The sequence below is a fragment of the Roseivirga ehrenbergii genome (assembly GCF_001593005.1).
GTDB lineage: Bacteria > Bacteroidota > Bacteroidia > Cytophagales > Cyclobacteriaceae > Roseivirga > Roseivirga ehrenbergii.
Window position 1 is genome coordinate 1 of record NZ_LQZQ01000004.1, and the last position, 57,671, is coordinate 57,671.

Here is a 57,671-nt window from a genome sequence, read left to right on the forward strand (position 1 = left end):
TCGGTTATCGGTTATCGGTTAAAGCGAATTCTTTTCAGAGAATTGAGTTCCCTGACTCCCAGTTTTCTGATCAACTCTTTTCTCCTTTCTTCCCTCTTCGGGCTTCCCACTCTTTTCATTCATTCCTTAAAATATCTACTGGGTTAATCAATGATGCTTTTACCGACTGATACCCCACTGTGATGAGCACAATCAACAATGAAGCGCCAATGCCTATCGCGAAAATGGCTGAGCTTATTTCAATATGGTTGACGAAATCGTTCATCCATAAATTCATCAAATAATAGGCTGTTGGTATCGCTATTAAAGAGGCAAGCACAATCAGCCCTAAATAGCTTCGTAAAAAGCTTAGGATTAAGGCAAAAACCGAGGCACCTAAAACCTTTCTGATTCCAATTTCTTTGTATCTCTGAATGATGGTAAAAGCGCTTAGGCTGAAAAGGCCCAAACCTGCAATAAGCATGGCTACCCAAGTGAACACCTGAATTACAGTTCCGAATTTCTTCTCCTTCTCATAGTTGGCTTCAATTTCATCTGCCATCACGGAATAGACAAAAGGACTGCTAGGCGATAACTCATCCCATGCTTCAGAAAGCAATGGAATGGTTTCCGCTTTAACTCCTTCACTGAGTTTAATATTAATCGAAGAAAGTCTTTTGTCTGCTTGCATGATTACCGCAGGAGTTGATTCTTGCTTCAGGTTAAACGCAAGGTTTTCTGTGATTCCAATAATGGTATAATCTGTTATTCTATAATTTGGAGAGAGCAGTTTAATCTTTTGACCAAGCGGCTCTTTAAAACCCAACAAGCCCACCATGGCTTGGTTAATAATGACCGAACCGTTTTCATCCTCTACACTTCCGTTTATAAAATCACGACCCCTAATAAGCTGTATATCAAGTACGCCCAGCGCATTCTCAGCCACTTCTTGATAAGGAACAGCATCCGTTTTTTGCTCATTTTCAAGTGTCCACTGCAAAGGCATTTTAACCGTTCCATTCAATGGAAAAGGAGAAGCAGTTACAGCCTCAACGCCTGGTATTTTCTCAAAAGCAGCTTTCATTACATCATAAGTGCTTCCTCGCGCTTTATAAGTCGTAATAATTGAAGAAGGATCCATTCCTATATCTCCTTCCACAAAAAAATCAACCTGTTTCTTTATCACTTGTGTTCCGAAAAGTAAAACCAGTGTAATAGTCAGCTGAAAAGCCACCAAGTACTTTCTGAACAATCCTTTACCTCCAATGGCTTCCCCTTTCATTAATCGCAGGGTTTTAAAGCGGCTAGTGAAGATTGCGGGATATACACCTGCCAATAATGTGATTCCGGGAATTAATAAGATCAAAAAGATGAGTGTAAAACCATCAGAGAAATAGTTGAGCTTCAAGCTTTTTCCAGATAGGGAATTCAGCGTAGGCAAAAAATATTCAGCCAAAGCAGCTGCTATAAAAACTGCAACAGCCACCAAAATGGCCGTTTCAATCAAAAACTGAAAACGAATTTGAGTTTTAGTCGCCCCAATCACTTTACGAATTCCTACCTGTTTTAAAGAGGAAAGTGATTTGGCTGTTGAAGAGTTGATGTAATTTATAACAGCGAGCAAAATCAGGAATAAGCCAACCGCAGAGAAAATAAAAATGAACTCTTTATTCCCTTTTACGCCAGAAGCCGTTTGAGAAAATTCGCTCTCAAGGTGTAGATCGCCATAATTTTCAACTTTAAATTTTAAGTTGAATTTGTTATCGAAGCCGTTCTGAGCAGTCAAGTCCATCAACTTGCTTTCTAATCCTGCTTCATCCACTGGCTCTTTCAATAAAGCATATAATTCTCCTTGTCCACCATACCGATAACCTCCGTTACTCACCTTACGAATAGGTACAATGATATTGAATTGGAATCGAGAGTTCTGAGGGATATCATTTAAAACCCCCGTTACAATGCCAATTCTGTTATTGTCGGCCATCTCGAATTTTCGGCCAATCACATCTTCTTCTCCAAAATATTTAAGTGCCATATAACGTGAAAGAACCACGCTGTTTTCACCTTCCAGAGCATTTGATTCATTCGCGTACTTTAAAGAGAAACCGAAAATTTTGAAAAAATTCGGATCAGCTCCATAAGTTTCCTTTTCAAAAACCTTAGCTCCTTCATAGTCCATTAAAGTTTCACCCAATACTTGTATCCTTGTCATGGCCTCTACTTCCGGCATAGTTAAGTTTACAATCTCAATTAACTCGGTAGGAAAAGGTTGGGGATTCCCGTCCTTGTTGATCATCATCGCACGATAAATTCTATCCTGGTTTTTATGGAAACGATCAAAGGTCAGTTCATCACGAACAAATACTGTAATCAAGATAAATGCAGCTATACCCACCGACAAACCAATAACATTCACCACAGTGAAAACTGGGTGTTTTCTAAGCGACCTTAGTGTAGTAATGAAGTAACTTTTTAGCATAGCGTTATCAGTTATCAGTTATCAGTTATCAGTTATCAGTTATCAGTTATCAGTTATCAGTTATCAGTTATCAGTTAAAGCGAATTCTTTTCAGAAAATTGAGTTCCCAACTATCATAGTTTTTTCTGCTTTCCGTATCCTTTTTTCCTGCTTTCTTCCCGATACTTCGGGACTGATCAACTATTTCCCCTACTCACTTCTCAACGAATCCACAGGGTTAGCTTGCGCTGCTCTCAATGATCGGAAACCCGTTGTAAGGCCTGCCACCAAAAGCGTAAACCCAACTGCAATCACAAACACCCATACATTCATGTTAATGCGGTATTCAAAATCAGAAAGCCAATAATCCATAATGTAATAGGCCACAGGCGCAGCGATTAAAAAGGCAATCACTATCAGCACCAAAAGTTCTCTAGAGAAGATGTTCAGAATTTGCCCCACTGAAGCACCCAAAACCTTTCTTATTCCAATTTCCTTAGTTTTCTGACCTGCCAAAAAGGCTACCAAACCATACAGCCCTAAACAACCGATTAGAATAGCAATGCCTGAGAAAATTTGGAAGAGGTTCATCATATTGGCCTCCTCCTCATAGTTCTCCATTATACTTTCAGAAAATAGAGAGTAATCAAAAAGCACATTAGGATATTGCTTCGTCCATGCAGCTTCAAGGGCTGAAATCACATTTCCCATTTGTTTATCGGTTCCTTCAAAGCGAATAGCACCTTCGTAAAAATAGCCCTGATAAGTGACTAAAATAGTAGGTTCTATTTTCTCTTTTAGTGATTGTGTATGGAAGTCATTTATTACCCCAATAACTGCTTTATCTCCTGCAAAACCACTTTGTATCTGTTTCCCAATGGCATCTTCAGGGTTTTCAATTCCCATTAATTCCATAACCGATTTAGAAATAATCGCAACATCCAGCGTATCAGTGGCATTAAAGTTTCTACCAGCTAGAATCTCGATGCCGTACAAATCCAAGTAATTTTCGTCCGCAACTTTATAGGCAGCATCGTAAGAACCTTCCATTTCGAGCGGGGCATAACCGAAACTCGAACCTATATTACTATCGGATAATGGAGACGAAAAATTGAAACTTACCTTTTCTATTCCTGCAAATGCTGAAAGCTCATTTCTCAGCGGATTGAGTTTCTCGCTTGCATTTGTTGGTAGTGGAAAAGTAACTATAGATGTTTTTCTAAAGCCCAAGTCTTTCTTCTCAAAGAATTCCATCTGGGCTATTACCACAAGCGTACACACCACCAATAATTGTGAAATGACGAACTGAAAAACCACCAAGCCCCTGCGGGTATTCACATTACCAGAAAGTGCCGATTGGCCTTTGTTTTTCAATGCCAGTACAGGTGCTAGCCTAGCTAGAATTAAGGAAGGATACAGCCCAGCTACTAAAGTAACCCCAACTGTGATTCCCAGTAAAATCATAATCAACTGGGGGTCTTGAAACAAATTGAGTGATAAGTTGTAACCTACAAACTGCTCCATATTTTTCATTATCAGCTCTGCCACCCCTAGTGAAATCAGTACTGAAATAATGGTAATGAAAAAAGTTTCACCCAAAAACTGCTGTATCAACTGTTCTTTTCTTCCACCCAAAACCTTGCGTATGCCAACTTCCTTGGATCGCTTGATAGCCAAAGCAGTGGACAAATTCACAAAATTGATACAGGCTGTTAAGATTAAGAAAATTCCGATGGCTATTGGTATAGTTAGAAAATCAGACGAAACTCCTGCATCGTTATAAGTATTATACTGCGGCTGAAAATGAATATCGGCCATTGCCTGAAGGCCATACACCGTATTTTCGGTATCTTCTAGTATGTATTTTTTTACAATTTCTGTCAGAGCCGCTTCTATTTGGCTATCCTCCACCCCTTTCGCCTTCAGAAAAAAGACATTTGCATTTGACGAAGTTGAGTTCCATGAATCTGGCTGATAGAAATCGAAAATCGACTTTACCGCTTCATATTCTATTATAAAGCTAAAAGGCACTGAACTATTCACTGGCGGGTCTTTTACCACAGCCGTTATAAAAACGTCAACCTTATCATTGAGCCTAACCTCTTTACCCATTACTCTATCGTAACCACCATCAGTAATGCCGAAGAGTTTTTCAACCAAAGAAACTGAAATAACAGCGGAATTTGGCTTCTCCAAAGCCGTTTCAGGATTACCCAATTCAAACTCATAATCAAAAAGTTTGAAGTAATCTTTGTCGGCAAAAGCAATTCCATCCCTTTGCGCAAAGTGCTGTAAATCACCAATGGAATTGGTAATGCTCAATTGACTTTCCCCTATTCCAAAAGTCCGAACAGGCAAACCATAATCAGGATAGTCGGTTTTAAAGGCAAGTGTAAACGGATTCTGAATTCCTGCATCAAACTCTACCTGATTTGGGCTTTCAGTGCGTTTGGTAAACCTATAGAGGTTATCAAAATTGCTTTGGTACTGATCGAAACTCTTTTCGAACAATACTATTTTGAAAAGAACAATGGCTGCGCTAATTCCAAGTGCTAGCCCAAACACATTAATAATGGTGTAAGTCTTGTTTCTGGTAAGATTTCTAAAAGCTGTTGTGATGTAGTTTTTGAGCATAATTCGACCTATTATATTGAGCAGACCTACCAATAGCAGTGCCAAACATATATTCAATTGATTTACTGAACGTTACACAGAACATAAAAAATAAATAAACAATATATCGTTTGTTTTCAATACATTTAACTGTTTGGTTTTGATACAGTATCTCCATGAGTAAGACAGAAGCAAAAATTTTAGTGGTTGACGATGATATTGATGTGCTTAACACTGCACGGATGTATTTAAAACAGCAGTTCACCTTGGTTCAAATTGAAAATGACCCTGAGCAAATTCCTGATCACCTAGAGCGTGAAGCCTTCGATGTAGTGTTGCTTGACATGAATTTTAAGAAGGGCGATAATGAAGGAGAAGAAGGTTTGAAGTGGCTCAACCGAATTCTAACCATCGACCCAAATGCGATAGTGATTCTGATTACCGCCTATGGGGAGTTTGACTTGGCCGTAAAAGCTGTAAAGTCTGGTGCTACCGACTTTCTGCCAAAACCATGGAAAAACGAAAAGCTCTTCGGCACCATTCAATCTGCACTACAATTAAGGCAAAGCAAGCTAGAAGTAGATCGACTCAAGAGTACTCAAAAAACACTTTCAAGTGAAATAGATCAAAAATTCGAGAATTTCATTGGAGAATCCCTCCCCATTAAAAAGGTGTTCTCATTGATTGAAAAAGTTGGGCCTACTGATGCCAATGTTTTGATTTTGGGTGAAAATGGAACGGGGAAGGAATTAGCCGCTCGTGCCTTACACCGTCAGTCAGAGCGAAAAGACAAGGTTTTCATCAATGTAGATTTGGGCTCTATCAGCGAAAACCTTTTTGAAAGCGAGCTCTTTGGTCATGTTCGAGGTGCTTTTACTGATGCCAAAGAAGATAAGCCCGGCAGGTTTGAACTGGCCTCTGGCGGCACACTTTTTTTGGATGAAATTGGCAACCTCTCTCTTCCTTTACAAGCCAAACTTCTCACTGTTTTGCAGCAGAGAAAAGTAAGTCGGGTAGGTTCAGGCAAAGAAATTCCTGTAGATATTCGTTTAGTGTGCGCCACCAATATGCCTTTATACGAAATGGTAAAAGAGGGCACTTTCCGCCAAGATTTGCTTTACAGAATTAACACCGTAGAATTGAGAATGCCTGCTTTGGCCGAAAGAACTGAGGATATTACTTTACTCGTACGACATTTTATTCAACTCTATGGCAAGAAATACCAAAAGCCAAAAATGCGAATTGACCATAACACCATTGCCAAACTAAAGAAATATCATTGGCCTGGAAATATTCGCGAACTGCAACATGCGATAGAGCGCGCCATCATTTTAGCCGATGATCATAAACTTACCGCTGACGATTTTGTACTTCAACCCAACCGCAGTAACAAACGTTTGGAGGAGGATATTTTGGACCTTTCAGAAATGGAAAAACGCCTCATTTTAAAAGCGCTAGATAAGAACAACGGAAACGTAACCCGTGCCGCCAAAGACCTGGGCATTGATCGGTTGGCTTTATATAGAAGACTTCAGAAGTATGGACTGTAGTTTCGTTAAGAGCTATTAGGCAGAAGTTATCAGTTATCAGTTATCAGTTATCAGTTATCAGAAAATAGAAATCAGGAATTGAAATATCAAATAAACAATAACCTCTTAACTCTTAACCAATACACTATTAACTAAAAAATATGGTTTCAAAGCGATTCAGCCTTCTTGTAATAATTCGGATAACGTTACTCATGCTAACGCTAACGGGCTTGGCTTTTATTTTCGCTAAAACTGAATTGTTCTTCAACCAAATTATTCTCCTTTCTATCGTAATTATTCAGGTGGCTGAGTTGATACGCTTTATCACCTTCACCAATAGAGAACTGGCAAAACTTCTCTTGGCCATTCGCTATTCTGATTTTTCAATTTCATTCAAAGGAAAAAAACACGGCAAATCCTTTCAGGAATTACAGGATGCTTTTGTGGAAATCATTGAGGCTTTTAAAAAGGTTTCAGTTGAAAAGGAAGCCCAGTTCAGGTTTCTAAAAGTGATTGTAGACAATGTGAACGTGGGAATCATTGCCATAAAGGAGGAGCATCAAATAGAACTGATGAACAAAACGGCCCAAACTCTTTTAGGGGTTGGTGTACCGAATTACTGGAAGCAACTGCAGCAGCTTTCCCCTCAATTTTCTCGTGAGTTCTCCGAAATGGACGACAACGAAAGAAAGTTAATTGAACTGAACGTTAAAGGTGATAAACTTCAAATTTCCGCCCATGTTACCCGACTGAAAATTTTAAACTTCAGGTACTCGATCATTACTTTTCAGAACATTAAGTCGGAGATTGAACAGAAAGAAATTGAGGCTTGGCATAAGCTTATCCGAATTCTTACGCACGAAATCATGAATTCCGTCACCCCGATTACTTCACTTACTGAAACCATGCAGATGATGCTTCACAAAGGCGAAAATCTTGAAAAATCCATTGATGAAATTTCTGAAGAGGACTTAACCGATATTCGCTTTTCCCTAGAAACCATTCAAAGACGAAGTGAGGGCCTTCTCCATTTTGTGGACGATTACCGCAAACTCACCCGCGTGAAAAACTTGGACAAAGAGCACACAGATGCCATTCAATTATTAGAAAACATGGCGCAACTCATGAAGCCAGAGCTTCAGAAAGAGCATATCACATTGGAGCTTCATCTTAAAAGTGCCTTCGAGCTTTCCATCGATAGAAAGCTAATCGAACAGGTATTGATCAACCTGATTACGAATGCTAAGCATGCATTAAAGGAGACTGAAAACCCTCGGATCACTTTAAGGACTTACTTCCGAGAGTCTGAAAAAGTGATTGAAGTAACCGACAATGGAATGGGAATTGACGAAAGCAAGATTGATCAAATTTTCATTCCTTTCTTCTCTACCAAAGAACAGGGCTCTGGAATTGGGTTGAGCCTTTCTAAGCAAATCATGAAAAAGCATAAAGGGGACCTCACCGTCAAATCAGAATCAGGCCAAGGCGCCAGTTTCTTTTTGGTGTTTAAGTATTGAGTTTAACAGTTTCATAGTTTATAGAATTACCTGACCAAGCATCTTTTTATCTAACAAACTTCAAAGATATATCATGCTGTAAGCATCTTTTTCAGCAACACAAGAGAACAAGTTGCGAACAACAGACAACTGCGTTACGGGAAAAGATCCCTACGGGATGACTGAGTAGCTAATAGCTTTACTGCATTCGCGAAATCATTAGTGCAAACTTCAAAGCTAAGTCATGCTGCAAGAGCATCCTTTTATCTAACAAACTTCAAAGCTAAGTCATGTTGTAAGCATCTTTTTCAGAATAGAAAGAAACTCATTCCCCACTCCAAATCATTCTGGAACACTTTGTGTAATTTAGAAGGGTATCTACTATGGAAAAACCATCAAAAACTTGGCTTAGAATATTTAAGATTACGGGAATCACTGTATTGACAGTGGTTTTCCTGCTGTCAATCTTCGTTTCATTCTTCTTAAAAGGCATCATAAACAACCGCTTAAAAAAGGAAATCAATGATACCTTTGGGGATTTTTATACCCTATCGTTTGAAAACAGCTACACCTCCTTATCATGGAATGGCTTCAATATAGAGTTTGAAAAAGTAGAATTTGAAACAGACACAGCGAACAAATTCATGATGATGAGATACCCAGCTGTTTTCTTCAAAACCAACTCATTTAAGATAGACAACATCAACATAAGTAACCTATTCTTCGACTCTGTGATTGACCTAAAAAAAGTAGCTATCGACAAACCTGAGCTCCTTTTCTTTATACCAGAAAAAGAGAGTTTGACAGAAAACAATAGTGAAAATTCTGAAGAGAGCGCAATTAAAAATATTCAAGTAGCAAACTTCGAGCTCAGCGATGGAAGCGCCTCCTTCGTTTTCAATAGAAATTTAGCCGACACACTCTATGCTGGAAAGAATGTTAACGTAAAAATGGAGGACTTAAAAATTGATCTTAACTCTACTGAAAACATCGTTAAAACATCAAAAGTTGAACAGGTAGCTTTTTCGTTAGATGAAATTTTATTGAGCCCAAAAGACTCTGATTACGACTACAGGATTGAAGGTATCAATTTTAACTACCGTGACGAATTACTTCAGTGTTTCGGTGTCGAAATAACTGCAAAAAGGGATCCTTATAAAATGACCTTAGAGAGTCAGTTTCGAAAAACCATTTTCAATATATCCTTAGACACCCTCAATTATCAGTCGGGAAATTTCAAGGAATTGAAAGATCTTTCTTCCATCAAGGGTAGTGCCTTGCATTTGGTTAACCTGAACTTGGATCTTGTGAGAAACAAGAGTATTCCATTGGATGAAACGCAGTACAAGGAATTATTTCATAAGTCATTATTAAATCTTTCCATTCCTGTTGAAATAGACAGTGTGTATTTAAAGAACGGCAGTATTGATTATAAAATACATAGTGATAAGGAGCTGGAACCAGGGAATTTAATGCTCACCCAATTGAATGCCACCATCGTGAACTTATACACAGAAAAGAATAAAAGAGATGTAGTCACAGCTAGTTTTAAAGGTGTATTCATGGAGGATGCCCCATTTACCTTTCAGGCGAAGCTACCTTTAAACGACCCTAATAACCACACTTACAATGGACATATAGGAGCAATGAAACTCACTAGCCTTAATCCCCTAATTGCCAACCTTACAAGAGTAAAGTTAGCAGAGGGCCGAATCAATAGACTTGATTTTGAAGGGAGAGGCAACCAATTAAAAAACTGGGGAACCATGCGATCAGATTTCGAGGGGTTAAAATTAAAAGTTACAGACAGTCAAAATAATGAACGCTGGTTACAGTCTGGCTTAGGTAATCTTATTGCAAGAAAAAATAATAGAGGAAGCAATGATAATTTAACAGACTCAGTTGAATACGTGTTTGAACGACCACCGTACAAAGACCACCTTACTCTGTACGCAGGTGGTTTAATAGAAGGTTTCGCCTTAAGTATTCTTCCTAAGTCGGTTTATAATCTAATAATGTCACAATAATCGTTTCGATAATTCCACTTCTTTATCACACAATTCGATTAAAGGTTTTATTTTGCCATTGTAGACAAAACATAAATCAAGTCAATGAGCATATTCACCGTTATTACCATTCTCACAGTTCTTTCGGCTGCTTTTGCCTTTATCAATACAAAGTTTCTAAAACTGCCCTTCACTATTGGCTTAATGATTATTGCCATTTGTTTTACATTGGTGATTACCATTGCTGGCAATTTCAACCCATTCATTTTAGAAGAAGCCAATTTAATTATTGACTCCATAGATTTTGAAACCGCTTTGCTGGATATTATGCTAAGCTTTTTGCTTTTCGCGGGAGCACTACATACCAAAATTGATGGTCTAAAGAAGCAAAGAATGCCAATTGCATTATTTGCCACCATGGGTGTGTTGATTTCAACTTTCATTGTCGGTACGCTCATGTATTACATTGTGCAGGCTTTAGGGCATCAAATCGACTACATCTACTGCCTACTTTTTGGTGCACTTATCTCCCCTACCGACCCTATTGCAGTTTTAGGAATTCTGAAAGACGCCAATGCGCCAAAGAAATTAGAGACTAAAATTGTTGGCGAATCACTGTTTAATGATGGAGTTGGTGTGGTCATCTTTTTGGTAATATTTAAAATTGCACAGCAGGGAGTAGGTGCTATTGAAGCCAGTGAAGTAGGCTTGCTTTTCTTTGAAGAAGTAGTAGGCGGAATTGCCCTCGGCTTGTTAGCTGGTTGGTTGGTTTTTCAACTAATGAGAGTGATTGACCATTACGAAACCGAAGTAATGATTACCCTGGCCCTTGTGATGGGACTTTCTTCATTGGCACATTTAATCCACGTTTCAGGACCTTTAGCAGTCGTAGTGGCTGGTATTTTTATTGGAAATAAGTCGCCTAAAATTGCTTGGTCAGAAACTACTCAAAACTATGTAGATAAGTTTTGGGAACTGCTCGATGTTTTGCTCAACGCAATCCTATTTGTACTAATTGGCCTAGAGTTATTGATCATTACCATCAATGGCGAATACATTACCTTCGGCTTAATCGCTATTCCTGTTACATTACTTGCTAGGTATTTGGCCTTGGCGGGTCCGGTGGCACTATTTAAAAAGAAACTAGATTTCATTCCAAAAACCAATCTGATTATGACTTGGGGTGGAATTCGTGGCGGGATTTCAATTGCTTTGGCACTTTCATTGGAACCTAACATGGAACGCGAGCTTTTTCTTACGGTTACCTATATCATTGTGGTCTTCTCTATTATTGGTCAAGGTTTAACCTTAGGGCCATTGGTAAGAAGGGTACTGAAGAAAGGGTGAACTTGCCCACCTGAGTTACCTTAGCGCATGGAATAATAATGGTTAGTTTCTACTCATAATACACCACCACTTTAGTCTGCTCTGGTAAAGCTCTATAAATGGCTGTCAATGCTTTGTCGTTGGCTTCTAAAATTATCGAAGGTTGATATTCATAGGGTTGAAATTTAACCATAGCCGTAAAAAAGGACTTCGCTCTTTCCATTCTTCTATCCGACCAAAAACTACGGTTGGCCTTTTTATCTACTGAAGTCAGGTTCTCATTTTGTGTAATAAGAAAATGAATTCCGTTATCGGTAATTAACCTGATGAAAACAGGTTGGTGCACCAAAGTGTCGGGCGAAGTAACAGAGGCCGTTAGTTCTTCTGGAGTTTTAGGCGCTACTTTTTCTATAATAGGCTCTTTTACAATACTAGCTTCAGACACGGCTACAGACAGCGGTTTCGAAAACGTTTGTATATACATACTCTGAGGTAATTTTCTGAGCATTGGGTCTAGCTTCATTCGGGTCATTTTCACATTGTAAATTAATACACCATTGATAAACAAGCCCAGAGTGCTATCAGGCACATTAACGATTAAATGAATAGAATCCTTTTTAGGAAGACTTAACAAGGCATTTCTAAAAGTAATCAAGCGTTGAATTGAGTCCAGTTTGGCGTCATCATAAACCGCTATTGTTTCTTGAGTTTGTTTCCACTCTGCCAGTTTGTGTACTGGAGCCATGGCGTATTTTACCAGCCCAAAAATTATGACGATTAGTATCATCGCTAAAGCGAAGTATAACAAAATTGGCTTCCTCCCTTTGTTCAGGCCTTTTTCTTGTTCTTCCATTGAATTAGAAAATAAAAACCTTTGACCCTATGGGCAGCGACTTGTACACCAACTCTAGGTTGGCGTCATCTAAACGAATACAGCCATGCGTTACCGGCAATCCCAAAAATCGCTGATACAATGTGCCATGAATCAAATATCCATCGCCAATGCTCAGTGAATAATCTCCCAAAACCCCATATTCAAAACGGGACGAATGATTTGGAGAGGGAACAGGTAAACCCTCTTCAACAAAAGCCCAATCGGGTTTTTTCCATACTGGATCCTTGGTCTTATTTAGTATTTTAAATTCACCTTTTGGCGTTTTAAACATCCATTGCTTTTTATTATCGTTGCCTTTTAAGAGAATGTAACTTCCTGTTGAGCAGATATCGCTCTTGATCAAGTTCGTTCCCTTGTACAAGTAGAATTCATTGACCGTACTGTTCACTACTAAATAGTTGTTTCTAGGGATATTGGCCGATAGTTTTTTATCCAAAACCGCCAATTGGTTTTGCATATCGGTCAGCAAAGTGGCTTCGGTTTCCTTATCTACTTTTGTCACATTTTCTTGGGTGGAAATACTCACCATGATGGTCTGTATTTTGGCCAGTACAAAAAACAGAAGCACAGCTGTACTCCCTAGTATTATCCATTTTCTTAGGTTCCTTTTCTTTTCCATTATTTTGTCGGAAGCGGTTTGAGCGATCCCACTATAATTACTTGTGTATTTTCAGAGGCTAAAGCAAAAAGCTTGTCCATATCGTTATTATTCAGTGCAACACAGCCATCGGTCCAGTCCAATCCTTTTCCACCATCGCCATGAATTTCGATTAAGTTGCCAATGGAAGCATTTTTGGGAATAATGCCCTTGGCTTTGTTCTCTTTAAAGCGCTTCTGGTCATCAGCGTTCGGGTAGTTTAGCAGTAAGGCTTTGTAATATTTGGTCTGCCCATTCCCTTTTTTCTTCACCACTTTATATACGCCTTCAGGTGTAGTTTTATCTCCAGAAAGCATCTTATCGCCCATCCAGTTGGCGCCAAGCTCCATATTGAAAGTATGTGTCAGCTTGCCCTTTGCGTATACATAGCAAAGCCTCTCCATCTTGTCGATAATGAATACGGTTTCATTACTCTTTTTTGACCTTTCAATTCCAGCGGCCGCCCACTGTTTCCATAGCGGATAATCTTTAAAAAAATCTGCCATAGTAGTTTCAGCATGACTAATAAGTTGTGTCAAATTTTCTTCTAGTGTGCTGAGGTTTTCTTTAAGATATACGGCATTTTCCTTTTCGTACGCAGCAGATACTTCATGATAAAGCAAGCGAGTTTGCGCAAGCTGTTTCACCGAAACTTCGTTCAGTGGAATATTTTTATACTTTAGATCGAAGCGTTCAAACTGATCATCGATTAAATCGAGTCGTTTGCTATAATTCGACCATACTTTTTTGCTCACATTTTGAGCGGTACTTTTGGCTAAAATTGCCGTTTCCGATGCTTTAGAAGCAAGTTGTTTTGTGGATGAAAAATCCTTCATAAAGAAAATACGATCATTTTCATTGGCCCAAGCCACCATGGCAGAATCGTAAAGAGACATTGCCTTTTTATATAAATCTGGGGCATATTCAGACGCCTGATTTTTCTCCGCTTCCGATAATCTTTCTCTTGCCTCAGTCAATTCAGACAAAGGAGGCTGAGGAAAAACAAAAGAAGGAAATAGTAATACTATGAGAGTTATTACGGTAAGCAGCGCAATGGCCAGCCATTTAAATTTCATATCTATTCAGAAAATGAAAATCCCCTTCAGGCTTTGGTACCGTCAGGGGATTTTGCCTTTATCGTTCTACTAAAATTATTTTCTTCTTGGAGCAGCCTTGTATTTGCTGATCACCTCAGTTAATTCAGTATTGATTGAGCTCGCTTTTTCTTTAGCAACTTTAACTTTTTCTAATGACGGTTTCAACTCACCATTCTGAAACATTGTGTTTGACTCAGTAATAGAAGCTTCAACAACGTCTAATTCAGTTTTAATAGCCTCTAAAGCAGTTGTTCCTTCTTTGCCTTTAGGCGCTTCAGTAATCAACTGTCTACCTTGAGCAACCAAAGTCTGAACCTCTTCCATTGAAGCTAAAATTTCTGTTTTCACAGCTTCTTTAGTGGCTTCAGTGTTAGCAGAAACTTCGTTCGCCATAGCAGTTACTTGAGTCAGTTTCTCAACTGTTTTAGTATACTTTTTGAAAAACTTAGATTTTTGCTCTTCCAAGCTCGCCATAGCTACGGCCATAGAGTCATTCAAAGCATTGTATTGTTCGGTAACATATACCTCTGCTCCAGCAGCTTTAGCAGTTTCGATAGCAGCAGTAGCAGCATCAATTTCAGTTTGAGGCACATCTGCACAAGAAGTCACAGCCACCATACCAATGATTAACGCACCGATTAATTTGTTTGTAATTTTCATAATTGTTTATTCTCTCTTTTTAATTGTTGATTGTTGCCCGAAGGCATACATGGTTTTAGTTTTGATCATGAGACGCAACATTTTCAAAAAGTAACATGGCCATTGAAAAAATATTTTCAGTGAAACCATAAAGAGTGAGATTGGCTCAAATCTTTAAAAAACGCGCAATAAAAACAGAGCTGACTCAAAGTAATATCAACTCTAAGTACGATGCGCTTAAACCCTTTTCTCCCATATTACTTAAGAAGTAAACCTTATATTCCTTACATTTATATATTTAATTAGCACAGGGAATTTATTTTCCTTACATTCATATAAATAATGTCTCATAACCATGAAAGGTACTTTTTTAGGCGAATTTGAAGAAGTGGTATTATTAGCCACCTGTGTGCTAAACGAAAATGCTTATGCAAATTTGGTGAAAGACGAAGTAGAAAAACACACAGAGCGCAACATCAACCTAAGCGCTATTCACTCTTCATTATATAGGCTGGAAAAAAAAGGGTTTCTATCGTCCGAGCTGGGCGAAGCAAGTCAAAAAAGAGGCGGAAAACGCAAACGTATATTCAAACCTACTCCTTATGGGCTTCAGGCTGTACAACAAATCAAAGAAATCCGGGAGTCGCTTTGGAACAATATGCCTCAAACGCTGTTTCAAAATTCTTGAGCCATGCAGCAGCCACCAAAACTACCATTGAAAATCCTTCGGTTCTTTTGTGCCGAACATAGACTGGAAGAAATTGAAGGTGATTTATTTGAGGAATTCCAGGATCAAGTTCAATCGTATGGCTACAGTAAAGCTCGAAGACTATACTATTGGACGGTCATCCGTTCATTTCGAAGCTACCTTTTTGATTACCAAAGCAATTCCACTCATCCTTTAAGCTTTATTACCATGATTCGACATTATTTAAAAACAGCATTTAGGGGTATGTATAAGCATAAGAGCTTTACTGCTATTAATATTTTGGGCTTGAGTCTTGGTCTCTCCTGCTTTATCCTACTCTCACTATTTCTCACAGACGTAATTCTGAAAGACAATTTCATTCCGAACCGAGCCAATATTTATAGGTTAGAAGTATTAAACCCACTTGATTTCACGGATAAATATGAAGCCAGAAGCCACCCTGATTTTGGAGTCATTTTAAATAGAAACTATCCTCAAGTAGAAAATTACCTTAGAATTAACGCGCTTAATGAAAACATGACTATTTCTGTGAGAAACGGTGATAAAAAGGAGTTTTACAAACAACGAGGAATAGAAGCTGATACATCATTTTTCAGTTTCTTTCCTTTCGAGTTAAGTACTGGAAATCAGAAAACAGCTCTCTTAGAAAAGCATAGTATTATCATTAGCGAAAGTATGGCCACCATGTTATTTGGAGATGAGGATCCAATCGGCAAGATGGTCTATTTACCCATTCGGGAAGGAGCCGCTTATACTGTAAGCGGAATATTAAAGGATATAAAACAAAATTCAAGCCTTCAATTTGACTACATAGTCCCTAATTACATTCCATTTGATATCGCATCTGGTGCTTACTCGCTTTTCGCCAACTATTTAATGTTTTCTCCAGAAACAGACATTAAGCAAATAACAACAGGTTTTAACAACACTATTAAGGAAGCTGGAGCAGCAAAACGTTTACAAAACTTAAAATACAGGCTCACTGAATTTGAGGAAGTGAAATTCGACATACAATCTACGGACAATGTTGTTCAGACAATAAACAAAGGTACTGTAGCACTCATTGCCATAGTGGCTTTACTTATTCTAATTTTAGCAGTATTTAATTACATCAATCTTACTGCTGCTCGTGCTCTTCAAAAAGGACAAGAAGCTGGAATACGAAAAATAATTGGAGCAGGCAGAGGTAGTTTCGTTTTTCAGTTTTTCACGGAGTCACTCATCTTCTGTATAATATCAATGTTGATTTCTCTCTTAGTTTTAGAAATTTCACTACCGTATTTCGAATCTATCCTTGGCCCCCCTCTCCATTACGACTATAAATCCAGCTTTCTATTCTTTCTTATTTACTTTGGATTAATTATTCTATTGGCTTTGCTTTCAGCACTCTATCCTGCTTTGCTGGTATCGAGATTTAGGTTTAGCGAATTCCTCAAAGGAAAGGCCATGTCATCAACAAAAGGCAACATGCTGAAAAAAGGGCTTGTGGTTTTCCAATTCAGTATCTCAATAATTTTGACACTAGGTGCGGTTATGGTTCAAAAACAGCTAAGATATATTCAAAACGAAACTTTACGCTACAACCCTGAAGAAATTCTTATTGTAGAGCGTGCGGTTTCTTCCAATCTAGATGACTTTAAAAAATCATTAATTGATATACCAGAAGTTTCTCTATCGAGCCTAACGTCTAGCCCTCCAGGAGGTGAAAATCTATACGCTTCTGGCCCAATAGCTGAACTGGATATTCGAGGCTATTACCATCAGATTGATGAAGACTATATTGACATGCTGAAACTTAAAATCACAGAAGGCGCAAACTTCGATAGCAAACTAACATCGGATATAGACCAAGGAGTGATTATCAATGAAACATTGGCCAATATCATCAGGTCGAAAAACCCGATGAATCTTGAAAACCCACTTTCTGGGCAATATTCTTTCCTAGGTATCCCGACTAAAATCCGAGGAGTAATAAAGGATTTTCATATAGGCTCGTTCCATAATGAAATACAACCTATAGCGCTAATATATCATGACTTTACAGGCTATTCTGGAGCAAGGGTTATGATTAAAGTGAATACAACCAATATCTCTGAAACGCTCGCCAAAATCGAAACCAAATGGAATGAGTTTATACCGAACTCTAAGTTTGGAGTTGAGTTTATGGATTCGAAGTTCGATCAGCTTTATACGGCTGAAACCCGATTGGCCAATATTTTCAAGCTCTTCACTGTAATAGCTCTGTTTATTTCTTCCTTAGGTCTACTAGGGCTAATTGGCTTTATTACAGAGTCAAAAATCAAAGAAGTAGGCATTAGAAAGGTTATGGGTGCTTCAGTAGGTCAAATTCTGTTTTTGTTCACAGGGCAAGTATACAAACTGATACTAGCGGCTTGTCTTGTGGGCGTTCCGGTGGCATATTGGCTTATCAATCGCTGGCTTGATAATTTCGCTTACAAAACTAGCTTCTCATTCGACATTGTGTTCATAGTAGTATTATTTATGTTTATTTTAACCAGCCTCACGATTATTTTTAAATCAGCTAAAGCTGCTAGACATAATCCAGTGGACGCATTAAGAAGTGAATAAGGACTTGCTAGACTTTAAAACAGAAAACCAGTCACTCATTTGAATGACTGGTTTTTTTAAGTGGGACATACTGCTCCTAAACTTCGGGGCGAACCAGTGACATTTATATTAGTCACATTTAAGTGGGACATACTGGATTCGAACCAGTGACCTCTGCCCTGTCAAGGCAGCGCTCTAAACCAACTGAGCTAATACCCCAAGAAGCTGCAATATTAATAAAAAGATTTATTTAATAAGAGATTGCAGCCATTAGAAAATAGTAGTCAATCTTGCTTAGAGATTCTAAACCCTCATTCGTATTTCACAGGTCTTTGATATCAACTCAATTAAAAAACATGATCCCGTGTAGGACATACTGCCCCGAAGCTTCGAGGCGAACTAGTGACCTTCCCTAAGAAAGTTCGGGACGCTCTAAACCAAAGAGCTAATACCATAAGGGTGTGCAATATTAATAAAAAGATTCATTTAACCGGAGATTGCAGGCTTAAGAAGACGAGAATGATTAAGCAATTGATTTCAGTATACACTTTCAATAATGAACTAAATCGTTCAATCCACCTTAAGGTGACGCGTGGTTCCTTTGTACAAAAATCAGTAAACGTTATGACATTTCGACACAATAAAAAAATACTCGATTGAAGTTTCTAAAACCTAAAGGTTTTAACGCCAAAAGGCTTAAATTCAAGAAGCCAAAATATGAAAAAGATACTACTAGTTGAGGATAATGCCATAATTCTAGACAATGTCAGTGAGATACTAGAGTTGGAGGGTTATCAAACGATAACAGCCAAAGATGGCATCGAGGGGCTTTCTCTTGCAAAATCAGAAAAACCAGACCTTATTTTAAGTGATATTGATATGCCATTAATGAATGGCTATGAAATGCTAAATGAAATAAGGAATGATGAAGCAATTCAAAAAACCCCCATCATATTCCTTTCGGTTAAAAACCATGGTCAGGAGTTAGTTCATGGACTTCAATTCGGAGCTGACGCATATATATGTAAGCCCTTTGACCTGACAGAATTATTAGAAACTGTCGAGACACACTTAAACAAATAGGCCGTAGCACACCTATAAAAACAGAAAGCCCATCTATGATGGGCTTTCTTAGTTCTATATGAGTAATAGGAATTAACCTATAGCAACTCTTTTGAAAGCAGATACAGTTAAACCTTTGTTTACTGAATTTAAGTACTCCTGAACATTCACCTTTGGATCTTTAACAAAAGCTTGGCTCAACAAAGTGTTTTCTTTGAAGAATTTGTTCAATTTACCTTCAGCAATCTTATCAAGCATCGCCTCTGGCTTACCTTCTTGTCTTGCTACATCCTTACCAATCTCAATTTCCTTCTCAATAACAGATGAATCAACACCATCCTTATCAACAGCAACTGGATTCATAGCTGCGATTTGCATTCCAACGTCTTTACCAGCTTCTGCAACATCAGCACTACCAACACCAGTTAAGGCCACTAAAACACCTAATTTACCTGTTGAGTGGATGTATGAAACCACTTGGTCAGCAGAAAGCTTTTCGTAAACTGAAACTTCAAGCTTCTCACCTATTTTACCCAAAAGCTCAGTTACTTTATCTTGAACAGTTAAGTTACCTAAGCTAAGTGCTCTTAAAGCCTCAAGGTCGGCTGGTTTGTTGGCCATTGCAGCATCAGCAATCTCATTTCCTAAAGCTTGGAAATCAGCATTTTTTGCCACAAAGTCAGTCTCACATGTAAAAGCAATAAGGATAGCTTCAGAGCCATCTTCGCTAGATCTTACATATACAGAACCTTCAGAAGTTTCTCTGTCTGCTCTTTTTTCAGATAATTTTTGACCCTTCTTACGAAGAATTTCAATTGCTTTATCGAAATCTCCTTCAGATTCAACTAATGCCTTTTTACAATCCATCATGCCGGCACCGGTCATTTGTCTTAATTGGTTAACCTCTTTTGCTGTGATAGCCATTTGTATATATTTTAAATATTATTCCTAAAATCAGTTAGCACCTTAAAATCTGAGTTATTTAAGCTACTCAAACTTATCGGTTTAAAACAAAAATTGAACACCGAAAAAGCTTCAATGTTCAATTTTTTATATGAGTTAATCTTAATCGATTTAAGCTTCTTCTTTTTTAGTCTCTGCCTTGTCAGCAGCTATTTTCTCTTGCTCTGCTTTCTCTCTATCTCTCTCCTCTTTCTCAGTCTTACGCTCTTGCAATCCTTCTTCGATAGCTCTACCAATAGCCTTAGTGATAGTTTCTACAGACTTGTAGGCATCATCATTACCAGGGATTGGGAAATCTACTTTATTAGGATCAGAGTTAGTATCAACCAAAGCAAATACAGGGATATTAAGCTTTTTAGCTTCGTTTACTGCAATGTGCTCTCTTTTGATATCAACGATGAATAAGGCAGCAGGAAGTCTAGTAAGATCGGTGATACCGCCCAATACTCTTTCTAACTTTTCTTTTTCACGAGTCTTCATCAACCTTTCTCTTTTCGCAAGGTTTTTATAAGACTCTTCTTTCATCATTTTGTCGATACCCTGAAGTTTCTTCAACGACTTTCTAATCGTTGCGAAGTTGGTCAACATACCACCTAACCATCTTTCGGTTACGTAAGGCATATTCAATCTTGCGGCTTCTTCAGCAACAATCCCTTGGGCTTGTTTCTTAGTAGCTACAAACATTACCTTTCTTCCTGAGCGGACAATGTTCTTAATTGCAGATGATGCTTCTTCGAGGCAATTAAGAGTTTTATTAAGATCGATAATATGGATACCATTCCTCTCCATGAAGATGTATGGCGCCATACGCGGATCCCACTTTCTCGTTAAGTGACCAAAGTGGACACCAGCATCAAGTAAGTCTTTGTACTCTAATTTGTTAGACATATATAAGTTTGTATAATAATTCTTATTAACGCTTGCTGAACTGGAATGCTCTTCTCGCTTTTCTTCTTCCTGGCTTCTTACGTTCAACCATTCTTGGGTCTCTAGTAAGGAAACCTTCTTTCTTTAAAGGAGGTCTGTTTTCAGCATCAATTTCACAAAGCGCTCTAGAAATGGCAAGTCTAATTGCTTCAGCCTGACCTTTTGGTCCGCCACCATTAACGTTTACTTTGAAATCGAAATTCCCATTTTGCTCCACGAGCATCAAAGGCTGCTTTACAATAATCTGAAGAACATCAGAAGGAAAATAACTCTCCAATGATTTTCCGTTGATATTGAATTCACCTTTTCCAGACTCCATGTACAATCTTGCAACAGAGGTCTTTCTTCTTCCAATTTTGTTAACTATTTCCATTAACTAGCTTATTGATAATTTAACTTCCTGTGGCTTTTGAGCCTCATGTAAATGCTCAGCACCTTCATAAACATATAGGTTGTTGAAAAGGGCTCTTCCCAATCTTGTCTTTGGCAACATGCCGCGAACTGCTCTTTCCACTAACAATCTAGATGACTTGGCCTTTAGTTGTCTTGGAGTTGTTTCTCTTTGACCACCTGGGTAACCAGTATATCGTAGATACACTCTGTCATCCCATTTTTTACCTGTCAACTTTACATTGTCGGCATTGATTACAATCACGTTATCACCGCAATCTACATTTGGGGTATAACCAGGCTTGTGTTTTCCCCTGATCATTTTTGCAACTTCACTTGATAATCTACCTAGCGACTTTTGGCTCGCATCCACGATTACCCAATTCTTCTCTACAGTAGCTTTATTAGCCGAAACCGTCTTATAACTTAGTGTATCCACTTCGGTATATTTAATTGACTTTTAATACTTTACCTCTTCCTTAGCTTGAAAAGGGACACAAAGATAGAAGTTTGCTTTTTTAATTCCAACGTTGCCCTGTAAATAAATTAGCAGTTTTAGCCCCATATTTCTTTTCACTCCAAGATTCAGCCCTGAATTGGGGGCTAGAATGGACTATTGAAACATTTTTGATTGAAATAAAAAAAGAGACTTAACTACCTCTTATTTATCCGGGCGCAAATTTAATAGAAAAGTCGAGAAATCTTTGAAGTCATTTTTTGAAACATCTTAGCGAAGATTTATATCTTGCAGCGATGGAAAATTTTGTTGTCTCCGCACGTAAGTATAGACCTGTTGGCTTTGAAGAAGTAGTTGGCCAAGGGCACATTACTACTACACTTAAAAATGCGATCGATAATAATCAGTTAGCACAAGCTCTGCTTTTTTGCGGGCCAAGAGGAGTTGGTAAAACTACTTGTGCTCGAATTGTTGCCCGAATGATCAATGACCAGAACATTGATAACCCTTTAGAAGGCAACGACACCTTTAATATATATGAACTTGATGCGGCATCGAACAACTCGGTAGATGACATTAGAAATCTAATCGATCAGGTGCGCTACCCTCCGCAACAAGGAAAATTCAAGGTATATATTATAGATGAGGTTCACATGCTTTCCAATCAAGCATTCAACGCTTTTTTGAAAACTTTGGAGGAACCACCATCTTATGCCATTTTCATTTTGGCTACTACGGAAAAACATAAGGTAATCCCTACAATTCTTTCTCGTTGTCAGATTTTCGATTTTAATAGAATTGAAGTCAGTGATATTTCTACCCAGCTAAAAATGATTGCTGACAAGGAGAAAATTGATACTGAAGACGAGGCTTTGCACCTGATTGCTCAAAAGGCAGATGGTGCCATGCGTGACGCCCTTTCGCTTTTCGATTTGATCGTTACTTTCTCGCATGGGCAGAAGGTTACTTATCAAAACACGATCTCCAATCTGCACATTCTGGATTACGATTATTACTTCAGAATGACAGACTACTTATTCAAGGAAGACACTTCTAATGTATTACTGACTTTTGATGAGATTCTGAAAAATGGGTTTGATGGCCATCACTTTATTGTGGGACTAGCTAGCCATTTAAGAGATTTGATGGTTTGTAAAGACAATGCCACCATTCAATTACTTCAGGTTTCTGACAATATAAAGCAGCGTTACAAAGCCCAAGCCGATGCTACACCGCTTTCATTCTTACTCACGGCACTCAACATTGCAAACCAATGCGATTTGAGTTATAAAGGCAGTAAAAACCAGCGACTTCATGTTGAATTGGCACTAGTTAAAATGGCTCATCTGACATCTGCTATTCGTTTGGCCCATGTAAGCCCAGAGGATGCTTCAAAAAAAAAATCCTAACTGAAGAGGTTGCTGATAAAAAAGGTGACTCTACTCCAAAACAAGTAGACAGCATATCAACTCCTGTTGCAAAAACACCAGTAGTCGAACCTATAAACAAGGATGTTCGAGCAGAAACACCTGCTGTTCAAACCAATTCGGAGCAACCTCCCGTAGCCCCCGCTCCAAAAAGGACGCCTTCAAAAACCATTAGCATCCCATCTCTTTCCGATTTAAAAAATCAACTTAATAAAAAAGAAGAGCCATCAGCAGGTGAAACTCCTACAGAACCTGTTTCGAACCGAAATAATAGCTTTACTCTTGATGATTTAGATAAAGTTTGGAATGCTTTCAAAGCTAAAAGAGAGGCAGAAGATAACAAGTTGGAGTTATTACTTTTGCAAGAACCCTATGAACTGGAAGGCAACATTGTTACCATTAAAATATCAAATGGAGCTTCAGAGGCCAGTTTTGAAAAGTTTAGAGGGGACTTATTAATGGCTTTGAGAGATGGACTAGAAAACGACAGTGTTCTTCTCAAATCAGAAATTGTGGATGTGGCAAGAGAAAAAATGCTTTACACCGATAAAGAGAAGTTTGAACACCTTAAAAAGAAGTACCCTGCTTTAAAAGACTTGCAAGAAAGACTGGGTTTAGATCCTGAATTTTAGCTAGAAACCCAGCGTAACTCCTACGTTGATTACATTCTTTATCTGAATATCGCGTCCTTTGGTGCCATCATTTCTCGTAAGCGTAATGTCGTCATCGTAAATCAACTGAGAACTAATATTGGTTGAAAGGTAATTGTTCACTTTTAGCTTAAACGAAGCCTCTAGATTCACTACCGTATTCGGGAACTTCTCATAATTAGAAAAGAGGTTGAAGTTTCCTAAAAACGACACATTTTCAACTACATCCTTTTTATAAGTGCCTGTTAAACTGATACCTGCTTCTGGCCTAATTTGGTCTCCTGGGTTAATACCAAAAGCTCCTGCGTTAGACAGAGAATCATTCAGTACAAAAGTAAAACGACCAGTAAATGGTGCTAGTGTGGCAGTTATCGTCTGCTCATCTCTATATGAGAGCCCCAAAGAAGCTTGTAAATAACCAGGCGCCATAAAGTTGGATATCAAGGTCCTCTCAATCTGGTCTGTACCTGCTATTTTTTTATTCTTGTAACCTTCATCCATCTGGGTTTGAAAATTGATGGAGGTAGTCAAAAGCACTTTTTCAGTAAATTTCTGGCTGTACTTAGAGTTTAGAATGACTTGATCATCGGTTTTTACAAAACGATTTTTTGAGTCACCATTTCTAATTAAACCGTAGCTAATTTTAAATCTGTTTTGCCATACCGCTCCTTCCTTCTCGTAATTGGCAAAAGTCTCGAACTTTGTACCAATTGCGATAGAAGACTCACCACCAGCAGCCCAGTTGGTTAAGGCTACTTGCTGTAAATTAAAATTGAAAGTCCCACCATTTTTCCAGTAATTGATGGTATCAGCTGGCGGTGGTTCAGAATCAGGAGGCAACAAAAACTCGATCTCGTCTTGCCCATTAACAATCGAAATAGAGGTAAGTAAAATAAATATAACTAGTAGGTAACGATTCATTCTTCTCTTCATCTCCAAAATCCGCCCAAAACTATTCAATGATTTTAAGTAGTCCTTAGTTGTCTTGTAGAATTTTCAGACGCTCACCCAAATCAAGGTTATTGTCTGTTTTATTATTCCATTTAAGAATATTCTCAATGGTTACTCCATATTTTCTTGATATTCCCCAAAGGGTCTCTCCTTTTTCAACCTCATGGTAAATTTCTCTTACAGTTGCGGTTGGTTTTAAATCAGTCTTTTTCAAAAAATAAGCTTTAGGTACTACAAGTCTAAGCTCCTGATTTATCTGAAGTCCGTCCATCACGTTGAGTCCATTCCAGTCGATGATGTCATCCAATTCAATGCCATACTTTTGAGAAATAGCAAAAAAGGATTCCTTTGGCTGAACTACATGAGTAATTATAGTATCAGATGAAGTAGCAATTAGGGCCTTCTTTGTAATCGCCATTTCAATTTCCTCCACCGATTCTTCCTCTTCTACTTTCACTTTTTTCTCAGGAATAATTTGAGTCTGCTTTTTAATCGGTTGCTCTGGCGGACTCACCTCTTTGATCATTTTATCCTCAGGAGTAGGGTCGTCTTTAGGAAGAATCACATCTGTATACTCTATTGGAATATTGGCAGGACGAATGAATCTCAGCCAAAGTACTCTGCCCACTTTAAGCTGTTCGGCCTCTCTCATTCTGTTTTTCTGAAGGAGCTTTTTATACTTTATGCCGTAATCTTGAGAAATACTCCATAGGGTTTCGCCTGGCTGTACAATATGGTAATGTACTTTACCTCTGTTTTTCTTATTCTTAACGTAATAATAAGCTCCGCTTTTTAGCCTGCTGTTATCGCCTAGGTCGTTGTATTTTCTTATTTTCGATTCACTCTTCCCTACTCTATTAGCCAGTGTTTTTACATTATCGTTTGATCGTGCACGAATAGCATCAATCCCATTCATTTCAATTTGATCGGGTTCATATGCGCTTGCTATATTTCCTGTTATACGAGGAAAAATACCGATATTTCCTTCAACTGGTCGAACACCAGAATATGTACTTCGATTACTATTACTCTCTTTAGTGGGTTGTTTTGTTACACCTGCTTGGGAAGATTGAGTGGTCTTCTTCACCTCTTCACGTTTAGGCTCTTCTGTATTTTGGGCTATCGGGCGGCTACCTGACTTAACAGGATAGATTACCTTGTACGATTTCTCATCTGGAATTCTTGAACCCACCAACCATTTGTTCAAGTTTTTTAATTCTTCTAAATCAACGTTTACTTCCCTACTTACATCGTGCAAAGTTTTACCTCGCCCCTCATAAGTAGCCAATTGCAATTCAGGGTTCTTTCTTCCTCGCCCTACGTAATCTTGAAAAGCCAGTTTATGGGCAATGTATTTTTTTAAATACCAATGTGTCTTACCATCAATTTCAACCTTTTTCGCTCCGTAATCTTTTTCGGGAATACTTCTTTGCGCTCCGCCCAAGCCTTGTAAATACGACTGCATTGACCACAGCCAGTTGTCGAAAACGAAATTACTTCTTTTGAAATACTTGGTAGCGCCTACAGTTGAGGCAATAATATGCTTGCGTTCATCCACTACCCCATCTACCCTAAGCCCGAGTTCTTGTGCCGAAGCTTTTTTGAACTGCCAAAAACCCACTGCATTTGAAGTAGACACAGCATCGGAAACAAATTGTCCTTCTTGAATGGCCAAATACTTGAAGTCGTCAGGAATTCCTTCGTTTTTCAATACCTCCTCTACCATTCCCATATAAAGATTGGAGCGATCTACCAATAACTGAAAGTGATATTGACTTCGCGTAAGCAAATCGAGTGTTTCCTCAATTTCCTTTTTTGCGCTGTTGGTAATTTTGAGTTTAACTCCCGCAAACTCCATTTCAGAAGGGACAACCATTGGGGCTTGCGCGAATATGCTCAACGAAGCCATCAAAAAGATGATGATTGACGCTATGTATTTTACCACGTTTATTTTTTCCTTAAAACCATTAACCCATCTCTGATCGGCAAAAGTACATTTTCAACACGATCATCTTCATGGGTCAAACGGTTAAAATCTAAGATAGCTTGCGTATCCTTGTCGATTTTCTTTTCCGTTTGAACGACTTTCCCACTCCAAAGTACGTTATCGGCAATTATAAAGCCTCCGGGGCGAACTTTTTCAAACACTAATTTAAAGTAATTGTAGTAATTAGCTTTATCGGCATCAATAAAAACTAGGTCGAACGGCCCTTCAATTTCAGGAATTAGTTCAATAGCGTTCCCTATTCTGAAATCTATGGCATTTGTATAACCCGCTTTTTCGAAATAGCCGCGCACCATTTCTTCCAACTCCTCATTTTTATCGAGTGTAATCAGCTTTCCTCCTTCTGTCAAACCTTCAGCCATACAAAGCGCAGAATAGCCAGTATAGGTGCCGATTTCTAAAATTCGAGATGGCTTGATCATATGGCTGATCATCGACAAAGCCCTGCCTTGTAAGTGACCCGAAAGCATACGCGGCATCATTACTTTGGCGTGGGTTTCACGGTTCAAATCCATCAAAAGCTCCGATTCGGGGTCGGTGTGAGCTTCAACGTATTTCTGAATATCTTCGGGAATAAACTCCATTAGTTCTCTGGTAAAAAAGTTAAATGGCTCAATTGATTTTCATTTAGCTGCTCGTTGGCTACTTCAATAAGATCAGATGAAGACACCGCTCTAATTTTTTCAAAGATTGACTCGAGGCTGTCAATTCGGTTTTTATCCAAAATGCTTTTGCCCATCATCAGCATTAAGCCCGTATTATTTTCTTCGCTCATGGCCAATTGACCAAGTATTTGTTCTTTGGCCATATGCAACTGCATAGTTCCCAAAGGGACTTCTCTTAATTTCTGTAATTCTTTTAATACCAGCTTTCGTCCCCTTTCCACTTGACCTGTTTCTGTGCCGAAGAAAATGGAAAAGAGGCCTGTATCTGAAAAAGGATGATAACTGGCATCTATGCTATAGACAAAGCCATACTTTTCGCGAAGCGCGAGGTTCAACCTAGAATTCATGCCCGGACCACCCAAAATATTCATCAACATATAAAAAGGAAGTCGTTTGGGGTGACCAATGGGGTAAGCTGTGCAACCAATGGCACATTGGGCTTGAGTAATATTTCTGAAAATGACTTCGGTATTGGGAACATAGTCACCAAAAAGCACACGTTCTCTCTGTCCGATGTGATGTGGTATTGGTTCGAAGTACTTGGCCGCTAGTTTTTGAATTTTCTTTAATGACACATTGCCCACACAAGAAAAAACGATTCGTTCTGTATTGAGATTAGTTTTCAGGAAAGCCTTGAAATCTTCTCGCTGAAAAGATTTCACGCTATCGGAAGTGCCTAAAATATTTTTACCAAGCGGATGATCTCCAAAAACAACACGATCGAATTCATCTTGGATGGCGTCTTCTGGACTATCGTGGTACAAGGACATTTCTTCTAAAATCACTCCTCGTTCCTTTTCAATTTGTTTTTCAGGAAAAATAGAATCGAAAGTGATGTCTTGTAGCAACTCAAAAGCCGACTCCATGTGCTTGTCTAACACTGAAGCATAGAAGCAGATTTTCTCTTTGGTAGTGTAGGCATTCAGCTCTCCGCCAACAGCATCGAGCTTATTCAGAATGTGATAGGCCTTCCGCTTTTTGGTGCCTTTAAAGGCCATATGTTCCCAAAAATGAGCAATCCCCAGTTGGTCTTCGCGCTCATCGCGGCTACCAATGTCCAACACAAATCCGCAGTGGACAATCTTGGTATTGCTCACCTCTTTGTGCACTACACGAATGCCATTGGGTAAAGTAAAAACATTATAATCGACCATCGCAGCATCTCCTTAAAACGACAAAGGTATAAGTTTTAAGAGAAAAGAGTACCTTAAGTTTCTGGTGTAGCCCGTAAGCCACCCAACTCTCCAAAGGTTCAGAACCCTTGGAGAGTTAAAGCACTCTTTCATTCTATTCAAGTGTCAATATCTACTGTGAGATTCAATACATCCAAAAAACCAAAACACATGCTTTTTATTATTCCAATAAAAAGTGTTGTAACTTAGCCAATATGGTTTTTAACTAAAGTACGAATTGATAAAGTAAGAGCCATAAAAGCAAGAAATCTTTAAAGAAGCTTTCATAACCGATGTCAAAGTTTATAAATACACGTACAGCTGCGCTTTTGATTTTCACTTTTACGATTTATGGATACGGTTATGGACAGACCCGTGATATTAAGCCCTATAATTCCTTCCCTAAAAATGAAAGCCTTAAGCATTCAAAAATCCAAATCAATGAAGTCCTATATCCAGAGTCAATTCACTTAATAGATGATTTGGCTATAATAATGGATCAGAAATCGGACTATGCTGTTCACTTTTTCAAACTATCGGATTGGTCTTTGATAGCGCAGTATGGAACCAGAGGCAATGGCCCTGCCGAAGTACAAACCCTTAAATTTCATGGGCAATTTATTAAAGAAGGCAACGAAACTTACCTGTGGTTTTCAGATTTCAAAACTTTCAGACTCAAAAAAATAAGTTTGAGTGGAATGCTCAACAACATCAAAACAGAGCCTGTAATCTCCTATAAATTACCACCAGAACTGGCAATGACCTATGATGATATTTATGCCGTTTCTGACAACGAATTTATAGGTACAATACAGGGTAACATATTTGATTTCACGGATGACCCGAAGGCAGGCCGCTTTTTCAATTTAAATATGAGTGACAAAAACATTAAATGGACCCCCAATTTCCCCGAGCAAAAACTACAAGGCCCCAAAGAAAAACTCGGATATCTCTATTCATCCCATACAACCTTCAATAACAGCACCAATCAAATTGCTTCTGCATTGAGATACTATGATAGAATAGATATTATAGATGTTGTGAAAGATAAAGCCTTAACGGTAGTGCAAGAGGACAATGTGAAATTCAAAGAAGTAGACTTAACAGACGACTACTACCTTACCCCACCCAAAACAAGGTTTTATAACGGTCTCGGCTATAGCACAGACAAGTTTATCTATTTTTTCTATTCCAATACTACAGCACAGCAAGGCATCGATTTTTATAAAGGCTTAACATCAAATTATCCAAATAAGGAGCTTCTGGTTTTCGACTGGGAGGGAAACCCTGTGTATCATGCCCAATTAGACAAACCTAGCTTGGGGTCATTCTTTGTGGATGAAAAAACATGGAAACTCTATGCAATAGATGGGTATCCAGAAAATGAAGACGACATGATTATATCTTATAGCCTTCCAAATTTACTGGGTGAAAAGCGTAAATAACTTCGACTTCGAAGTTTATGTAGATGTATCTGATTTTATTCCAAGGCCACCTAAACTCTCCATGTGGTCAGAATCCTTGGAGAGTTGAAGAAAGCACTATATTTGCCAGCAGTATGACTTACGGAAAGATTCTTATCATTCAAACGGCCTTTATTGGTGATGTAATTCTGGCAACCTCGCTGATCGAAAAAATACATCAGTATTACCCAGAAGCCAAAATAGACTTTCTGTTACGCAAGGGCAATGAAGCCCTGTTGAACAATCACCCGAAACTTGGAGAGGTGCTGGTTTGGGATAAAAAAGGAGGGAAATACCGTAACCTCTTTAAGCTCCTTGGCAGAATTAGAAAGGGCAACTACGACTTGGTGGTGAACGTTCAGCGTTTTGCCAATTCAGGAATGCTTACTGCTTTTAGTGGCGCAAAGGAAAAAATTGGCTTCGATAAAAACCCTTTTGCTTGGGCATTTACGAAAAAGGTAACCCATAAAATTGAAGAAGGAACACACGAGGTGGAACGCAATAATGAGTTAATTAAAGCCATTAGCGATGACACGCTTCAGCGCCCGGTACTTTATCCTTCCACTTCCGATTTTGAAAAAGTAGCCACCTATAAAACCGAACCTTTTGTCTGCATGGCACCCGCCTCGGTTTGGTTTACCAAGCAATTCCCAAAAGAGAAATGGGTGGAATTGATTCAATCACTTGAATTCTCTGGCAACATCTATTTGATTGGTGCGCCTAACGATGTGGCGCTTTGTGATGAAATCATTGCGCAAGGGGGAAACCCAAAAGCACAGAACCTTTGCGGAAAAATGAATTTACTTCAGTCGGCTGCATTGATGAAAGATGCGGTAATGAATTATGTGAATGACTCTGCCCCTATGCATTTGGCTTCTGCCATGAATGCTAAAACCACAGCCATTTACTGTTCTACTGTTCCTGAATTTGGTTTTGGTCCTTTGGCTGAAAACGCTAGAATTGCTGAAGTTTCAGAAAAACTAGACTGCCGACCTTGCGGACTGCATGGCTTTAAAGAATGTCCGAAAGGCCATTTTAAATGTGGAAGGGATATTCAAATCGCAAAACTACTTTTGAATAAAAATGAGGAAGCGTAAGGCTTTAACCCTAACAATTTAACAGCAGGATTTTAGACTTAAAAAAAGAAAATGGTTATTCTTGCTGACTATTATTCTCGCTAACCCATGCCGTTTGGCAAAGGATTGACCGTATGAAAACTACTGCTTTAATTACCGGAGCTGCCGGTGGAATTGGATTTGAATTTGCCAAAATCGCCTCTCAAGCCAATTATTCCCTATTTCTTATTGATGTGAATGAAACATTATTGGCGGAGAAAAAAGCAGAGCTTTCTATCATGTTCCCTCAAACGGACATTCACCTATTGGTTTGTAACTTGGCAGAGAAGGGCATTGCAGAGAAAATTCATCAATACATTATTGAACAGCAACTGCTTATTGAAATCCTTTTCAACAATGCCGGCTTTGGCAATTTTGGGCACTTTCTGGAAACAGACTGGGCAAAGGATGAAGCTATGCTCAACGTACACATGGTAACGACTACTCACCTTACCAAGCTCTTGCTTCCCGGTATGATACAGAGAAAGAAAGGCTACATTTTAAATAATGCTTCCGTAGCTGCCTTTGTTCCAGGCCCACTGATGTCTACTTACCATGCTTCAAAAGCATATTTACTTTCATTCACTCAAGCATTGGCCAATGAGCTGAAAGGAACTGGGGTTTCCGCCACTGTATTATGTCCAGGAATGACAAAAACGGGCTTTGCTAAAGCCAACGGTAATGATGACCCGAACATTAAATTCAATATTGCTTCTGCCGAAGACGTAGCGCACTTTGCATTTTCATGCATGATTAAAGGTCAGCCTGTGGCTGTACCTGGCGTATGGAATAAGTTAAGTGCTTTTTTACCTAGACTTCTGAGCCGAAATAGAGTGACTAATATGGTTGGGAATATTCAGCGAAAGAATCATGCTAAACGGTCTGACAGTAAACAATTGGCTCCAGAGTTAAAGCTCAAAGTTTAATATTTATAAAGCCTTCTACTTCTTTAACCGACTCATTTATTAGAATTTAGATTTTTTGTTCAATTATTTTATATCGTTCTTTGAACAAAATCGGTGAACCCAATGTTGGCATCCCGAAACAAAAAAGTAGTAAGCACACTTCTTACTCATTTTTAAATTACCAAAATGAAAATAGCTGTTTATCGTAAAGAGCATTTTAATGCTGCTCATCGACTTTATAACCCAAAATGGAGTGAAGAGAAGAATGATGAGGTTTTCGGAAAATGCAATAACCCCTCTTTCCATGGGCATAATTATGAGCTCATTGTCAAAGTTGTGGGCGAGCAAGACCCAGAAACAGGTTATGTCTGCGACATGAAAATCCTAAAGGATATTATCAAAACTCATGTTACAGATAAATTCGATCACAAAAACTTGAACTTAGATGTAACCGAATTTAAAAACCTGAATCCAACAGCAGAAAACATTGCAGTGGTAATCTACAACTTATTGCGCCCAGAAATTGACCAAAAATTAGAATTGAAAATAAGACTCTATGAAACAGAACGGAACTTTGTCGAGTACCCCGCTTAACGTATATAGCAGTATTGAGGAGATTGGAGACGAGCACGTGGGTACATCTTATGAAACACCTATGGTTCCGAATGCTTTCGATATGGACGATGATTTGAAACAAGAACTCATTGAAAAAAAATTCAAGGAGATCATGGAAATCATGGGCCTTGACTTAAGTGATGATAGTCTTTCGGGTACGCCTAAACGCGTAGCCAAAATGTATATCAAAGAAATTTTTAGCGGACTAAGCCCCGCTAATAAACCTAAAGTGACGCTTTTCGAGAATAAGTATCAGTACAATGAGATGCTGGTAGAAAAGAATATCACTTTCTATTCTAATTGTGAACACCATTTTGTGCCCATTATTGGAAAAGCGCATGTAGCCTATATTTCAAGCGGAAAAGTAATTGGTCTATCGAAGATCAACCGTATTGTGGAGTATTATGCAAAGCGTCCGCAAGTTCAAGAAAGGCTCACCGTGCAAATAGCAAACGAGCTCAAAACTTTGCTTGAAACAGAAGATGTGGCGGTAATCATCGATGCCGATCACCTTTGCGTTCAGTCAAGAGGTGTGAAAGATGTAAACAGCAGTACCGTAACAGCTCAGTTTCACGGTAAATTCAAAGAAAATTCTACAAAGAAAGAGTTGATGAGCTACATTAACACCAAGGCTTAATGAGTCTATCAGGTAAGAACATACTTGTAGTAGGTGCTAGTTCGGGCATTGGTAAAAGCGTTGCAGAACTGAGCTTATTAAAAAGTGCCAATGTTTTTGTGGCTGGCAGAAATGACCCAAAGATTTCAGGCGCTAATTACATTTCTTTGGATGTTAACCAAATGAGCACTGAGCTTGATGAACTTCCGGAAGTTTTACACGGAGTAGTATATGCACCAGGGTCTATCAACTTAAAGCCATTTCATAGAATTAAGCTTGAAGACTTTCAAGCGGACATGAATATCAATCTCTTTGGCGCCATAAAAGTATTACAAGCTTGCATGGGGCGACTTAAGAAAGCCGAAGGAGCTTCGGTAATTCTATATAGCACAGTAGCGGTAAACATGGGTATGAACTTTCACTCCTCTATTGCTGCTGCAAAAGGTGCTGTAGAAGGATTGGCCAAATCACTTGCAGCAGAATGGGCTGGAATGAACATTAGGGTGAATGTGTTGGCACCTTCATTAACCGACACCCCTCTAGCAGAACGGTTATTGGCAACAGACGACAAGAAAGAAGCTTCTAATAAAAGACATCCTATTGGTCGGTATGGGCAACCGTCTGACTTAGGTCATTTAACCACTTTACTTCTTTCAGATGAAGGAAGTTGGATAACAGGTCAAATCATTGGAGTAGATGGAGGAATGTCAACTTTAAGAACTTAAATGCAACTTTCGTCATCAGATATTCTTAAGCTAGAGCAGCGTTTCAGAACCAACCTTATCAATTGTCTTTCGGGTTTTAAAACCCCGCATTTAATAGGTACAAGGTCTAAATTAGGCATTACTAATTTGGGTTTATTTACTCAGGTAATGCATGTAGGGGCTAACCCTCCTTTAATGGGCGTTCTCTTTCGTCCTCATTCCGTCCCTCGTCACACTTTAGAAAACATTCTAGAAACGAAAGAATATACTATAAACCTTGTTCATAAAGCTATGATGGAACAGGCTCACTGGACTAGCGCCCGTTGGGAAAAAAGTGAGTTTGAGGCCACGGGCCTAACAGAACATTATTCAAGCAACCATTTTGCACCATTTGTAGCTGAAAGCAAAATAAAAATAGGCTTGGAGTTTAAAGAACAACACTTAATAACAGCCAATAAAACTATTTTGGTAATCGGAGAGATTAAAGAGCTAATTATAGAAGAGGAACTCATTACATCTGATGGCTTTTTAAATATTGAAGCCGCCAACACGTTGGCCATGACAGGCTTGGACAGCTACCATGATACCAATTCCATTAATAGGTTGGCATACGCTAAACCAGATATCCCTCCAAAAAGACTTGATTAAAAACATCACCTGCCACTTTTTTTAATTGTTGGTCTTCAAATTACCAGTTTCATTTTGAGCTTTATCCCGAATGGCATCTTTAAATTGCTTATTGAAGGCTTTAAAGCCATGTTATGATCGCTATTCTTTAATTCACATAGTTTTTCTTTTTGTAAAGGCATCTACTATCTTTGCACGTCTTTTATAAAACTGATAATTAAAAATGTCAAATCTGATTTATTTAGTCCCAATTCTCGGGCTAGTCGGCTTGTTAGTAATGATCGTTAAATCGAACTGGGTAAACAAGCAAGATGCAGGGGATGAAAAAATGCAAAACCTTGCCAAGTACATCCGCGAAGGAGCTTTGGCTTTCCTCAGCGCTGAGTACAGAGTACTCGCCATATTTGTAGTGGTTGCAGGTATACTTTTAGGAGTAATCTCTACCTTGGTTGAAACCACACACTACTTCATAATTTTTGCTTTTATCATTGGTGCATTTTTCTCTGCATTGGCCGGAAACATCGGTATGAGAATCGCAACTGCTGCCAATGTAAGAACTACCCAAGCTGCTAGAACCAGTTTAGGTCAAGCCTTAAAAGTTGCCTTTACTGGCGGAACTGTAATGGGACTTGGTGTTGCTGGTTTAGCCGTATTTGGACTAAGTATGCTCTTCATTCTATTGTTTGCTTTCTTTATGGATAGCGACATGGCGAATGGCGGTGTGTATCAAATGACAATCGTATTAGAAGCCCTTGCTGGTTTCTCTTTAGGGGCTGAGTCAATTGCCCTTTTCGCTCGTGTAGGCGGTGGTATCTACACTAAAGCAGCCGATGTTGGTGCTGACCTTGTAGGTAAAGTAGAGGCAGGTATTCCTGAAGATGATCCAAGAAACCCTGCTACTATTGCTGACAACGTAGGTGATAACGTAGGTGATGTAGCCGGTATGGGTGCCGATCTTTTTGGTTCTTATGTGGCTACAGTATTGGCTTCAATGGTGTTGGGTAACTACATCATTAGAGATATGGGTGGATCAGTTGATGACCAATTCAGTGGTATCGGTCCAATCTTGCTCCCATTGGTAATTGCAGGTGCCGGAATCATCTTCTCGTTGATCGGTACTATGTTTATCAAAATCAAAAATAACAACGCTAAAGAAGCAGAAGTTCAGGCCGCTTTGAACCGTGGTAACTGGATTTCAATCATATTAACTGCTATCGGTTGTTATTTCCTTATCGACCTTCTTTTGCCTGAAACTATGCAAATGAAGTTCTTTGGCGAAGGTATTTTAGAAATTACTTCTATCCGTGTATTCGGAGCTGTATTGGTAGGTTTAGTAGTTGGTGGTTTAATTTCTTACCTAACTGAATTCTACACTGCTATTGGTAAAAAACCTGTAATGAGCATTATTCAAAACTCATCTACTGGTGCTGCTACAAACATTATTGCAGGTTTATCTGTAGGTATGAAATCTACTTTCGGACCAATTATTCTTTTTGCTGGTGCCATTTGGGGTGCTTACGAATTGGCTGGTTTCTACGGTGTAGGTATTGCTGCTTCTGCGATGATGGCAACTACTGCAATGCAATTGGCCATTGACGCTTTCGGTCCTATTGCAGATAATGCAGGTGGTATTGCCGAAATGAGCGAACTTCCTTCAGAAGTACGTGAAAAAACAGATATTTTAGATTCAGTAGGAAATACAACTGCTGCTATCGGAAAAGGGTTTGCCATTGCTTCTGCAGCATTAACAGCTCTAGCACTTTTTGCTGCCTACGTTACTTTTACTGGTATTGATGGTATCAATATTTTCAAAGCCGATGTATTAGCTGCTTTGTTTATTGGAGGTATGATTCCAGTAATTTTCTCTGCTTTAGCCATGGAATCTGTAGGTAAAGCTGCCATGGAAATGGTAAAAGAAGTAAGAAGACAATTCAGAGAAATTCCAGGTATTATGGAAGGCACAGCCACTCCTGAGTATGGCAAGTGTGTTGAAATTTCTACCAAAGCCGCCATTAGAGAAATGATGTTGCCAGGAGCTATTACAATCATTTTCCCTATTCTTGTAGGGTTTATCATGGGGCCAGAAGCACTAGGAGCTTATATGGCAGGTGTTGCAGTATCAGGAGTACTTTGGGCGATTTTCCAAAACAACGCTGGTGGTGCTTGGGACAACGCCAAGAAATCTTTCGAAGCTGGTGTTATGATTGATGGAGAAATGACTTACAAAGGTTCTGACGCTCACAAAGCTGCTGTAACTGGAGATACTGTTGGAGATCCATTCAAAGATACTTCTGGTCCATCAATGAACATTTTGATTAAGCTTACTTGTTTGGTTGGTTTGGTGATTGCCCCTCTATTGGGTGCTGGTCATTCAGAGTCTGCTGACGACACTAAAGCTGAAGTAAAAGAAATCATTATCGAAGCCCCAGCAGTAGAAATTACTGAAGTAGTGACTGAGTTAAACTAAAACTCAACAAAACATAAAATTGAAAGGCTACCCGAAACGGTAGCCTTTTTTTGTAGGCTGGTTCTTAGCCTGTATTCAATAACTACCTACCCATTAACTTCTATGAAATTATTATCCCCTCATTTTGTAAAATCAGTCTGTTCCTCATTTCTTTAGTTACTTTTGCCCCACTAAGAATTCCATTCAAGAATGAACTACCTTTCGTTAGAAAATATCACCAAGACATTTGGTGACAGAAAAATACTCGATGCCATTTCCATTGGTGTCGACCAAGGCCAAAAGATTGCCCTCGTAGGCGTTAACGGCTCAGGGAAATCTACCCTGCTTAAAATCATCACTGGGGTTGAAAAACAAGATGCCGGAGATGTGGTATTCCGAAACGACATTGTGGTGCGCTCATTGGTACAAAACCCAAAGTTCGAAACCAACCAAACCGTACTTGATGCTGTGTTCGATAGCGATGACGAAGCCCTTAGGCTTTTAAGTCGTTACCAGAAAGTAATGATGCAAGCCGAACGTAGCGACTACGATGATAAAGAAATGCAAACTGTTATCGAGCGAATTGATGCCTTGAATGCTTGGGATCAAGAAAGCCAGGTAAAACAGGTTTTAGGTAAACTTGGTTTGAAAGATTTGGAAGCCGATGTGAGCAAACTATCGGGTGGTCAACAGAAAAGAGTGGCCATGGCGCAAGTGCTTATTCAAAGACCTGACTTACTGATTTTGGATGAGCCCACCAACCACTTGGACATTGACAGTATTGAATGGTTAGAGGGTTATTTGAGCCAAGCCAACATGGCTTTGATTCTAGTAACTCACGATAGGTATTTCTTAGAAAAAGTAACCAACGAAATTGTAGAATTAGACCACGGAAAGTTATATCGGTATAAAGGCGATTATGGCCATTTCTTAGAAAAGAAAGCAGAACGCCATGAATCTGAAGCTTCCTCTATAGAAAAAGCGCAGAACCTTTACAGAAAAGAGCTGGATTGGATTAGAAGGCAACCAAAAGCCAGAGGTACAAAAGCCAAATACAGGGTTGATGCCTTTGAAGAAACCAAATCAAAAGCCTTCTCTGGTGCTAAAACTACTGGAATGGAACTAGGCGCCACAGCTTCACGCCAAGGTAAAAAAGTGCTGGAAATTGAAAAGATCAGCCACGGTTTTGGCGACAAAAAACTGATCAACAATTTTTCTTACGTTTTTCCAAGAAAGGACCGTGTAGGAATTGTTGGAGCAAATGGAAGTGGAAAAACAACTTTCCTTCGTTTACTTGTAGGCGATTTAGAAGCCAATGAAGGGTTGATTGATTTAGGCCAAACCACTAAAATTGGCTACTACCGTCAGCAAGAATTAAGGTTTAACGATGCTCAAACCGTCATTGAGTTCGCCAAAGAAATTGCCGAGTTTGTGGAATATGGAAAAGGACAAAGTATTCCTGTTTCTCAATTCTTGACCCGATTCCTCTTTCCGCCAGAAGTGCAATACAAGCCTATTGGCAAATTGAGTGGCGGAGAAAAGCGTAGGCTTCAGTTGCTTAAAATCTTAATCAAAAGTCCGAATTTCTTAATTCTGGATGAACCGACCAATGATCTTGATTTGATTACGCTAAACACGCTAGAAAACTTCCTTGAGAATTTTGAAGGTTGTTTGGTGCTTGTTTCTCACGACAGGTATTTTGTTGACAAATTAGTCGATCACCTTTTCGTTTTTGATGGCCAAGGTGATATCAGAGATTATAACGGAAATTACACCGATTGGCGTTTAGAGGAAGTGGCAGCCAAAGAAGCTCCAAAGCCAAAAGTTATTGAGAAGCCCGCAGCACCAGCTCCTAAAAAAGAACAGCGAAAAATATCGTATAAGGAAAAGCTAGAATTCGATACGTTAGAAAAAGAAATGGCTCAATTAGAAGCACAAAAAGCCGTTCTGAATGAAAAAATAATAGGCGGTTCTACTAATCATGAAGAATTAACTGCTTGGGCAACGGAACTAGAAAGAATAAATAACGATTTAGAAGAGAAGGAAATGCGCTGGCTTGAGCTTTCCGAATACATGTAATCTTATTTATGGCTGAACTAATTCTTAATTCTGATAATCTAACGGTTGATTGTGAACATGGTGAAACAATTTTAGAAGCTTCACTTAAGAAAGGCATTAACCATGCTCATGCCTGCGGTGGCAATGCCAAATGCTCTACCTGTAGAGTTTATATTGACAAAGGCCTGGAAAATGTAAGCCCTAGAAATGAGAAAGAGAAACAACTAGCGGATTCACTCAAATTAGGCCCAGAAATCCGATTGGCATGCCAAACTACTGTATGCGGACCGGTAGAAGCAAGAAGACTAGTTCTAGACAAAATTGATGAAAAGATCATTTTAAGTTCAGGCAATCCTATTGCACCTCGAAGCTTGGGCGAAGTAATTGATGCCTCTGTACTATTTGTAGACATTGCAGACTACACTGCTTTTAGCGAACGTACACCCGCCTATGATGTAGTTCATGTGCTCAACCGCTATTTCTACATTGCCGGCAATATTATTAAAAAAAATAACGGCAGAATATTAGACTACTATGGAGATGGTTTCTTGGCCATTTTCGGTTTAGATCATCAACCCGGCCATGCAAAAAATGCAATCAATGCGGGTTTCGAACTTCAAAAAGCCATTAAAAAATTCGATACTGAAGTACACGATTTAGTCAATTCATCATTCAAAATTCGCTTAGGTGCACATACGGGCAAAGTGATTTGGGGCACGATTGGCATAGAAGGCATGCAGAAAGAAGCGGCCATTGGTGACACTGTAAATTTTGCATCACGCATTGAACAAGCGAATAAAACGCTCAATACGGATTTCCTCATTTCCGAAGCGCTATTTAAAAAATTTGAGACCTGCTGTGTAGTAAACGGTGAATATGAAATTGAAGTAAAAGGCAAGAAAGGAAGCCATAAAGTCTATTCTTTAGAGTATGTAAATCCGACAGTTTTGGTGTAGCCGCAAATACAATAAGTTTGTATTTTTGAATATGAGCACTACGGCATGGATTCTTATTTGCGTTCTGATTATGGTGGTTTACACCATTAGTTTTCTTCAATTTTTAAAACAGCGATCAGCCCGTAAAAGCAATCAATCTAGGGTATTTCAACTTCCTTTATTCACAGCTTTTTTAATAGGCCCACTCCTATTCTTTATCATAAACAGAAATCAACGTAAAGACAGAAGACAATTCATGAAAGACATGGATCGGTATTCTTAATTTGAGATAATCAATCAGAATTTCCAACTCGGATGAACCCACTAGAAAACTTACAAAAACTCAAGCTTAGGCTTCCAGAGGTTTCTACTCCTGGCGGTAACTATGTATCGGTTAATATCCGAGCAAATATTGCCTATGTGGCCATACAGTTTCCAATTCTAAATGAAGAGTATCTATATCAAGGGCGGTTAGGAGATGAACTCAGCACGGAAGATGGTTATCATGCTATGGAATTATGCACCCTGAATGTCTTGGCTCAGATCAATAGCAAAGTTGGCTTCGATAGGTTAGTGGGTTTAAACCATATAGACATTTACTTTCAAGCGGGTAATCAGTGGGATGAATCCCCCAAAGTTGCGAATGGAGCATCTGATCTCTTTGTCAAAATTTTAGAAGAAAAAGGCACCCATAGTCGAGCTATTTTTGGTGTTCAATCACTCCCCAGAAACTTCAGTGTGGGCTTAACTGCGAGTTTCACAATCACTGAACCATAAAAAAAGCGGCCTAAAGCCGCTTTTTAATCTAATCTATAATGTTTTCTACCTTCTCCTTATCTGCTGGTAAGGAAATACCACTGGCGATTCGCTTCCGTTCTTCGCAACAGCCGCCACTCCAAAGTAATAATTGTCAATCACGATACCTTCCAAAGTGAATTCATTCACCCCAGAAACGAATCTAGAATAATCCCAAGTAGGTGAAGTGGTTAATCTCCAATAAAGCTTATATCCAATAATATTCGGATCGTTAGATTCTTTCCATTGCAAGGTAGTTGAAGGCTGAACAGCGCCACCAATTCTAACATCCTCAGGCAGTTTAGGCCCCCAAGCCAAGCCAGCCAACGAAATTGCATTTACGGCTGTCAGTTTTGCTGCGTACTCAAAGTTTACGCCTTCAATCACATCACCATACTTAATTCCATTTTCAGTTCTTAAATCTTGGTGTTGACGCACATAGTTTTCATGAGCTTCCATAATACGCACTCCCGCAAAACCCAAATCGTTGAACGGACGATGATGCCCTCCACGACCAAATCTATCTAACCTGTAAATCATCATTGGATTCATTTCAGGCATATATGTTTGTACTTGCTTATAAATATATCTGGCTAATTGTCTAGAGTTACCATCTACTTCCCCACCAACGGTTCTTCTGGCGCGTCTTAAACCTTCGCTTTCATTGGCCGGTGTTGGTTCAGAAAAAATTCTAAAATCGCGATTACTGATTACGCCATCAACGCCTTCAATATTCCCAATCATGTCGTTGTTCAACACCCCGACAATTTCCCAGTTATTCTCTTGCGCATATTTAGCTAAACCAGCACCACCAAACAAGCCTTGTTCTTCTCCAGAAAGACCAACGAAGGCGATACTGTGCTTAAATTTATATTTAGAAAGTATGCGTGCAGCCTCTATTGTTCCAGCCATACCCGATGCATTATCGTTCGCACCAGGCGCGTCAATTTCAAAATTCATGGTATTAGATGCACGCGAATCAATATCACCCGACATCAGTGCATAACTATTTGGATAATCAGTACCCCTTAAAACGGCCACTACATTCACTACCCAAGCAGAATGAGGAACACGGCTTCCTTCCGTTTTTTCCACAAAATCCTTCTGATAGAAAACTTCTAAACAGCCTCCACATTCTTCTGATATTTTCTGGAATTCAGAGAATATCCATCTTCTGGCCGCTCCAATTCCACGGGTTTGAGAAACAGTGTCTGAAAACGTATTTCGGGTTCCGAAGCTGATCAGCTTACGGATGTCTGCTTCAATTCTTTCTGGCGAGGCCGATTCGATAATATCGTAGAATCGAGCATCAGTTTGAGGAGGAGCGGTTTGTTGAGCCATCAATGGATTCAAAAAGAAGCCAAAACTCAACAGGGCAAATAAGTAATTTCTAATCTTCATAAGTCAACAGGTTGATTATTGAAATATAGACATCATTTAACTGTGATAAAAAGCGATACTTGATCAATGGAAAACTATTTTTTGCTGCACTCCGAATTATGCACAAAAAAAGTGATCAAATAAAAAATAAGTCGTTTTTAAGTAAGGGAGTGAGCGTTGAAGATTGTTAACAGTATGTAAACGAAAGGCAAAAAAATAATATTCTTAGCGTAGGAACATTATTGGCACAAAGGTTGTCTTAGGAGTACAAGTACCCCAAACGAAGGAAAATGAGAACAAAAACATTATTATTCACAGCCGCACTTGTTGCCACAGGAATTGGCATCGCGACATTGGCCAGCAAAAAATTTACTCTGCCAAAGTTGAAGAAAAGCACGAAGTAGAATTCATATTTTGAATTCTAACAGTTCACAAAAACTGTTAAAACATATGGCCTCGGTAATTCCGAGGCTTTTTAGTGTCTAAACTTTATTAATTTAGGCGTTTAAACATTCATTATGAGGCAACTCTTCATTTCTACAGTCTTTCTTTTTATTCTAATACAAAACGTAGTTGGGCAAGAAAAAGAAAGCCACCTATTTCAAGATCCTAGAAGGTATATCGATACGGCCGTTACTTATATGAACCAAGAGAGGTATTTGGAAGCTGATAAATACTTTATGGTAGCGTTAGATCAAATCACCGTGCTTTCTGCTGATTTCTGCTACTATTTTGGAAAAAACTCCTTCTACCTAAAATATTATAGCCAAAGTATAGATTGGCTTAGTAAATACCTAGAACTGAAAGGCTCTTCTGGCCAATATTCAGATGAGGTAATTGCTTTGCTAGATAAGTCGGAAAAGGAGTTTAGAGCCAATAGAAGTACAGGAGAAACCGTAGAGACGAATACCAAATTTTTCTACTTAAACACTATCAGTTGTTCTGGACATGAAAGTATTGTTTGTCCTGTCTGCAAAGGGGACGACATTATTACCACGAAGGATCGACTAGGTGATAACCTTTACAAAAAATGCCCCTATTCTACTAACGGGGTTTTGACATGTGAAGAGTTCAACCTTTTACTTCAGGGTAAACTAAAGCCAAAAAACTAGTTTTTCTAAAGCCTCTCAATCACCCACTCAATCAAGCCATTCACCGTTTTTTCCGCATTGGGTGAAAATTGATGATTCGGCCTGTTAGCGATTAAAGCATTGAAGCTAATCATTTCATGGCCTAACATTTTGGCCATGGCATAATAGCCAGCGGTTTCCATTTCAAAATTGGTGATTTGCCCAAAAGAGGTATTGATTTTAGAAAGTCTATCCAAATAATCTGGAAGAAATGGCCTAAGCCTTATTTCCCTACCCTGAGGCGCATAGAAACCCGGAGCGGTTACCGTTACTCCACTATACATTTGAGGCCCTTGGAACTCTTTCAACAATAAGGTAGAAGCTTCTGAAAGGTATGGCCTAATGGACAAGCCCAATGTTCTTTGCACTTTGTTTCCAATTACCTGCCCTTCTTCCGATTCCACCCAGGGATAAAAAGACATCAAAGAGTCCATTCCTAAGGCAGCCTTTGATACTAAAAATGAGTCTAAGGGAATGTCTGGTTGCATACAACCCGAAGTTCCGATTCTGATAATTTTAAGGCGCTTTAACTTATCCTTAACCTCACGTTTCTTCAAATCTACATTGACTAACGCATCGAGTTCAGTCATGAGGATTTCGACATTATCTGTCCCCATTCCTGAACTGATTACAGAAATACGCTTTCCGTTTAATTCTCCTGTATGCGTTACAAGTTCTCGGTTGGTGATTTGAAAGTCTATTCTATCAAAAAACTTACTGATTTTGGCTACCCGAGCGGGATCACCCACCACGATGACGGTATCGGCTACCATTTCTGGATGTAGACCCAAATGATAAATTGCGCCTTCACCTGTTAAAATAAGCTCTGATTCTGGAATAGTTCTTTTCTTCACATCAGTCGATTTTAGCAGGCTCTCTTTTCACCCCTTTCAATGGGTTATAATGATTTGTGTTCTTTTGATAATAGCCTGTTCCATCATATGGTCTTCTTTCAGGGCTCTGACGACACTCTTCTGAGCAGCATCCATCCATTAGCCAACCAGCTTCTTCTGACATTGGAATGTGCGCATTGCAAGTTGGATTAGCACAGTTTACCATTCTATCTGTAAGAACGCCTGTAACATAGCATTTCGAAATAACGGAAGGATTAACCGAGTTCACATCGGCCGTAATTCGATTATCGAACACGTAACATTTCCCTTCAAAATCTTCTCCTCCTGCTTCAATACCATACTTAATAATACCACCGTGAAGTTGGTATACATTCTCAAAACCTTGCTCTAATAAATATGCACTGGCCTTTTCGCACTTAATACCTCCTGTGCAGTAAGTGATTACCTTCTTGTTTCTTAACCCCTCAATTTCCTTCACCTTTTCAGGGAAGTCTCTGAAATTTTCAATGTCTAAGGTAAGTGCATTCTTAAATCTACCTACGCTATGCTCATAGTCGCTTCGCACATCGAGTATTACTGTGTCTTCTGGCTGGTTTTTAAGAATTTCTTTAAACTCGTTGGGTTCTACATAAGTGCCAGTTTTCTGGCGAGGGTTGATGTGCCTTAGACTAGAATGTACAATTTCAGGCTTTACTCTAACATGGAGTTTGGCAAAAGCCATTTTATCATGGGTTTCCACTTTAAATTCGGTGTCTGCAAAGCGGGTATCTGAATGCACATAAGCCATGTACTTTTCACAATCTTCTTTCAGACCAGAAACGGTACCATTAAGACCTTCGGGTGAAATAATTATTCTACCACGCAGATTGTTTTCAACACAAAACAAATGATGTTCTTCTCTGTATGCCTCGTAATCTTGGATGTCGGCATAGCAGTAATACAGTAAAATTGAATATTGTTTTTCCATAGCTCGTGCCCTATTTCAAGTAGGGTGAATTAATTGTTTTATTTATAAAAGTTGGGTCTTAAACTTAGAAGTTTCACTCGGTTAACTAATAAATCAAACCTCCAATATCGTAACTCACTAAACTTCCTTGGCTGGGTTACCAAATACAGTAGCATTAGCTTTTACTTCGGCTATTACCACAGAACCTGCTCCAATTCTTGCCCCCTTACCTATCTTAACTCCAGAGACAATCGTAACGCCAGAACCAATGAACACATTATCTTCAATTTCGGCTTCGTTTCCAATTACGCTACCAGCCCCCACTTGTACTAAATCTCCCAATTTCGCACTAAAATCAATGGTTGAATTAGTGTTCAATAGACAGTGATTGCCAATTTTAGCATTCGAACCAATAACCACTCCGTTGTTTACAAAATTTCCGTGACCGATGTGTGCCGAAGTAGCAATTTCTGCATTGCGATGGATGGCGTTTACAGGCATTTTCTTTCTGCGCTCTACCATCAGTTTTACCAAACCCTTTCTAAGGTCACGGTCGTCTACTGCTATAAAGCCTTCACATTTTTTACCAATCAGCTTTAGAAAGCCATCGTCATCGGTTTTTCCTAAAACAGAAACTCCACTCATCTCTTGGCCATGTTTCGACACATCGTCATCCAAGAAACCATATACTACAACTCCGTTACTCTCAAATATTTCGAGGGTAGCTTTACCCATTTCATTCGCACCAAATATGATTACTGGATTGTCCATAATTATCCCTTTTTTCGGGCGGCAAAGTTAGCTTTTTTTGAATGAAATTCTAAGCATGATCCGTAACAGGGTTCCGCACCAATGATATTCCAATATTACATTCTATACATTTTTTAGGTAGGCAATAAGCGTTGTGTAATTGAATCAAGCCTTGACTATCAAAAGCAGAAGACACATTCCAGCCTAAACTCTTCCATAATTCAGTAATGTGGTTACTTTCTGCTTTCATAGAGGAAAGTAAGTTTAAAGCCCTATCTAAATAAGCGCTATCATCCTTATATTTAGCTAAAGCTGCAAAAAAAGGAATGGCAGTATTTACAATTATATTCTCCTTCGATTTCTTTGTCAGCCCACCCAAACGTTTGCTCAATTTTTTATCTATAGCATAATGCGTACACCAGTAATCTGACTGAAGTACATCTAATTTGTCTAGAGCCTCTTTTCTATTTTCAATTTCAGAAAAGAATGAAAAAATATGTGGGTAGGTAATTACCAAAGCGGCCAGTTGAGCAATTCTTATGGTCGGATAATTGGCTGGCCTCACTTTAGAGAAATGCCATTCATTATAACCTATTTTTTGTTTCAACTCGTATTTGGCTTTTAGAAATCGATACTCTTTTTGAAGCTGATAGGCATATTCGTCTGACACATCAACATCTAAAAAACCTGCTTGACCAAAAAGCAGTGCCTCAATCTGAAAAAGTTGATTAGAATGTTTTGTAAGTACTTTTAACGGGACGCTTTGCGCCAAACGCAACATATTGTTTGCGTTAGTTTTGAAGCCAAATCCCTTGGCCAGCCATTGATAAGCCGACTCTTCCCAGTTATGCGCATTTGCTTCCAAAATAGAATCGAATCCATTCGACTTCTCTTCTACCCTTTCTACCAAAGCCCTTTCCAGCATTGAAAGTCTGGTGATGGATTTTGTATTATTTAGATGTCTAGCACATGGAATTGGATCCTCACTATCAATTAAACTTTGATAGCGCTCTAGCACCATTGGCTTTAGCAAGCCTTTCAATTCTAAAGTAGGAATTGGGTTACCTTCACTGTTTAGTACCTGTTTGTCATTTTCCCAAACTACATGGAGAATCACATTATCATAGTTGGGATCATCTTGATGTTTATGGACATACCAATCAGAAGCTTTTACATGTATTTCGACTGAGCCATACCATTGCATGCCTTCAATATCAACCTGAGCCTCTTTGAAATCAGGACCTGCCAAATGGTTGAGATTCCCAGTCTTTGTAATGTTCAGCCTATCTCCAGAAACCAACTCAAGAGTAGAAGTATTAAAGTATTGATATCGCCAAACGAAATGTAGAAAGGATTCTGGTAACATTAAAAAGCCTTTTAGCTTCTTAAATTACAAAAATTCAGATAAATACTGTTGCATTTCTAGCTGTAACTCGCGCGCCTTCTCTTCAGCCACCTCAGCAAAATTTTCGTCTTGAGAAGCGTAAATTATTCCTCGGCTCGAATTTACTAAAAGACCACATTGGTTATTCATCCCATGTTGGGCTACATCTTTCAAGCTTCCGCCCTGCGCACCCACTCCTGGAACGAGCAAAAAGTGATCAGGAACAATTTTGCGGATGTTTGTCAAAGCTTCAGCCCTAGTAGCTCCTACCACATACATCAACTGATCGGTAGTTCCCCATTCTTGGCTTTTCCTCAGTACTTCTTCGTAAAGCTCTCCACCTTGGGTAAGTTCTAAATTCTGAAAGTCTTTTCCGCCAACATTCGAAGTGAGCGCCAATAGAATCACCCATTTATTGTCGAATTCAAGGAAAGGCTTTACCGAATCTTCTCCCATGTAAGGCGCTACCGTAATGGCATCGCAATTCATATTTTCGAAGAAAGCCTTGGCATACATTTTTGAGGTATTACCAATATCACCACGTTTGGCATCGGCCAAAATGAAAATATCTTTAGGAATGTATGCGATTGTTTTTTCTAAGCTTTGCCAGCCCTTAACACCATATGCCTCATAAAAAGCAATATTAGGCTTATAGGCCACTGCATATTGAGCAGTGGCATCTATAATTCTTTTGTTAAACTCGAAGATCGGGTCTTCAGTATTTAGTAAATGCTTGGGTATTTTATTCAGGTCGGTATCTAAGCCAACACACAAAAAGGAGTTCTTTTTCTGAATTTGGCCAAAAAGCTCTGCTCTGGTCATTTAGTTCCTATAGTCTTCGGTGTGTTGCACAGGGTTTTTCTTTGAATCGAATTCGAAAAATCCGGCAGCATAAGTTTGATTTGGCTTAAAGTTAGCTACTTCAAAAGAGGTCTTGATGCCATCATAATCAATCAAATCCCAAGCTTTAAGGTAGCTGGTCTTTTTGTCGATGTACATGATAATATTTGTGAAATCACTGTCTTCATCTGTAGAAACCAACTCAATTACATCAACCAAAGTACCTCCTAAATTCTCGGAACGCTTGTAGGTATACGTAAAACCCTTTTTATAAATATCATAAATATTGGTAGGGTTGATAAACGTTTCTTCCGGTTCAAAATTGGTAATGGTCAGTTCTTGTGCCTCTACCAAATATGTCCAAAGCACTGGCCCGTTACAGTAAATGTGTTGATCTCTAAATTTGATCATAAACTTCTCTTTCGAAACTGCTGCGCTTCCAGAGAACCTATCTAAAACTTCGGCCTCATTCATTACTTTTTGCACAAACTCGATTTCAAAGCCAGGCATGGCTTTGTAGGTTGCACTCATTTTGTCTAACACGGCTTTTGGATCTTGCGCTTGCGCCACATTCAGCATACTGCTGACCATCATCACCATCAAAAATCCTAGTATTCTTCTCATTGTCTCTTATTCTAAGGAATTAGTTATCGTCCAAGCTGTTCAATAACTGTTCCAAACTATATTCATCTGAAATTAAAACTTCTCTTGCCTTACTACCTTCAAAAGGCCCAACAATTCCAGCTGCTTCCAACTGGTCAATAATTCTTCCTGCCCTATTATAACCCAACTTCAACTTACGCTGAATCAGGGAGGTACTTCCCTGCTGATGTGAAACAATTAGTCGAGCCGCTTCATTGAACATCGAGTCTCGGTCAGATAAATCGACCGTACTTGTACTGCTATCTCCATCATCTCCTGTAAACTCTGGGAGCATATAAGCAGAAGAGTAACCTTGTTGACCTCCAATGAAGTCACAAATGTCGTCTACTTCTGGCGTATCTACAAATGCACACTGAATTCTAGTGATTTCAGAGCCCATAGAAAGGAGCATATCTCCTTGCCCGATCAACTGATCTGCACCACCCGTGTCAAGAATGGTTCGTGAATCTATTTTTGAAGTCACTCTAAATGAAAGCCTTGCAGGGAAGTTGGCCTTAATTATACCTGTAATTACGTTTACCGATGGACGTTGCGTTGCTACTACCAAGTGAATTCCAATAGCCCTAGCCAACTGTGCTAAACGTGCGATTGGGGTTTCTACCTCTTTACCAGCTGTCATCATCAAATCTGCCAACTCATCAATAACAAGCACAATATATGGCAAGTAACGATGTCCTTTTTCCGGATTTAGTCTTCGATCAACAAACTTCTGATTGTACTCTTTGATATTACGACAAGCAGCATCTTTTAATAAATCATAGCGCTGATCCATTTCAATACACAGTGAATTCAGTGTATTGATAACCTTCTTGGTATCGGTAATAATAGCTTCTTCGCCATCTGGCAACATCGCCAAAAAGTGTCTTTCAATTTTATTGTAAATGGTAAGTTCCACCTTTTTGGGATCTACCAATACAAACTTCAGTTGTGAAGGGTGTTTCTTATAAAGTAAACTGGTAAGAATAGCGTTCAGTCCAACAGACTTACCTTGACCAGTTGCCCCAGCCATAAGCAAGTGAGGCATTTTGGCTAAATCAGTTACAAAAACCTCATTTGAAATGGTTTTACCTAATACCACCGGAAGCGCCTTATCACTGTTCATGAACTTGTCCGTAGCCACGACAGAACGCATAGAAACCATTTCTTTGTTCTTATTCGGCACCTCAATACCAATAGTTCCCTTTCCTGGAATTGGTGCAATAATACGAATACCCAAAGCAGCTAAACTTAAAGCAATGTCGTCTTCTAGGTTTTTAATTTTTGAAATCTTAACCCCAGCTTCAGGAATAATTTCATAAAGTGTAACCGTTGGACCAATGGTGGCCTTAATACTGGAAATTCCAATTTTGAAATTGGTTAGTGTTTCAACAATCCTATCCTTATTGGCTTGTAACTCTTCTTTTGTTACTTGAATTTTGGCAGGGCCATATTCTTTCAAAAGCTCAATACTTGGGTATTGATATTTGGCCAAATCTAAAGTCGGATCATAGTTTCCTACCTTTTCAACCAATGCCTCTGACGACTCTTTAATTTCTACTTCAAACGAAGGCTCGTCTTTCTTTTCTGTTTGAGGAATCGGGCGATTTTCGACAAAAGGTTTTTCAACGATTAACTCTTCGGCTTCCTCCTCTTCTTCCTTTTCATTCTCGTCTGACAGCTCGAGCTCTATTGAATTATCCACAGAGGCCTTTTTATCCTCTTTCATTTCAAGCACCCAACTCTCTAGCTCTTCCTCACTTGATAGCTCTAACTCGTCTTCATCTAATCCATCATCTAAATCTTCCGCTTTCACGGTTTCTCTAGTTTCTGTAATGACTGTTTCTTTTTCAGCTTCTTCTGCTTTATCCAAATTAGACAAAGTGTTTTTGGTAGAGAAAATCTGTTTGATGTCGAAGAAGAAAATTACGAACACCAAAAAAGTAAATACGAGTAATAAAATTGTTCCGAAACCCATTAGGTTATCGAAAATAACCGCAAGTTCATAGCCTAAACCACCACTATAAAAGCTCCATTCAGACACCCCAGAACCACCTTTAATCATAGAACCCATCAAAAGGCTGATCCACAAAAGGAAGAAAACGACAAAAATGAAGGCACGCTGAATGTTAACAAGGGCCTTTCCAAAAACGATTTTATAGCCTCCAACAAATAAAAATGGAGGAATAAGGAAGGCTGCAATACCAAACCATTTAAAAATAAGGTAATGCGATGCGTAAGCCCCCCAAAGCTTCATCCAGTTAGCCGCTTCTCTGCCAGAAGCTATCAATCCTGTTTCGCCAACCGACTCCACAACACTTTGATCGGCCTTGCCAGTAAATAGGTAGCTTACGCAAGCCACAAAAATAAAAATGGAGGTAAGCAACAAAAACAAGCCCAAGGTAAGCTGAACCCTTCTGTCCTTTATAAAGCCCAAGCGGAGTTTCCCCTTTAGGCTAAATCCTTTGGACTGCTTCTTATCTTGTTTGGTGTTTTTAAATGTATTGGACTTGTAGGTGTTTTTGGCCATGAAAAAGTGCTTCCCTTTAATTACGAAAATAAATGAATTTTATGAATCCTTTAGACGGATTGACTAAAACATCTTAAGATCACTTGCCAAACTTCCATTTCAGGATGGCTTTGTTGATTTTTTTAATCATTGCCGGGCCTTCATAAATGAATCCGGTATATACCTGAACCAAAGTTGCTCCTGCTTTTAATTTCTCAATGGCATCTTCTCCGGTATTAATCCCTCCTACTCCGATAATCGGAAACGAGCCTCCAGATTTTTGATGAAGATAACGGATCACTTCAGTAGAACGAGCTCTCACTGATTTTCCGCTTAAACCACCCGCACCTATTTTTTCAATTTCACTTTTTCCTGTTGCTAAGCCTTCTCTTGAAATTGTAGTGTTGGTAGCAATTACTCCATCAATTTTCGTTTCTTCAACAATCTCAACTATATCATTAAGCTGATCTGGAGTAAGATCTGGAGCAATTTTCAACAATATAGGTTTGCTAATTTGTTTTAATCTATTAGCCGCCTGCAAAGCCATAAGCAATAGCTTGAGTGGTTCCTTTTCTTGGAGCTCTCTTAAGTTTGGCGTGTTTGGAGAACTTACATTGACCACAAAATAATCTACGTGTGGAAATAGTGCTTCGAAGCTCAACACATAATCATTTACAGCCTCTTCATTGGGTGTTATTTTGTTCTTGCCAATATTACCTCCAATCAGCACATTAGTCTTTTTCCTTTTTAATCGTTCAACCGCAGCGTCAACACCCTGATTATTAAAGCCCATACGATTAATCAAGCTCTGATCTTTTGGCAACCTAAAAAGTCTTGGCTTAGGATTTCCTTCTTGTCCTTTAGGCGTTAGTGTACCTATTTCGATAAAACCGAAGCCAAAAGCAGAAAGCTCATCATAAAGCTTTGCATCCTTATCGAAACCTGCAGCAAGACCAACAGGGTTTTTAAACTTGAGTCCAAAGGCCTCTACCTCTAATCGACTGTCTTCAAAATCGTAAAGCGATTTGACAACAGCAGAGACTCCAGGAATTTTAAAAAGGCGCTTAAGCCACCCAAAAGTAAAATAATGAGCATCTTCTGCCGATTTGGCAAAAAGAAAGGGACGAATGATTGATTTATACAAAGCTGAAAATTTTGTCAAAAGTACGGCTTCAAAGGGAACGATAAAAAGGAATTAAGATTTTAGCTGCATTAACTTTACTATCGGTGGTATCACTTGTTTTCCAATTTCATTTTTTGGAAGATTATGTAAGATTTGATAAATCGTTGCTCCAAATCTAAAAATCATGTATAGCAAAATTCTCGTCCCAATAGATTTTACAGAAAAATCACACCGTGCATTAGACGTTGCCTGTCAGATTGCAAAAAAACTAAATAGCGAAGTGTACATAATGCACATTGTAAAGGCTGCGCTATCGGTTTATTTAGATGAACTGGGAGAGTACAAAAGCAAAATACCAACGGGACAACAATTTCTTGACGATATCTTAGCTATAAATGAAGAAAAAATGAGACGGCTCATACAGAAATATGAAGACCGAGGAATTACGATTCATTCTAAACTAAAGGTACATAACACACCCAATGAAATTGCAAAACTGGTAGCCGAAGAAGCTTTCGACTTAACCGTTGTGGGTAATTATGAACACGAAAGGTTCGATGAAGTATTTAGAAGAACGCATCCAGAAAAAATAGCTGCGATGGCTAAAAATCCAGTATTGACCATCAATAGTGAACTTGAAAAATTTGAGGTTAAGAACATTTTAATTCCAACTAACCTTACTGACGACTACACAGCCGCAATGCCTGATTTGCTGAAATTTGCTGAATCGTACAATGCTAAGCTTACCTTGGTTTATGTAAATACCCAAGCTCACTTTAAAACGACTCTGCAAGCCAACAAACTAAAGGTAGAGTTCTTAGAAAAGCATGGATTAGAAAACCATGCGGTAGAAATATTTAATGCGAAATCGATAAATAGAGGCATTTTATATGCTGCCGAATTTTTCAACAGCGATATGATTGCTCTTTTTTCATACCATACAGAGAACATAAAAACCTTGTTGGTGGGGAACATCACAGAATACCTGATCACCAAATCAAAAGTGCCAGTACTTACTTTAAATTTAAGTAAACCCGAATGAAAAGTTTTCACGACTTATTCTCCAACATTACTGAACACCCGCTTTTAAACAATCTAATATTGGCGGCCGCTGTGTTTGTAATTGCCCATGCTTTATTGCGCATGATTAGGGTAATTATGAATAGGTTTATCAATAAGTCGAGCGAGGACCTACGTGTAGACCCCACCAAGTACAAATTCTTGAAAAACGCCATGAATTTCTTGGTGTATATGGGAGCCCTCATCATCATATTTCTTTCTATTCCCGAATTAGAAGACATTGGTTTAGGTTTGTTTGCCAGTGCGGGTGTATTTGCTGCTATTCTTGGTTTTGCTTCTCAAGCAGCATTTTCTAATATCATTAGCGGTATTTTTTTAGTGATATTCAAACCTTTTAGGGTAGATGATATTATTAAAGTAAATAACATTTACCACGGAACAGTGGAAGATATTAACCTACGACACACGGTAATACGGGACTTTGAAAACCGAAGGCTAATTATTCCAAACTCAGTCATTGGAAATGAAACCATCCAGAACTTTAACATTGTAGATTCTAAGATTAAGAATTTTATCATATTCGGAATAAGCTACGATTCTAACCTAGACTTGGCCATCAGAATTATTCAGGAAGAAGCCATGAAACACCGCTATTTTCTTGACAATAGAACAGAAGAAGAGTTGGAAACGGGGCAGCCGGCAGTTTTAGTTCGTTTAGTTGAGTTTGGTGACTCAAGCATTAACCTCAGGGCACAGGTTTGGTCTGCAGACCCTTCAAAAGCATTCGATTTAAAATGCGATATTTATAAGTCGATTAAAGCTCGCTTCGATAAAGAAGGCATAGAAATCCCATTCCCTCATCGTACTATAGTCTATAAAAATGCGCAAGATTAAATCAAGAAACCCAATAGACCTTTTCAGGCTAATTCCATTGGACATCATTAGAAGACCAAGGGTATCTAAAGAAAAAACAAACCTGATGCCTGGGTCTTTGCTGTACACGGGCAAAAAGCGCGATGAAGAAATTCTTCTTCAAGCCATTATTTATAATGCAGACTTCTTTGAAGAAAAGTCGATAAAATCTATTGATGAACTGAAGCAGCTTGACCTAAAAGACAAGCACCTTTGGCTCAATGTTACGGGGCTACATAATGTAGATCTCATTCGCGAGATTGGCGAACATTTCGATATTCTTAACCTAACCTTAGAAGATGTTCTTAACCTTGGGCAACGCCCTAAATGGGAAGAATACGATCATTACTTTTTTCAGATTTGTAAAATGGTGATGACACAAAGCGACATGATCAAACATGAGCAGTTTGCAATGGTTGTTGGTAAGGATTTTATTGTCACGTTTCAAGAAGACATGAAAGATGTTTTCGAGGGAGTTCGTGATCGGCTGAGAAATGCTAAAGGCAAAATCCGAACACGTAAACCCGATTACCTATCCTTTGCATTAATGGATGTGGTGGTAGATCACTATCTGATTATTATTGAAATGTATGCCGACAGAATTGATGATTTGGAGGATGAATTAAGAGGGAACCCAGACCCGAGTTTTATTAATAGACTAAGCACCCTAAAAAAAGAGGTGAATTGGCTTCGTAGAACTGTACGCCCAATCAAAGAAAGCGTCATTAGTTTCAACAAATCTCAAACTCCTTTAATCGAGAAAAAGACTACCCCATTCTTGAAAGACTTATTGGACCACACCACTCACCTGACTGAAAACGTAGAGTTGTACATGGACGAGTTAAAAGACTTGATGGACCATTACAACAACCAAATGAATAACAAGCTGAATGATATTTTAAAAGTCCTCACCATTTTCTCTGTTGTTTTTATTCCACTTACTTTCATGGCAGGTATTTATGGAATGAACTTCGAGTATTTTCCTGAACTATCTTATAAATATGCCTACCCAATTTTTTGGGGTGCACTACTAACAGTTGCGGGCGGAATGATCTATTACTTTAAAAGAAAAGGTTGGTTATAAACTCAACTTCTTGGATGGTAATCTTTGATAATCTGCTTCAAATAATCACGATCTAAATGTGTGTAAATTTCGGTGGTCGTAATCGATTCATGACCGAGCATCTCTTGAACGGCTCTTAAATCAGCCCCGCCTTCAATCAAATGGGTAGCAAATGAATGCCGAAAAGTATGTGGACTTACTACTTTCTGAAGCCCAGCTTTGGCCACTAAGTCTTTGATTACTATAAAAACCATTTGACGAGTAAGCTGCTTTCCGTTACGATTTAAGAACAGAAATGATTCGTGTCCTGGTTTGATATCTAAATGAACCCGAACTTCCCCTCGGTACATATTGATGTATTTTAGTGCTTCGCGCCCAATGGGTACCAAACGTTCCTTATTTCCCTTCCCCAAAATCCTTAAAAACCCAATCTCAAAATGGATGTTAGAAATTCTAAGGCTGATAAGTTCTGTAACACGCAAACCCGAACTATAAAGCGTTTCGAGCATGGCTCGGTTGCGCATTCCTTCTGCTTTAGAATGATCAATAGCAGCCAGAATCTTGTCTATTTCATGAATATCCAGCGTATCAGGAAGCTTGCGTCCTAACTTGGGCGCTTCCAATAAAGCGGTAGGGTCAATCTCTATTTCCCCTTCATACATCATGAATTTATAAAAAGACTTGAGCCCAGAAATAATACGTGCTTGCGAATGAGCACTCATCCCTAGTTCGTTGATGTACTCAATAAAATTCTGCAGATGATTGGCCCTTACTTGCTGGGCTGTAATATCCAGATTGGATATTTCGAGAAACTGTTTTAGCTTCACCACATCATGAACGTAAGCTTCAACCGAATTTTCGGACAGTGATCGTTCCAGTTTTAAATAGTTTTCGTATTCCTGAATATATATTTCCCAAGCCACGGCTAAAGATAAATAACCCCTCGACAAAATGAAGATCATCATCATCAATGGCCCAAATTTAAATTTATTGGGCACCCGAGAAAAAACCGTTTATGGTAACGAAAGCTTCGAGGCTTACTTTGAAAAGCTGAAAGTAAAGTTCACCAACCTTGAACTAGAATATTACCAAAGCAATGTAGAAGGGGAATTGATCAACAAATTACATGAAGTTGGTTTTTCATACGATGGTATTGTTTTCAATGGAGGTGGTTACACACATACCTCTGTGGCTATTTCAGATGCAATTGCCTCAATCAATACTCCTGTAGCCGAAGTCCACATCTCAAATATTCATGCCAGAGAAGAGTTCAGGCACCTAAGCCTTATCACCAAAGAATGCGCAGGAATGATTACTGGATTCGGCTTGATGGGTTACGATATGGCGCTGTATTATTTAAGCACAAAGTCTTAATCAACCTCTTTCAAATATACTTTTTCTTCCCAGTCTTTCAGTTTTGGGTTCATTCGCTGGAACCACAAAGGAGGAATTGCGGCCATTAATATCATAGCCGGATAACCCGAGGGCAACTGTGGCGACTCATCATAATGCTTTAATACTTGATAGCGCTTAATTGCATTCGCATGATGGTCGGAATGGCGTTGTAACTGAAACAAAAAGAAGTTGCTCAACCTATGGTTTGAATTCCAAGAGTGCATTGGGTTGACTCTTTCGTAACGTCCGGGAGAAATCTCCTTTCTTACAATACCGTAGTGTTCAATGTAATTCACGATTTCCAAAAGGCTAAAGGCCAAAACAGCTTGGCTGAAGAAGAAAACTGGCACTTCCCAAACGAACCTATTTTGCCAAATACTTGCCAACAATGTTAAAGTAGCGGCCAATAAAACGGGAAGTATGGTGAACCAAATCATTTCATTTCCCAATGACCAGACCTTCTTTCCCTTCCTTTTCAAGCTTGCCTTTTCAATATTCCAAGCACTACGATAACTCCCTAAAACCGAGCGAAACCAGAAACGATAAAAACCTTCATTCTTTCTACTTGTAGCAGGGTCTTTAGGAGTAGCCACATGCACATGGTGTCCGCGGTTATGCTCGATATAAAAATGCATATAGCAAACTGTCATCAAAATAAGCTTAGAATAAAAACGCTCCAAAGCCGACTTTTTATGACCAAGCTCATGCCCCACAGTAATGCCAATTCCGCCATTCACTAAAGCGAAACTCAACACAAAGCCAATCCATTCATAAACTTCTAAGCTAGTGGAAGCCACTTGAGCCGATGCCCAAACCAAAAAAGCCA

At 39.0% G+C, this 57,671-nt stretch carries 50 protein-coding genes and 1 tRNA gene (1 of these 51 running past the window's edge); 25 read left to right on the plus strand and 26 right to left on the minus strand.

Annotation, left to right across the window (positions count from 1 at the left end; all coding sequences use genetic code 11):
* Window positions 1-115: 115 nt before the first annotated feature.
* Together MB14_RS05015 and MB14_RS05020 are read right to left on the minus strand one after the other, a co-directional pair.
* Window positions 116-2,458, minus strand: coding sequence for an ABC transporter permease (locus tag MB14_RS05015; RefSeq protein WP_084375965.1), 2,343 nt, complete (start codon window positions 2,456-2,458; stop codon window positions 116-118).
* Window positions 2,459-2,647: 189 nt separating this feature from the next.
* Complete coding sequence (locus MB14_RS05020) at window positions 2,648-5,116, minus strand: FtsX-like permease family protein (RefSeq protein ID WP_221405462.1); 2,469 nt, start codon at window positions 5,114-5,116, stop codon at window positions 2,648-2,650.
* Between the two features lie 110 nt (window positions 5,117-5,226).
* Here MB14_RS05020 and MB14_RS05025 point away from each other — a divergent pair, with 110 nt between their 5' ends.
* From MB14_RS05025 to MB14_RS05040, 4 genes are all read left to right on the plus strand, one after another.
* On the plus strand, window positions 5,227-6,600 hold the full coding sequence (locus tag MB14_RS05025) for a sigma-54-dependent transcriptional regulator (RefSeq protein WP_062590154.1): 1,374 nt from the start codon (window positions 5,227-5,229) through the stop codon (window positions 6,598-6,600).
* A 191-nt stretch (window positions 6,601-6,791) separates the two neighbouring features.
* Entirely contained in the window at window positions 6,792-8,096 is a 1,305-nt protein-coding gene (locus MB14_RS05030) for a sensor histidine kinase (protein ID WP_246032615.1), read from the plus strand.
* 362 nt (window positions 8,097-8,458) lie between these two features.
* Window positions 8,459-10,102 carry a DUF748 domain-containing protein gene (locus MB14_RS05035; protein WP_062590160.1) on the plus strand — a complete coding sequence of 548 codons (1,644 nt, stop codon included), beginning with the start codon at window positions 8,459-8,461 and terminating at the stop codon, window positions 10,100-10,102.
* Window positions 10,103-10,186: 84 nt separating this feature from the next.
* The gene (locus MB14_RS05040; RefSeq protein ID WP_062590163.1) at window positions 10,187-11,428 is read left to right on the plus strand and encodes a cation:proton antiporter; all 1,242 of its coding nucleotides are present in this window, start codon (window positions 10,187-10,189) and stop codon (window positions 11,426-11,428) included.
* 49 nt (window positions 11,429-11,477) lie between these two features.
* Here MB14_RS05040 and MB14_RS05045 read toward each other — a convergent pair whose 3' ends face one another.
* From MB14_RS05045 to MB14_RS05060, 4 genes are all read right to left on the minus strand, one after another.
* A complete protein-coding gene (locus tag MB14_RS05045) occupies window positions 11,478-12,260 on the minus strand; it encodes a hypothetical protein (RefSeq protein ID WP_062590165.1) in 783 nt (260 codons plus the stop codon).
* 4 nt (window positions 12,261-12,264) lie between these two features.
* Window positions 12,265-12,921, minus strand: a complete 657-nt coding sequence (locus MB14_RS05050) for a L,D-transpeptidase (protein WP_062590167.1) — start codon at window positions 12,919-12,921, stop codon at window positions 12,265-12,267.
* Window positions 12,921-14,015, minus strand: a complete 1,095-nt coding sequence (locus tag MB14_RS05055; protein ID WP_062590169.1) for a L,D-transpeptidase family protein — start codon at window positions 14,013-14,015, stop codon at window positions 12,921-12,923. The genes MB14_RS05050 and MB14_RS05055 overlap by 1 nt, the downstream gene beginning before the upstream one ends.
* Window positions 14,016-14,090: 75 nt before the next feature.
* Window positions 14,091-14,696: a hypothetical protein gene (locus MB14_RS05060; protein WP_062590171.1), complete on the minus strand. Its 606-nt coding sequence runs from the start codon at window positions 14,694-14,696 to the stop codon at window positions 14,091-14,093.
* Between the two features lie 334 nt (window positions 14,697-15,030).
* On the opposite strand from MB14_RS05060, the gene MB14_RS05065 reads away from it, so the two are divergent.
* Window positions 15,031-15,363, plus strand: a complete 333-nt coding sequence (locus tag MB14_RS05065) for a PadR family transcriptional regulator (RefSeq protein ID WP_062300374.1) — start codon at window positions 15,031-15,033, stop codon at window positions 15,361-15,363.
* A gap of 3 nt (window positions 15,364-15,366) precedes the next feature.
* Complete coding sequence (locus MB14_RS05070; protein ID WP_062590172.1) at window positions 15,367-17,973, plus strand: FtsX-like permease family protein; 2,607 nt, start codon at window positions 15,367-15,369, stop codon at window positions 17,971-17,973.
* A 123-nt stretch (window positions 17,974-18,096) separates the two neighbouring features.
* Here MB14_RS05070 and MB14_RS05075 read toward each other — a convergent pair.
* Window positions 18,097-18,171: transfer RNA gene (locus MB14_RS05075), tRNA-Val, on the minus strand.
* A gap of 498 nt (window positions 18,172-18,669) precedes the next feature.
* Here MB14_RS05075 and MB14_RS05080 point away from each other — a divergent pair.
* Window positions 18,670-19,035 carry a response regulator transcription factor gene (locus tag MB14_RS05080; RefSeq protein ID WP_062590175.1) on the plus strand — a complete coding sequence of 122 codons (366 nt, stop codon included), beginning with the start codon at window positions 18,670-18,672 and terminating at the stop codon, window positions 19,033-19,035.
* A 72-nt stretch (window positions 19,036-19,107) separates the two neighbouring features.
* Here MB14_RS05080 and tsf read toward each other — a convergent pair whose 3' ends face one another.
* The 4 genes from tsf to rplM form a co-directional block, all read right to left on the minus strand.
* Window positions 19,108-19,938, minus strand: coding sequence for a translation elongation factor Ts (gene tsf / locus MB14_RS05085; protein ID WP_062590177.1), 831 nt, complete (start codon window positions 19,936-19,938; stop codon window positions 19,108-19,110).
* 150 nt (window positions 19,939-20,088) lie between these two features.
* On the minus strand, window positions 20,089-20,865 hold the full coding sequence (gene rpsB, locus MB14_RS05090; protein ID WP_053222754.1) for a 30S ribosomal protein S2: 777 nt from the start codon (window positions 20,863-20,865) through the stop codon (window positions 20,089-20,091).
* Between the two features lie 25 nt (window positions 20,866-20,890).
* Window positions 20,891-21,277: a 30S ribosomal protein S9 gene (gene rpsI / locus MB14_RS05095; RefSeq protein WP_053222755.1), complete on the minus strand. Its 387-nt coding sequence runs from the start codon at window positions 21,275-21,277 to the stop codon at window positions 20,891-20,893.
* Between the two features lie 3 nt (window positions 21,278-21,280).
* A complete protein-coding gene (gene rplM / locus MB14_RS05100) occupies window positions 21,281-21,733 on the minus strand; it encodes a 50S ribosomal protein L13 (RefSeq protein WP_062590180.1) in 453 nt (150 codons plus the stop codon).
* A 314-nt stretch (window positions 21,734-22,047) separates the two neighbouring features.
* Here rplM and dnaX point away from each other — a divergent pair, with 314 nt between their 5' ends.
* Both dnaX and MB14_RS19265 read left to right on the plus strand, forming a co-directional pair.
* Window positions 22,048-23,160 (plus strand): DNA polymerase III subunit gamma/tau, encoded by a 1,113-nt coding sequence (gene dnaX, locus MB14_RS05105; protein ID WP_062590182.1) that lies wholly within the window; start codon window positions 22,048-22,050, stop codon window positions 23,158-23,160.
* 194 nt (window positions 23,161-23,354) lie between these two features.
* Window positions 23,355-23,810 carry a DUF8439 domain-containing protein gene (locus MB14_RS19265; RefSeq protein WP_511476136.1) on the plus strand — a complete coding sequence of 152 codons (456 nt, stop codon included), beginning with the start codon at window positions 23,355-23,357 and terminating at the stop codon, window positions 23,808-23,810.
* Here MB14_RS19265 and MB14_RS05115 read toward each other — a convergent pair whose 3' ends face one another.
* Genes MB14_RS05115 through MB14_RS05130 form a run of 4 tightly spaced genes read right to left on the minus strand, consistent with a single transcriptional unit; the run spans window position 23,811 to window position 28,603 of the window.
* Window positions 23,811-24,761: a DUF3078 domain-containing protein gene (locus MB14_RS05115; RefSeq protein WP_062590186.1), complete on the minus strand. Its 951-nt coding sequence runs from the start codon at window positions 24,759-24,761 to the stop codon at window positions 23,811-23,813.
* Between the two features lie 43 nt (window positions 24,762-24,804).
* A complete protein-coding gene (locus tag MB14_RS05120; RefSeq protein ID WP_084375966.1) occupies window positions 24,805-26,724 on the minus strand; it encodes a LysM peptidoglycan-binding domain-containing protein in 1,920 nt (639 codons plus the stop codon).
* 2 nt (window positions 26,725-26,726) lie between these two features.
* Window positions 26,727-27,368 carry an O-methyltransferase gene (locus tag MB14_RS05125; protein ID WP_062590190.1) on the minus strand — a complete coding sequence of 214 codons (642 nt, stop codon included), beginning with the start codon at window positions 27,366-27,368 and terminating at the stop codon, window positions 26,727-26,729.
* Window positions 27,368-28,603, minus strand: a complete 1,236-nt coding sequence (locus tag MB14_RS05130; protein WP_062590192.1) for a M16 family metallopeptidase — start codon at window positions 28,601-28,603, stop codon at window positions 27,368-27,370. The genes MB14_RS05125 and MB14_RS05130 overlap by 1 nt, the downstream gene beginning before the upstream one ends.
* 311 nt (window positions 28,604-28,914) lie before the next feature.
* Here MB14_RS05130 and MB14_RS05135 point away from each other — a divergent pair, with 311 nt between their 5' ends.
* From MB14_RS05135 to MB14_RS05185, 11 genes are all read left to right on the plus strand, one after another.
* Complete coding sequence (locus MB14_RS05135) at window positions 28,915-30,066, plus strand: BF3164 family lipoprotein (protein WP_062590194.1); 1,152 nt, start codon at window positions 28,915-28,917, stop codon at window positions 30,064-30,066.
* A gap of 23 nt (window positions 30,067-30,089) precedes the next feature.
* Window positions 30,090-31,181 carry a glycosyltransferase family 9 protein gene (locus MB14_RS05140; protein ID WP_311316236.1) on the plus strand — a complete coding sequence of 364 codons (1,092 nt, stop codon included), beginning with the start codon at window positions 30,090-30,092 and terminating at the stop codon, window positions 31,179-31,181.
* Window positions 31,182-31,294: 113 nt separating this feature from the next.
* Window positions 31,295-32,125 (plus strand): SDR family NAD(P)-dependent oxidoreductase, encoded by an 831-nt coding sequence (locus tag MB14_RS05145; protein WP_062590197.1) that lies wholly within the window; start codon window positions 31,295-31,297, stop codon window positions 32,123-32,125.
* Window positions 32,126-32,290: 165 nt separating this feature from the next.
* Complete coding sequence (locus MB14_RS05150; RefSeq protein WP_053222769.1) at window positions 32,291-32,698, plus strand: 6-pyruvoyl trahydropterin synthase family protein; 408 nt, start codon at window positions 32,291-32,293, stop codon at window positions 32,696-32,698.
* On the plus strand, window positions 32,661-33,356 hold the full coding sequence (gene folE, locus MB14_RS05155; protein WP_062590199.1) for a GTP cyclohydrolase I FolE: 696 nt from the start codon (window positions 32,661-32,663) through the stop codon (window positions 33,354-33,356). The genes MB14_RS05150 and folE overlap by 38 nt, the downstream gene beginning before the upstream one ends.
* A complete protein-coding gene (locus MB14_RS05160) occupies window positions 33,356-34,060 on the plus strand; it encodes an SDR family NAD(P)-dependent oxidoreductase (protein ID WP_062590202.1) in 705 nt (234 codons plus the stop codon). The genes folE and MB14_RS05160 overlap by 1 nt, the downstream gene beginning before the upstream one ends.
* A complete protein-coding gene (locus tag MB14_RS05165; protein WP_062590205.1) occupies window positions 34,061-34,687 on the plus strand; it encodes a flavin reductase family protein in 627 nt (208 codons plus the stop codon). It begins immediately after the preceding gene.
* 202 nt (window positions 34,688-34,889) lie between these two features.
* Window positions 34,890-37,133 carry a sodium-translocating pyrophosphatase gene (locus MB14_RS05170; protein WP_062590207.1) on the plus strand — a complete coding sequence of 748 codons (2,244 nt, stop codon included), beginning with the start codon at window positions 34,890-34,892 and terminating at the stop codon, window positions 37,131-37,133.
* Window positions 37,134-37,322: 189 nt separating this feature from the next.
* Window positions 37,323-39,191 (plus strand): ABC-F family ATP-binding cassette domain-containing protein, encoded by a 1,869-nt coding sequence (locus MB14_RS05175; protein WP_062590210.1) that lies wholly within the window; start codon window positions 37,323-37,325, stop codon window positions 39,189-39,191.
* Window positions 39,192-39,199: 8 nt separating this feature from the next.
* Window positions 39,200-40,126 (plus strand): adenylate/guanylate cyclase domain-containing protein, encoded by a 927-nt coding sequence (locus MB14_RS05180; protein ID WP_062590212.1) that lies wholly within the window; start codon window positions 39,200-39,202, stop codon window positions 40,124-40,126.
* A gap of 294 nt (window positions 40,127-40,420) precedes the next feature.
* The gene (locus tag MB14_RS05185) at window positions 40,421-40,882 is read left to right on the plus strand and encodes a RidA family protein (protein ID WP_062590214.1); all 462 of its coding nucleotides are present in this window, start codon (window positions 40,421-40,423) and stop codon (window positions 40,880-40,882) included.
* Window positions 40,883-40,927: 45 nt separating this feature from the next.
* On the opposite strand, the gene MB14_RS05190 is transcribed toward MB14_RS05185, so the two are convergent.
* The gene (locus tag MB14_RS05190; RefSeq protein WP_084375967.1) at window positions 40,928-42,301 is read right to left on the minus strand and encodes a M28 family peptidase; all 1,374 of its coding nucleotides are present in this window, start codon (window positions 42,299-42,301) and stop codon (window positions 40,928-40,930) included.
* 497 nt (window positions 42,302-42,798) lie between these two features.
* Here MB14_RS05190 and MB14_RS05195 point away from each other — a divergent pair, with 497 nt between their 5' ends.
* Window positions 42,799-43,392: a hypothetical protein gene (locus MB14_RS05195; RefSeq protein WP_062590215.1), complete on the plus strand. Its 594-nt coding sequence runs from the start codon at window positions 42,799-42,801 to the stop codon at window positions 43,390-43,392.
* 5 nt (window positions 43,393-43,397) lie between these two features.
* Here the strand turns inward: MB14_RS05195 and MB14_RS05200 are convergent, their stop codons facing one another.
* The 8 genes from MB14_RS05200 to MB14_RS05235 form a co-directional block, all read right to left on the minus strand.
* The gene (locus tag MB14_RS05200; RefSeq protein ID WP_062590218.1) at window positions 43,398-44,264 is read right to left on the minus strand and encodes a nucleoside phosphorylase; all 867 of its coding nucleotides are present in this window, start codon (window positions 44,262-44,264) and stop codon (window positions 43,398-43,400) included.
* 1 nt (window position 44,265) lies between these two features.
* The gene (gene trhO, locus MB14_RS05205) at window positions 44,266-45,231 is read right to left on the minus strand and encodes an oxygen-dependent tRNA uridine(34) hydroxylase TrhO (protein WP_062590220.1); all 966 of its coding nucleotides are present in this window, start codon (window positions 45,229-45,231) and stop codon (window positions 44,266-44,268) included.
* A 117-nt stretch (window positions 45,232-45,348) separates the two neighbouring features.
* A complete protein-coding gene (locus MB14_RS05210; RefSeq protein ID WP_062590222.1) occupies window positions 45,349-45,981 on the minus strand; it encodes a NeuD/PglB/VioB family sugar acetyltransferase in 633 nt (210 codons plus the stop codon).
* Window positions 45,982-46,030: 49 nt separating this feature from the next.
* The gene (locus MB14_RS05215) at window positions 46,031-47,326 is read right to left on the minus strand and encodes a DUF2851 family protein (protein WP_062590225.1); all 1,296 of its coding nucleotides are present in this window, start codon (window positions 47,324-47,326) and stop codon (window positions 46,031-46,033) included.
* Between the two features lie 24 nt (window positions 47,327-47,350).
* On the minus strand, window positions 47,351-48,166 hold the full coding sequence (gene pyrF / locus MB14_RS05220; RefSeq protein WP_062590228.1) for an orotidine-5'-phosphate decarboxylase: 816 nt from the start codon (window positions 48,164-48,166) through the stop codon (window positions 47,351-47,353).
* Entirely contained in the window at window positions 48,167-48,808 is a 642-nt protein-coding gene (gene lolA1 / locus MB14_RS05225) for an outer membrane lipoprotein periplasmic chaperone LolA1 (protein ID WP_084375968.1), read from the minus strand.
* A gap of 19 nt (window positions 48,809-48,827) precedes the next feature.
* A complete protein-coding gene (locus tag MB14_RS05230) occupies window positions 48,828-51,353 on the minus strand; it encodes an FtsK/SpoIIIE family DNA translocase (protein WP_062590233.1) in 2,526 nt (841 codons plus the stop codon).
* Window positions 51,354-51,432: 79 nt separating this feature from the next.
* Window positions 51,433-52,476 carry a quinone-dependent dihydroorotate dehydrogenase gene (locus tag MB14_RS05235; protein WP_062590528.1) on the minus strand — a complete coding sequence of 348 codons (1,044 nt, stop codon included), beginning with the start codon at window positions 52,474-52,476 and terminating at the stop codon, window positions 51,433-51,435.
* Between the two features lie 163 nt (window positions 52,477-52,639).
* Between MB14_RS05235 and MB14_RS05240 the strand changes: the two genes are divergently transcribed.
* The 3 genes from MB14_RS05240 to corA are packed head-to-tail and all read left to right on the plus strand — an operon-like array spanning window position 52,640 to window position 55,471.
* On the plus strand, window positions 52,640-53,497 hold the full coding sequence (locus MB14_RS05240; protein ID WP_062590235.1) for a universal stress protein: 858 nt from the start codon (window positions 52,640-52,642) through the stop codon (window positions 53,495-53,497).
* Window positions 53,494-54,369: a mechanosensitive ion channel family protein gene (locus tag MB14_RS05245; protein ID WP_062590237.1), complete on the plus strand. Its 876-nt coding sequence runs from the start codon at window positions 53,494-53,496 to the stop codon at window positions 54,367-54,369. The genes MB14_RS05240 and MB14_RS05245 overlap by 4 nt, the downstream gene beginning before the upstream one ends.
* Entirely contained in the window at window positions 54,356-55,471 is a 1,116-nt protein-coding gene (corA, locus tag MB14_RS05250) for a magnesium/cobalt transporter CorA (protein ID WP_062590239.1), read from the plus strand. The genes MB14_RS05245 and corA overlap by 14 nt, the downstream gene beginning before the upstream one ends.
* 2 nt (window positions 55,472-55,473) lie before the next feature.
* Here corA and xerD read toward each other — a convergent pair whose 3' ends face one another.
* Window positions 55,474-56,418 (minus strand): site-specific tyrosine recombinase XerD, encoded by a 945-nt coding sequence (gene xerD, locus MB14_RS05255; protein ID WP_172796100.1) that lies wholly within the window; start codon window positions 56,416-56,418, stop codon window positions 55,474-55,476.
* On the opposite strand from xerD, the gene aroQ reads away from it, so the two are divergent.
* Window positions 56,402-56,824 (plus strand): type II 3-dehydroquinate dehydratase, encoded by a 423-nt coding sequence (gene aroQ, locus MB14_RS05260; RefSeq protein ID WP_062590241.1) that lies wholly within the window; start codon window positions 56,402-56,404, stop codon window positions 56,822-56,824. The genes xerD and aroQ overlap by 17 nt on opposite strands.
* Here aroQ and MB14_RS05265 read toward each other — a convergent pair.
* On the minus strand, window positions 56,821-57,671 hold the 3' portion of the coding sequence (locus MB14_RS05265; RefSeq protein WP_062590243.1) for an alkane 1-monooxygenase. Its footprint extends 241 nt past the window's final position; the window shows 851 of its 1,092 coding nt (coding positions 242-1,092); its start codon lies off the right edge, out of view — the gene reads right to left on this strand; it ends in the stop codon at window positions 56,821-56,823. The genes aroQ and MB14_RS05265 overlap by 4 nt on opposite strands.

What these genes read in the sequence shown, in the direction of transcription:
- MB14_RS05015 (WP_084375965.1), bottom strand. Translation starts at nt 2,458, where the DNA reads ATGCTAAAAAGTTACTTCATTACTACACTAAGGTCGCTTAGAAAACAC.
- MB14_RS05025 (WP_062590154.1), top strand. Translation starts at nt 5,227, where the DNA reads ATGAGTAAGACAGAAGCAAAAATTTTAGTGGTTGACGATGATATTGAT.
- MB14_RS05030 (WP_246032615.1), top strand. Translation starts at nt 6,792, where the DNA reads ATGCTAACGCTAACGGGCTTGGCTTTTATTTTCGCTAAAACTGAATTG.
- MB14_RS05035 (WP_062590160.1), top strand. Translation starts at nt 8,459, where the DNA reads ATGGAAAAACCATCAAAAACTTGGCTTAGAATATTTAAGATTACGGGA.
- MB14_RS05040 (WP_062590163.1), top strand. Translation starts at nt 10,187, where the DNA reads ATGAGCATATTCACCGTTATTACCATTCTCACAGTTCTTTCGGCTGCT.
- MB14_RS05045 (WP_062590165.1), bottom strand. Translation starts at nt 12,260, where the DNA reads ATGGAAGAACAAGAAAAAGGCCTGAACAAAGGGAGGAAGCCAATTTTG.
- MB14_RS05050 (WP_062590167.1), bottom strand. Translation starts at nt 12,921, where the DNA reads ATGGAAAAGAAAAGGAACCTAAGAAAATGGATAATACTAGGGAGTACA.
- MB14_RS05055 (WP_062590169.1), bottom strand. Translation starts at nt 14,015, where the DNA reads ATGAAATTTAAATGGCTGGCCATTGCGCTGCTTACCGTAATAACTCTC.
- MB14_RS05060 (WP_062590171.1), bottom strand. Translation starts at nt 14,696, where the DNA reads ATGAAAATTACAAACAAATTAATCGGTGCGTTAATCATTGGTATGGTG.
- MB14_RS05065 (WP_062300374.1), top strand. Translation starts at nt 15,031, where the DNA reads ATGAAAGGTACTTTTTTAGGCGAATTTGAAGAAGTGGTATTATTAGCC.
- MB14_RS05070 (WP_062590172.1), top strand. Translation starts at nt 15,367, where the DNA reads ATGCAGCAGCCACCAAAACTACCATTGAAAATCCTTCGGTTCTTTTGT.
- MB14_RS05080 (WP_062590175.1), top strand. Translation starts at nt 18,670, where the DNA reads ATGAAAAAGATACTACTAGTTGAGGATAATGCCATAATTCTAGACAAT.
- tsf (WP_062590177.1), bottom strand. Translation starts at nt 19,938, where the DNA reads ATGGCTATCACAGCAAAAGAGGTTAACCAATTAAGACAAATGACCGGT.
- rpsB (WP_053222754.1), bottom strand. Translation starts at nt 20,865, where the DNA reads ATGTCTAACAAATTAGAGTACAAAGACTTACTTGATGCTGGTGTCCAC.
- rpsI (WP_053222755.1), bottom strand. Translation starts at nt 21,277, where the DNA reads ATGGAAATAGTTAACAAAATTGGAAGAAGAAAGACCTCTGTTGCAAGA.
- dnaX (WP_062590182.1), top strand. Translation starts at nt 22,048, where the DNA reads ATGGAAAATTTTGTTGTCTCCGCACGTAAGTATAGACCTGTTGGCTTT.
- MB14_RS05115 (WP_062590186.1), bottom strand. Translation starts at nt 24,761, where the DNA reads ATGAAGAGAAGAATGAATCGTTACCTACTAGTTATATTTATTTTACTT.
- MB14_RS05125 (WP_062590190.1), bottom strand. Translation starts at nt 27,368, where the DNA reads ATGGAGTTTATTCCCGAAGATATTCAGAAATACGTTGAAGCTCACACC.
- MB14_RS05130 (WP_062590192.1), bottom strand. Translation starts at nt 28,603, where the DNA reads ATGGTCGATTATAATGTTTTTACTTTACCCAATGGCATTCGTGTAGTG.
- MB14_RS05135 (WP_062590194.1), top strand. Translation starts at nt 28,915, where the DNA reads ATGTCAAAGTTTATAAATACACGTACAGCTGCGCTTTTGATTTTCACT.
- MB14_RS05140 (WP_311316236.1), top strand. Translation starts at nt 30,090, where the DNA reads ATGTATCTGATTTTATTCCAAGGCCACCTAAACTCTCCATGTGGTCAG.
- MB14_RS05145 (WP_062590197.1), top strand. Translation starts at nt 31,295, where the DNA reads ATGAAAACTACTGCTTTAATTACCGGAGCTGCCGGTGGAATTGGATTT.
- MB14_RS05150 (WP_053222769.1), top strand. Translation starts at nt 32,291, where the DNA reads ATGAAAATAGCTGTTTATCGTAAAGAGCATTTTAATGCTGCTCATCGA.
- folE (WP_062590199.1), top strand. Translation starts at nt 32,661, where the DNA reads ATGAAACAGAACGGAACTTTGTCGAGTACCCCGCTTAACGTATATAGC.
- MB14_RS05160 (WP_062590202.1), top strand. Translation starts at nt 33,356, where the DNA reads ATGAGTCTATCAGGTAAGAACATACTTGTAGTAGGTGCTAGTTCGGGC.
- MB14_RS05165 (WP_062590205.1), top strand. Translation starts at nt 34,061, where the DNA reads ATGCAACTTTCGTCATCAGATATTCTTAAGCTAGAGCAGCGTTTCAGA.
- MB14_RS05170 (WP_062590207.1), top strand. Translation starts at nt 34,890, where the DNA reads ATGTCAAATCTGATTTATTTAGTCCCAATTCTCGGGCTAGTCGGCTTG.
- MB14_RS05175 (WP_062590210.1), top strand. Translation starts at nt 37,323, where the DNA reads ATGAACTACCTTTCGTTAGAAAATATCACCAAGACATTTGGTGACAGA.
- MB14_RS05180 (WP_062590212.1), top strand. Translation starts at nt 39,200, where the DNA reads ATGGCTGAACTAATTCTTAATTCTGATAATCTAACGGTTGATTGTGAA.
- MB14_RS05185 (WP_062590214.1), top strand. Translation starts at nt 40,421, where the DNA reads ATGAACCCACTAGAAAACTTACAAAAACTCAAGCTTAGGCTTCCAGAG.
- MB14_RS05190 (WP_084375967.1), bottom strand. Translation starts at nt 42,301, where the DNA reads ATGAAGATTAGAAATTACTTATTTGCCCTGTTGAGTTTTGGCTTCTTT.
- MB14_RS05195 (WP_062590215.1), top strand. Translation starts at nt 42,799, where the DNA reads ATGAGGCAACTCTTCATTTCTACAGTCTTTCTTTTTATTCTAATACAA.
- trhO (WP_062590220.1), bottom strand. Translation starts at nt 45,231, where the DNA reads ATGGAAAAACAATATTCAATTTTACTGTATTACTGCTATGCCGACATC.
- MB14_RS05210 (WP_062590222.1), bottom strand. Translation starts at nt 45,981, where the DNA reads ATGGACAATCCAGTAATCATATTTGGTGCGAATGAAATGGGTAAAGCT.
- MB14_RS05215 (WP_062590225.1), bottom strand. Translation starts at nt 47,326, where the DNA reads ATGTTACCAGAATCCTTTCTACATTTCGTTTGGCGATATCAATACTTT.
- pyrF (WP_062590228.1), bottom strand. Translation starts at nt 48,166, where the DNA reads ATGACCAGAGCAGAGCTTTTTGGCCAAATTCAGAAAAAGAACTCCTTT.
- lolA1 (WP_084375968.1), bottom strand. Translation starts at nt 48,808, where the DNA reads ATGAGAAGAATACTAGGATTTTTGATGGTGATGATGGTCAGCAGTATG.
- MB14_RS05230 (WP_062590233.1), bottom strand. Translation starts at nt 51,353, where the DNA reads ATGGCCAAAAACACCTACAAGTCCAATACATTTAAAAACACCAAACAA.
- MB14_RS05240 (WP_062590235.1), top strand. Translation starts at nt 52,640, where the DNA reads ATGTATAGCAAAATTCTCGTCCCAATAGATTTTACAGAAAAATCACAC.
- MB14_RS05245 (WP_062590237.1), top strand. Translation starts at nt 53,494, where the DNA reads ATGAAAAGTTTTCACGACTTATTCTCCAACATTACTGAACACCCGCTT.
- corA (WP_062590239.1), top strand. Translation starts at nt 54,356, where the DNA reads ATGCGCAAGATTAAATCAAGAAACCCAATAGACCTTTTCAGGCTAATT.
- aroQ (WP_062590241.1), top strand. Translation starts at nt 56,402, where the DNA reads ATGAAGATCATCATCATCAATGGCCCAAATTTAAATTTATTGGGCACC.
- xerD (WP_172796100.1), bottom strand. Translation starts at nt 56,418, where the DNA reads ATGATGATGATCTTCATTTTGTCGAGGGGTTATTTATCTTTAGCCGTG.